46 protein-coding genes are annotated in these 51,511 nt (G+C 64.9%); 23 read left to right on the top strand and 23 right to left on the bottom strand.

What is annotated here, in order from left to right; translation table 11 throughout:
• Both O0J15_RS09690 and maiA read left to right on the top strand, forming a co-directional pair.
• A partial coding sequence (locus O0J15_RS09690) for a fumarylacetoacetate hydrolase family protein (RefSeq protein ID WP_308305559.1) occupies window positions 1-959 on the top strand: 959 nt, incomplete at its 5' end.
• A 14-nt stretch (window positions 960-973) separates the two neighbouring features.
• Complete coding sequence (gene maiA / locus O0J15_RS09685) at window positions 974-1,642, top strand: maleylacetoacetate isomerase (RefSeq protein WP_308305558.1); 669 nt, start codon at window positions 974-976, stop codon at window positions 1,640-1,642.
• Window positions 1,643-1,675: 33 nt separating this feature from the next.
• Here the strand turns inward: maiA and O0J15_RS09680 are convergent, their stop codons facing one another.
• The 3 genes from O0J15_RS09680 to O0J15_RS09670 are packed head-to-tail and all read right to left on the bottom strand — an operon-like array spanning window position 1,676 to window position 5,622.
• Window positions 1,676-3,172: a UdgX family uracil-DNA binding protein gene (locus O0J15_RS09680; protein ID WP_308305557.1), complete on the bottom strand. Its 1,497-nt coding sequence runs from the start codon at window positions 3,170-3,172 to the stop codon at window positions 1,676-1,678.
• On the bottom strand, window positions 3,153-4,436 hold the full coding sequence (locus tag O0J15_RS09675; RefSeq protein ID WP_308305556.1) for a putative DNA modification/repair radical SAM protein: 1,284 nt from the start codon (window positions 4,434-4,436) through the stop codon (window positions 3,153-3,155). The genes O0J15_RS09680 and O0J15_RS09675 overlap by 20 nt, the downstream gene beginning before the upstream one ends.
• Before the next feature lie 58 nt (window positions 4,437-4,494).
• Entirely contained in the window at window positions 4,495-5,622 is a 1,128-nt protein-coding gene (locus O0J15_RS09670) for a PilT/PilU family type 4a pilus ATPase (RefSeq protein WP_049416904.1), read from the bottom strand.
• A 121-nt stretch (window positions 5,623-5,743) separates the two neighbouring features.
• On the opposite strand from O0J15_RS09670, the gene O0J15_RS09665 reads away from it, so the two are divergent.
• From O0J15_RS09665 to O0J15_RS09610, 12 genes are all read left to right on the top strand, one after another.
• Window positions 5,744-6,109, top strand: a complete 366-nt coding sequence (locus O0J15_RS09665) for a DUF4398 domain-containing protein (protein ID WP_019660954.1) — start codon at window positions 5,744-5,746, stop codon at window positions 6,107-6,109.
• A complete protein-coding gene (locus O0J15_RS09660; protein WP_019660955.1) occupies window positions 6,106-6,990 on the top strand; it encodes an OmpA family protein in 885 nt (294 codons plus the stop codon). Before O0J15_RS09665 ends, O0J15_RS09660 begins: the two co-directional genes overlap by 4 nt.
• A gap of 324 nt (window positions 6,991-7,314) precedes the next feature.
• A complete protein-coding gene (locus tag O0J15_RS09655) occupies window positions 7,315-7,551 on the top strand; it encodes a YdcH family protein (protein WP_005407964.1) in 237 nt (78 codons plus the stop codon).
• Between the two features lie 300 nt (window positions 7,552-7,851).
• Window positions 7,852-9,222 (top strand): pyridoxal-phosphate dependent enzyme, encoded by a 1,371-nt coding sequence (locus O0J15_RS09650; RefSeq protein WP_021202680.1) that lies wholly within the window; start codon window positions 7,852-7,854, stop codon window positions 9,220-9,222.
• 123 nt (window positions 9,223-9,345) lie between these two features.
• Window positions 9,346-10,527, top strand: a complete 1,182-nt coding sequence (locus tag O0J15_RS09645) for a cystathionine gamma-synthase (RefSeq protein WP_308305555.1) — start codon at window positions 9,346-9,348, stop codon at window positions 10,525-10,527.
• A 3-nt stretch (window positions 10,528-10,530) separates the two neighbouring features.
• Complete coding sequence (locus tag O0J15_RS09640; protein WP_080393046.1) at window positions 10,531-11,313, top strand: ABC transporter permease; 783 nt, start codon at window positions 10,531-10,533, stop codon at window positions 11,311-11,313.
• Window positions 11,310-12,542, top strand: a complete 1,233-nt coding sequence (locus O0J15_RS09635; RefSeq protein ID WP_227852416.1) for an ABC transporter ATP-binding protein — start codon at window positions 11,310-11,312, stop codon at window positions 12,540-12,542. Before O0J15_RS09640 ends, O0J15_RS09635 begins: the two co-directional genes overlap by 4 nt.
• Window positions 12,508-13,800 carry a methyltransferase domain-containing protein gene (locus tag O0J15_RS09630; RefSeq protein ID WP_308305554.1) on the top strand — a complete coding sequence of 431 codons (1,293 nt, stop codon included), beginning with the start codon at window positions 12,508-12,510 and terminating at the stop codon, window positions 13,798-13,800. Before O0J15_RS09635 ends, O0J15_RS09630 begins: the two co-directional genes overlap by 35 nt.
• A 316-nt stretch (window positions 13,801-14,116) precedes the next feature.
• Window positions 14,117-15,685, top strand: coding sequence for a glycosyltransferase family 2 protein (locus tag O0J15_RS09625; RefSeq protein WP_308305565.1), 1,569 nt, complete (start codon window positions 14,117-14,119; stop codon window positions 15,683-15,685).
• A 140-nt stretch (window positions 15,686-15,825) separates the two neighbouring features.
• On the top strand, window positions 15,826-16,935 hold the full coding sequence (locus tag O0J15_RS09620) for a hypothetical protein (protein WP_308305564.1): 1,110 nt from the start codon (window positions 15,826-15,828) through the stop codon (window positions 16,933-16,935).
• Between the two features lie 2,361 nt (window positions 16,936-19,296).
• Window positions 19,297-20,298 carry a glycosyltransferase family 2 protein gene (locus O0J15_RS09615; RefSeq protein WP_308305563.1) on the top strand — a complete coding sequence of 334 codons (1,002 nt, stop codon included), beginning with the start codon at window positions 19,297-19,299 and terminating at the stop codon, window positions 20,296-20,298.
• Window positions 20,299-20,619: 321 nt separating this feature from the next.
• Window positions 20,620-20,853, top strand: a complete 234-nt coding sequence (locus O0J15_RS09610) for a hypothetical protein (protein WP_308305553.1) — start codon at window positions 20,620-20,622, stop codon at window positions 20,851-20,853.
• Between the two features lie 108 nt (window positions 20,854-20,961).
• On the opposite strand, the gene O0J15_RS09605 is transcribed toward O0J15_RS09610, so the two are convergent.
• The 10 genes from O0J15_RS09605 to O0J15_RS09560 form a co-directional block, all read right to left on the bottom strand.
• Window positions 20,962-22,896, bottom strand: coding sequence for a hypothetical protein (locus O0J15_RS09605; protein ID WP_308305552.1), 1,935 nt, complete (start codon window positions 22,894-22,896; stop codon window positions 20,962-20,964).
• Window positions 22,893-23,729 (bottom strand): glycosyltransferase family 2 protein, encoded by an 837-nt coding sequence (locus tag O0J15_RS09600; protein WP_155028917.1) that lies wholly within the window; start codon window positions 23,727-23,729, stop codon window positions 22,893-22,895. Before O0J15_RS09600 ends, O0J15_RS09605 begins: the two co-directional genes overlap by 4 nt.
• A 22-nt stretch (window positions 23,730-23,751) precedes the next feature.
• Window positions 23,752-24,114 carry a multidrug efflux SMR transporter gene (locus O0J15_RS09595; protein WP_155028918.1) on the bottom strand — a complete coding sequence of 121 codons (363 nt, stop codon included), beginning with the start codon at window positions 24,112-24,114 and terminating at the stop codon, window positions 23,752-23,754.
• Window positions 24,111-24,941 (bottom strand): TIM barrel protein, encoded by an 831-nt coding sequence (locus O0J15_RS09590; protein WP_308305551.1) that lies wholly within the window; start codon window positions 24,939-24,941, stop codon window positions 24,111-24,113. Before O0J15_RS09590 ends, O0J15_RS09595 begins: the two co-directional genes overlap by 4 nt.
• Window positions 24,938-25,717, bottom strand: coding sequence for an NAD(P)-dependent oxidoreductase (locus tag O0J15_RS09585; RefSeq protein ID WP_155028920.1), 780 nt, complete (start codon window positions 25,715-25,717; stop codon window positions 24,938-24,940). The genes O0J15_RS09590 and O0J15_RS09585 overlap by 4 nt, the downstream gene beginning before the upstream one ends.
• An 83-nt stretch (window positions 25,718-25,800) precedes the next feature.
• Entirely contained in the window at window positions 25,801-26,958 is a 1,158-nt protein-coding gene (locus tag O0J15_RS09580; RefSeq protein ID WP_155028921.1) for an FAD-dependent oxidoreductase, read from the bottom strand.
• Window positions 26,951-27,952: a glycosyltransferase gene (locus O0J15_RS09575; protein WP_308305562.1), complete on the bottom strand. Its 1,002-nt coding sequence runs from the start codon at window positions 27,950-27,952 to the stop codon at window positions 26,951-26,953. Before O0J15_RS09575 ends, O0J15_RS09580 begins: the two co-directional genes overlap by 8 nt.
• Before the next feature lie 116 nt (window positions 27,953-28,068).
• Entirely contained in the window at window positions 28,069-28,449 is a 381-nt protein-coding gene (locus O0J15_RS09570) for a GtrA family protein (RefSeq protein ID WP_308305550.1), read from the bottom strand.
• An 81-nt stretch (window positions 28,450-28,530) separates the two neighbouring features.
• On the bottom strand, window positions 28,531-29,469 hold the full coding sequence (locus O0J15_RS09565) for an electron transfer flavoprotein subunit alpha/FixB family protein (protein WP_134731772.1): 939 nt from the start codon (window positions 29,467-29,469) through the stop codon (window positions 28,531-28,533).
• Complete coding sequence (locus tag O0J15_RS09560) at window positions 29,469-30,215, bottom strand: electron transfer flavoprotein subunit beta/FixA family protein (RefSeq protein ID WP_019660968.1); 747 nt, start codon at window positions 30,213-30,215, stop codon at window positions 29,469-29,471. The genes O0J15_RS09565 and O0J15_RS09560 overlap by 1 nt, the downstream gene beginning before the upstream one ends.
• A 262-nt stretch (window positions 30,216-30,477) precedes the next feature.
• On the opposite strand from O0J15_RS09560, the gene rfbB reads away from it, so the two are divergent.
• The 4 genes from rfbB to rfbD are packed head-to-tail and all read left to right on the top strand — an operon-like array spanning window position 30,478 to window position 33,894.
• Complete coding sequence (gene rfbB, locus O0J15_RS09555) at window positions 30,478-31,533, top strand: dTDP-glucose 4,6-dehydratase (protein WP_111097806.1); 1,056 nt, start codon at window positions 30,478-30,480, stop codon at window positions 31,531-31,533.
• Window positions 31,534-31,547: 14 nt separating this feature from the next.
• Window positions 31,548-32,435, top strand: a complete 888-nt coding sequence (gene rfbA / locus O0J15_RS09550; RefSeq protein WP_021202693.1) for a glucose-1-phosphate thymidylyltransferase RfbA — start codon at window positions 31,548-31,550, stop codon at window positions 32,433-32,435.
• The gene (gene rfbC, locus O0J15_RS09545; protein WP_057496705.1) at window positions 32,432-33,004 is read left to right on the top strand and encodes a dTDP-4-dehydrorhamnose 3,5-epimerase; all 573 of its coding nucleotides are present in this window, start codon (window positions 32,432-32,434) and stop codon (window positions 33,002-33,004) included. Before rfbA ends, rfbC begins: the two co-directional genes overlap by 4 nt.
• Window positions 33,001-33,894, top strand: coding sequence for a dTDP-4-dehydrorhamnose reductase (gene rfbD, locus O0J15_RS09540; protein WP_308305549.1), 894 nt, complete (start codon window positions 33,001-33,003; stop codon window positions 33,892-33,894). The genes rfbC and rfbD overlap by 4 nt, the downstream gene beginning before the upstream one ends.
• Before the next feature lie 75 nt (window positions 33,895-33,969).
• Here rfbD and O0J15_RS09535 read toward each other — a convergent pair whose 3' ends face one another.
• The 3 genes from O0J15_RS09535 to O0J15_RS09525 all read right to left on the bottom strand — a co-directional run bounded on the left by O0J15_RS09535 (window position 33,970) and on the right by O0J15_RS09525 (window position 39,460).
• Window positions 33,970-35,373 (bottom strand): mannose-1-phosphate guanylyltransferase/mannose-6-phosphate isomerase, encoded by a 1,404-nt coding sequence (locus O0J15_RS09535; protein ID WP_111103793.1) that lies wholly within the window; start codon window positions 35,371-35,373, stop codon window positions 33,970-33,972.
• A 12-nt stretch (window positions 35,374-35,385) separates the two neighbouring features.
• Window positions 35,386-36,732 carry a phosphomannomutase/phosphoglucomutase gene (locus O0J15_RS09530; protein WP_019660974.1) on the bottom strand — a complete coding sequence of 449 codons (1,347 nt, stop codon included), beginning with the start codon at window positions 36,730-36,732 and terminating at the stop codon, window positions 35,386-35,388.
• Window positions 36,733-36,829: 97 nt separating this feature from the next.
• On the bottom strand, window positions 36,830-39,460 hold the full coding sequence (locus tag O0J15_RS09525; RefSeq protein WP_308305561.1) for a DEAD/DEAH box helicase: 2,631 nt from the start codon (window positions 39,458-39,460) through the stop codon (window positions 36,830-36,832).
• 158 nt (window positions 39,461-39,618) lie between these two features.
• Between O0J15_RS09525 and O0J15_RS09520 the strand changes: the two genes are divergently transcribed.
• Together O0J15_RS09520 and O0J15_RS09515 are read left to right on the top strand one after the other, a co-directional pair.
• Window positions 39,619-40,350, top strand: coding sequence for a CoA transferase subunit A (locus O0J15_RS09520; RefSeq protein ID WP_021202697.1), 732 nt, complete (start codon window positions 39,619-39,621; stop codon window positions 40,348-40,350).
• A 1-nt stretch (window position 40,351) separates the two neighbouring features.
• On the top strand, window positions 40,352-40,984 hold the full coding sequence (locus O0J15_RS09515) for a CoA transferase subunit B (protein ID WP_111103787.1): 633 nt from the start codon (window positions 40,352-40,354) through the stop codon (window positions 40,982-40,984).
• A 40-nt stretch (window positions 40,985-41,024) separates the two neighbouring features.
• On the opposite strand, the gene O0J15_RS09510 is transcribed toward O0J15_RS09515, so the two are convergent.
• Window positions 41,025-43,073, bottom strand: coding sequence for a glycoside hydrolase family 99-like domain-containing protein (locus tag O0J15_RS09510; RefSeq protein WP_134731779.1), 2,049 nt, complete (start codon window positions 43,071-43,073; stop codon window positions 41,025-41,027).
• Window positions 43,074-43,191: 118 nt separating this feature from the next.
• Here O0J15_RS09510 and O0J15_RS09505 point away from each other — a divergent pair, with 118 nt between their 5' ends.
• On the top strand, window positions 43,192-43,779 hold the full coding sequence (locus O0J15_RS09505) for an alpha-ketoglutarate-dependent dioxygenase AlkB (RefSeq protein WP_308305560.1): 588 nt from the start codon (window positions 43,192-43,194) through the stop codon (window positions 43,777-43,779).
• A gap of 4 nt (window positions 43,780-43,783) precedes the next feature.
• On the opposite strand, the gene O0J15_RS09500 is transcribed toward O0J15_RS09505, so the two are convergent.
• From O0J15_RS09500 to O0J15_RS09485, 4 genes are read right to left on the bottom strand one after another with little or no spacing between them, the layout of a single operon-like run.
• A complete protein-coding gene (locus tag O0J15_RS09500; RefSeq protein ID WP_021202701.1) occupies window positions 43,784-44,425 on the bottom strand; it encodes an ABC-type transport auxiliary lipoprotein family protein in 642 nt (213 codons plus the stop codon).
• Entirely contained in the window at window positions 44,422-45,348 is a 927-nt protein-coding gene (locus O0J15_RS09495; RefSeq protein WP_019660980.1) for an MlaD family protein, read from the bottom strand. Before O0J15_RS09495 ends, O0J15_RS09500 begins: the two co-directional genes overlap by 4 nt.
• A gap of 3 nt (window positions 45,349-45,351) precedes the next feature.
• A complete protein-coding gene (locus tag O0J15_RS09490; RefSeq protein WP_021202702.1) occupies window positions 45,352-46,179 on the bottom strand; it encodes an ABC transporter ATP-binding protein in 828 nt (275 codons plus the stop codon).
• Window position 46,180: 1 nt separating this feature from the next.
• On the bottom strand, window positions 46,181-47,302 hold the full coding sequence (locus O0J15_RS09485; RefSeq protein WP_019660982.1) for an ABC transporter permease: 1,122 nt from the start codon (window positions 47,300-47,302) through the stop codon (window positions 46,181-46,183).
• 92 nt (window positions 47,303-47,394) lie between these two features.
• Between O0J15_RS09485 and O0J15_RS09480 the strand changes: the two genes are divergently transcribed.
• Window positions 47,395-48,654 (top strand): threonine/serine exporter ThrE family protein, encoded by a 1,260-nt coding sequence (locus O0J15_RS09480; protein WP_019660983.1) that lies wholly within the window; start codon window positions 47,395-47,397, stop codon window positions 48,652-48,654.
• A gap of 109 nt (window positions 48,655-48,763) precedes the next feature.
• Here the strand turns inward: O0J15_RS09480 and O0J15_RS09475 are convergent, their stop codons facing one another.
• Together O0J15_RS09475 and O0J15_RS09470 are read right to left on the bottom strand one after the other, a co-directional pair.
• Complete coding sequence (locus tag O0J15_RS09475; protein ID WP_010480700.1) at window positions 48,764-49,147, bottom strand: H-NS family nucleoid-associated regulatory protein; 384 nt, start codon at window positions 49,145-49,147, stop codon at window positions 48,764-48,766.
• A 222-nt stretch (window positions 49,148-49,369) separates the two neighbouring features.
• Entirely contained in the window at window positions 49,370-51,073 is a 1,704-nt protein-coding gene (locus O0J15_RS09470) for a proline--tRNA ligase (RefSeq protein WP_134731784.1), read from the bottom strand.
• A gap of 325 nt (window positions 51,074-51,398) precedes the next feature.
• On the opposite strand from O0J15_RS09470, the gene O0J15_RS09465 reads away from it, so the two are divergent.
• Window positions 51,399-51,511, top strand: a 113-nt coding sequence (locus tag O0J15_RS09465) for a transposase (RefSeq protein ID WP_146268437.1), incomplete at its 3' end; no start/stop codon positions are given.

Here is a 51,511-nt window from a genome sequence, read left to right as displayed (position 1 = left end):
GCGACGGCACCCTTATCGTCGTCTCGCGTGACCTGCGCCACGGCGTGCGCGCCACCGGCATTGCCGCCACCCTGCAGCAGGCCCTGGAGGACTGGAGCCACATCGCGCCGCGCCTGAACGCCCTGTACGAATCGCTCAACGCTGGCGACGCCGATGGCGTGTTCGACCTCGATCCGCAGGCGCTGGCCGCACCGATGCCGCGTGCCTATGAGTTCGTCGATGGCAGCGCCTACCTGCCGCACGTCGAGCGCGTGCGCCGCGCCCGCGGTGCCGAGGTGCCCGAGAGCTTCTACACCGACCCGCTGATGTACCAGGCCACCAGTGCGGGCTTCTACGGCCCGCGCGATGCGGTCAAGGTGGTCAGCGAGGACTACGGCATCGACCTGGAAGCGGAGATCGTGGTGATCACCGACGACGTGCCGATGGCGGCCACCCCGGAACAGGCCGCCAGCCACATCCAGCTGGTCGGCCTGGTCAACGATGTCTCGCTGCGCAACCTGATCCCGGGCGAGCTGGCCAAGGGCTTCGGCTTCCTGCAGTCCAAGCCGCGTTCGGCGCTGTCGCCGGTGTTCGTCACCCCCGATGAGCTTGGTGCTGCGTGGCAGGACAGCAAGGTGCACCTGCCGCTGCTGACCCACATCAACGGCCAGTGGTTCGGTGCGCCGGAGGCGGGCGTGGACATGCAGTTCAACTTCGCCCAGCTGGTCGCGCATGCGGCCAAGACCCGCCCGCTGGGTGCCGGCACCATTGTCGGCTCGGGCACCATCGCCAACGAAGACACCAGCAAGGGCGCCTCGTGCTTTGCCGAGCAGCGCGTGGTGGAAACCCTGCGCGACGGCAAGCCGAGCACGCCGTTCATGTCCTTCGGTGACGTGGTCCGGATCGAGATGCTCGACGCTGCCGGCAACAGCATCTTCGGTGCGATCGAGCAGCGCATCGAACAGGCGGCCAGGCCCTGAGCATGGAGGCGGCGATGGAGATTCCGGTCGACGACGGCATCGTGCTGTACACCTACTGGCGATCCAGCGCCGCCTACCGCGTGCGCATCGGCCTGGAGCTGAAGGGCCTGGCCTGGGAGGCGCGGCCGGTGCATCTGGTGCGCGACGGTGGCGAGCAGCACCATGAGGCTTACCGCGCGCTCAATCCGCAGCAGCTGGTGCCGACCCTGCTGCATGATGGGCACACGTTGACCCAGTCACTGGCGATCATCGAGTACCTGGAAGAGCGCTTCCCACAGATGCCGCTGCTGCCGGCCGATGCTGCGGGCCGCGCACGGGTGCGGGCGCTGGCGCAGCTTGTGGCCTGCGATATCCATCCGATCAACAACCTGCGGGTGATGCAGTACCTGGAACGCGACCTGCAGCTGCCTGCCGACGCCCGCACGCAGTGGACCCTGCACTGGATCGCCGAAGGCTTTGACGCGATGGAAGCGATGCTGGCCAACAGCCGCGACACCGGCACCTTCTGCCACGGCGACCGTCCTGGCCTGGCCGACATCTGCCTGTTGCCGCAGCTGTACAACGCCCACCGCTTCGGCCTGGACCTGGCACCGTACCCGACCCTGCGCCGCATCGAAGCGGCGTGCCAAGCGCTGGACGCATTCGACCGCGCGCGTCCGGAACACCAGCCCGACGCTGCCTGACGGGCCGCTTCGCTCGCCGGGCGCGGCCCGGCGCTACCGGTCCCCGGTCCGTGGTAGCGCCGGGCCATGCCCGGCGGATGCCCCATCCCCTCGCAACATCTGCCGAAGGTCTTCCCGGAACAGCCGATAGCCGGCCTCGCGGCGTGCATCGTCGGTCTGCCGCAGCACCCACGCCGGGTGCACCGTGGCGTAGCCGCGGGTGCCGTCTTCGAGGGTGTGCCAGCGTCCGCGGTCGCGTGAGAGGTCGAAATCTCGACCGAATACCGAGGCTGCCGCAGTCGCGCCCAGGCACACAATCACCTGCGGCCGCACGCGCGCGATCTCACCCATCAGCCAGGGCCGGCAGGCCTGGATGTGACGGCTCTCCGGCCGCTTGTGCAGCCGCACCTTGCCGCGCCGCTCATGGTGGAAGTGCTTCACCGCGTTGGTGAGGTACAGCGTGGCGCGATCGATCCCCAGTTCCGCCAATGCGCGGTCCAGCACCTGGCCGGCAGGTCCTGCAAATGGCTGCCCACGCAGATCTTCGGTGTCACCGGGTTGCTCTCCGACCAGCATCACCCCGGCCCCTGCCGGCCCCTGTCCGAACACGGTCTGCGTGGCCTGCTCCCACAACGGGCATTGGCGGCAGGCGCTGGCCTGTCCGCGCAGATTGTCCAGGCTGCTGGCTTCGGCTGCCGATGCCGGAGGGTTCGCTCGCAGCGGAATCCTGCGTTGCGGTGCCTGCGCGGGACGGTCATGCATTTCCTGCACGCGGTCGGCGGCGTCGCGCACCAGGCGTGGCAGCAACTGTGCTTCAGGCAGGTGGCGCCAGTACTTGGCCGGCATCTCCTGCATCATCATCCGTGTGTTGAGTCGCGCCGGATTGAAGATGCTGGCGTAGTAGGTCTGCCACAGCGACTCGCGTGCATCCTCGGCCGGGGCGTCCTCGCGCCGTGCACCGGGGCCGAAGGCAAGCGCCTGCCCATCCCAGGCGACGCTGCGCGAAGGCGTGAGGATGGCCCAGCGCATGCCGGTGAAACGGCGCGCGAAGAACGGCGCGACCCGGTCGACGATGTGGTGCTGCGGCTCGAACCAGGCGATGAACGCATCAGGCTGGCCAGGCACTTCGCGGAAGCGCACGAATGCCTTCATCTTGTGCGTGTCGCGGCGGACCGCCTGTGCCATGGCCATCGCCCTCAGTACGTCGGCATCGGCAGGGTTTGACAGCACCGAGCGTTCGCCATGGGCGATGCGCCACAGCAACCGGTACAGGAGGGCCATGCGTTGTCCGTCGCGATGGCACAGGCAGGTGGCCGCCAGTTCCAGGAAGTCGCGCGGTACCGTCGGTGCGCCAGCATCGGCCTGTGCGGGCGCCGAGGTGACCGCGGGCGCGTCCAGCAGTGATGCGTCGCTGCCCTCGAGCCAGTCCAGCTGCTCCGGCGCGACGCCGCGCAGCAGGGCTTCGCGCCCACCGCTGCGCCAGGCCTCCAGCGACCATGGCGGATCCACCCGCAGCGACCAGCGCTGCGCGTCAGGCCGCGGACGGGGCATCGAACAGCGAACCCTGTCGCGGCGGCGGGGCCAGCTGCGCGCGCAGCGCCGCCGGGTCGTCCAGTGCTTTGCGAGGGTGATGGTCGGCCAGCAGCACGAACGGCAGCAGCTTGCTCATCGGTGCCTTCAGGCGCGCGATGTCGGCCACGCGCAGCCGCCCGTGACGGCGTGCCATCAGCACGCGCTTGACGTTGCGCACGCCAAGGCCGGGCACCCGCAGCAGCATCTCCTTCGGTGCCCGGTTCAGATCGACCGGAAAGCGCTCGGGATGGCGGATCGCCCAGGCCATCTTCGGGTCGATATCCAGGTCGAGCATGCCGTCCTGGGTGGTATCGGTAATCTCATCCACGCCGTACCCGTAGAAGCGCAGCAGCCAGTCAGCCTGGTAAAGGCGATGTTCGCGCTGCAGCGGTGGCGGCTGCAGTGGCAACTGCCGGCTGGCGTCCGGAATCGGGCTGAACGCGGAGTAGTAGACCCGGCGCATGCGGTAGTTGCCGTACAGGCTGTCGGCGCTGGCCAGGATCTGCCGGTCGTTTGCCCCGTCCGCGCCGACGATCATCTGGGTGCTCTGCCCGGCCGGTGCGAAACGGGGAGGGCGCGGGCGTGCGCTGCGGCTGGCCGTCGGCGCCACCGCTGCGGGGGCCTTGCGCGCCTCCTTGGCTTCCTCGATGCGCCAACGCAGTTCGCCCATCGCGCCACGGATGGAATGAACCGTCTTCTCCGGCGCCAAGGCGCTCAGGCCGGCTTCGGTCGGCAGTTCCACGTTGATGGACAGGCGGTCGGCATAGCGCCCGGCACTGGCCAGCAGTTCCGGCGAGGCCTCGGGAATGGTCTTGAGGTGGATGTAGCCGGCGTAGCGGTGTTCTTCGCGCAGTTGCCGGGCCACCTCCACCATCTGCTCCATGGTGTAGTCCGCATTGCGGATGATGCCGCTGGACAGGAACAGGCCCTCGATGTAGTTGCGCTTGTAGAAGTCCAGGGTGAGCGTGACCACCTCATCCACGCTGAAACGTGCACGGGGCACGTTGCTGGAGACCCGGTTCACGCAGTAGGCGCAGTCGTAGACGCAGAAATTGGTCAGCAGGATTTTCAGCAGCGAAACGCAGCGGCCATCCGGTGTATAGCTGTGGCAGATGCCCATGCCCTCGGTGCTGCCGATACCGCCGCTGGCGCGTGAGTCGCGCTTGCCCGAGCCGCTGGAGGCGCAGGAGGCATCGTATTTGGCGGCGTCAGCCAGGATGGCAAGCTTGCGGATGGTTTCCATTGCGGAAACCTACGGATCGGCGGTCTCATTGGATGAGACCGCCCCTGAACCCTTCAGGTCAGAACCCGTGGGTGATGCTCGGCGCGCCGGCCGAGAAATCCGCGTACGGGTCGTGTTCGCCGCTGCTGCCTTCGGACAGGCGGAACTTCAGCGCCAAGCCATCGCGCGAGTCGGCCGCGCGCAGGGCCTCCTCCTGCTCGATGGTGCCGGCCTTGGCCAGCCGGAACAGGCACTGGTCGAAGCTCTCCATGCCTTCTTCCAGCGAGGCTTCCATCGCCGCCTTGATCTCGTGCACCTGGCCGCGGCGCAGCAGGTCGCGGATCATCGGCGTGTTGATCAGCACCTCGGTGGCCGGCAGGCGACGGCCCTCCTTGTTCTTCACCAGGCGTTGGCTGATCACCGCACGCAGGTTCAGCGCCAGGTTCATCAGCACGTTCTTGTGCGCGCTTTCCGGGAAGAAGTTCAGGATGCGCTCGATGGTCTGGTCGGCGTTGTTGGAATGCAGGGTCGCCAGGCACAGGTGGCCGGTCTCGGCGAAGGCGATGGCCGCCTCCATCGTTTCCGCATCCAGGATCTCGCCGATCAGGATCACGTCCGGCGCTTCACGCATCGCGTTCTTCAGCGCGTTGTGGAAGGCATGGGTGTCCAGGCCGACCTCGCGCTGGTTGACGATCGACATCTTGTGCTTGTGCAGGTACTCGATCGGGTCCTCGATGGTGAGGATGTGACCGGTGGTGGTGCTGTTGCGGTGGTCGATCATCGACGCCAGCGAGGTGGACTTGCCGGAGCCGGTGGACCCCACCACCAGCACCAGCCCGCGCGGGGTCATGATGACGTCCTTCAGCACCTGCGGAAGGTTCAGCTCCTCGATGCTCGGGATGCGGCTGCGGATGGCGCGGATGACCATGCCGACCTCACCCCGCTGCTTGAACACGTTGACGCGGAAGCGCCCGGCGTCGGGCAGGGCGATGGCCATGTTGAGCTCGAGTTCGCGCTCGAACTGCGGCACCTGGCCCTCGTCCATCAGCGAGTAGGCAATCTTCTTCACCATGCCCGGCGGCAGGCCGGTGTTGCCCAGCGGATAGAGCTTCCCCTCGATCTTGATGTAGACCGGTGCCCCGGTGGTCAAAAACATGTCCGAAGCGTTCTTTTCGGTCATCAGCTTCAGGAAGTAGCCGATATCCATTGCGAATTTTCCCCAACGAAACGGCCGACGCCCGTTGCCAGCACGGTGTCGGCTTGACGACAATGGCCGTGAACCGACAACCGGTACGGCCTCCCCAATGAAACGACTTAGCTTCGCACGAATGCGCCATGGCCTGTATGTGATGGCGTTTGCATTCGCACTGTCTGCCCCCGCCTGGGCGCAGGACGCCGCCCTGGAACTGGCGCAGGCCCGGCAGGCGGTCGACAAGGCCACCCAGGCCGATGCCGACCAGTACGCCCCGGACCTGATCGGGCTGGCCCGGCAGGGGCTGGAGCAGGCCCAGCGCGCCGCAGGCGACCGCCGCGAGCGCAAGAATGCGCCGGCAATGGCCCTGCGCGCCGCCGCCGATGCCGACCTGGCCCGCGTCCGCAGCGAGGAAGCCACCGTCAGCGCGCAGCTGCAGCTGCGCCGCAACGAGGTCAACCAGCTGCAACGCCAGCTGTCGACCGGGGAGGACCGCCGGTGAAGCCGATGACCGCCGCAACCCTGGCCGCGCTGCTGGCGCTGCCGACCCTGGCCATGGCCGCCGACAACCCGATGGTGGCGCAGCTGAGCCAGCGCCTGATGGCCATCCAGGCCAACCCGGATACCGCTGAGCTGGGCGCGTTCGAGCGCATGCAGGCCCAGCAGGCCATCGCCACCCTGGACAAGGCCAAGCGCCGCGATCAGGAGCTGGCCACCTACCTGGCCGAGCGCCGGGTCGAGATCGCCGAGACCGCCGTGCGCACCGCACTGGCCGCGCGCGAGGTGGACCGCCTGGATCGGACCCGCAGCGACCTGCTGATCGAGGCCAGCCGCCGCGATGCGGCCCGTGCCCGCCAGGAAGCCGAGCAGCTGCGCATGCAGGCGCAGATGCAGGCCGAGGAGGCCGAACGGTTGCGCCAGGCCGCCGAAGCCGAGACCCTGGCCCGCCAGGACGCCGAGAATGCACTGACCAGCGTGGCCGGCAAGCAGCAGCAGCGTCTGAGCGCCGCACAGCAGAACGCCGCCAAGCTGGCCCGCGAGGAAGCCGAACTTGTGTCCGGTCAGAAACTGCCGGGCTCGAAGTTCGATGGCCGTGGCGAAGTTTTCACCTTCGCTGGTGACGCATTCGCCGTCGGCGCGTCAAGCCTGTCCAGTGGTGCCCGCAACCAGGCCAAGGCCCTGGCCGAGTACCTGAACATCGGCAAGAAGGGCCGCCTGCGCATCGAGGCCTACGACAGTGCCAACGGCGTGGGCCAGAAGCGTGCCGAAGCGCTGCGCGACGCCCTGGTCGCGGGTGGTGTCGCCAGCAACCGCATCCAGGTCAGCGGCAAGAAGGCTGCGTCCACCCGGGCGCGCTCGGCCGAGGTCATCATTGCCCCGTAATTCATTGATATTGTTTGTTTTTCGTTGTGATGAGCATTCAGCCTGAACCCCGCCCCGGCGGGGTTCGGTCTTTTTGACGCAGGGGTCTTGTACCCCGCCTTGAGCAGGCGTAGGGTCAATCGTCCGGGACGCAATGCCGCGGACCGGACGATGGGAGGGCCGGGCCGATGCAAGCAGGGCGCGAACCGCAGCAGATCGACGTGCGCAGGCCAGTGCCGCAGGTCGTTGCAGGCGTCCAGGTGGCCATCGACCGGCGCTCCTCCATGAACAACGCCCCGTGCCTTTCGGCCGGGGCGTTCGTGTATCTGTCGAAGGAGGTCCATCATGTTTGAAGATCAGCCCCAGAGCGAGATCGACGCACGTCGCGCGCGTGATCCGGAGTTCAGGGCACTCCATGACCAGCACCGCAAGTTGAACAAGAAGTGCATGGACGCGGAGTTGGGTGTACTCCCGATCGATGATGTCACCCTGGGTCGCATGAAGCGCGAGAAGCTGCTGGCCAAGCAACGTCTTCTGCGAATGTACGAAACACCGCTCCCAACGACGTCCCCCACGCTTTGACGCACATCGTCGCGCCCGGAACGGCGTGACCCGGCCATCGATGGCCCTGCCGGGGGCTCCTGCCCTGCATCGCGGCCGCGCCGATGAGGCGGCCGCGCCAAGGCACCACAGGCGGTGGTGCCTTGGCCTTCAGGCACAACTCACCGATGCGGGCGGCACCGGTCTCCTCGTCGATCCGGGGCCGTCCGCATCCCTTTTTTGCGGGCTTCCGGCCCCGCGGCGCAACGACCTGACATTCATCGCCATCCGACGGATAATCATCGGTCCGGCCCTGCGCGGCGCGAATCGAAAGTCCTCCGAATGCCCATTCATTCTTCCGTCCTCGAACTCATCGGCCAGACCCCGATCGTCAAGGCCCAGCGCCTGGACACCGGCGTCTGCGAGCTCTACCTGAAGCTGGAGAGCGCCAACCCGGGCGGATCGATCAAGGATCGCATCGGCCTGTCGATGATCGAGGCGGCGGAGCAGCGTGGCGACCTGAAGCCGGGCGCGACCCTGGTTGAAGGTACCGCCGGCAACACCGGCCTGGGCCTGGCGCTGGTGGCACAGCAGAAGGGCTACAAGCTGATCCTCGTCGTTCCCGACAAGATGAGCCGCGAGAAGATCTTCAACCTGAAGGCGATGGGCGCCGAAGTCCGCCTGACCCGCTCGGACGTGGCCAAGGGCCATCCGGAGTACTACCAGGACCTGGCCAAGACCATCGCCGAGCAGACCCCGGGCGCCTACTTCATCAACCAGTTCGGCAACCCGGACAATCCGGCAGCGCACGAATTCGGTACCGGCCCGGAGATCCTGGAGCAGATGGGGGGTGACCTCGACGCCATCGTGTTCGGCTGCGGCAGCTCCGGCACCATGACCGGCCTCTCGCGCGCGTTCGCCAAGCTGTCGCCCAAGACCGAGCTGGTGCTGGCCGATCCGGTCGGCTCGATCCTGGCCGAATACATCAACGACGGCGTGCTCAACGACAAGTCGGGCAGCTGGCTGGTGGAGGGCATCGGCGAGGACTTCCTGCCGTCGATCTCCGATTTCAGCCGTGTCAAGAAAGCCTATGCAATCAGCGACGCCGAGAGCTTCCACACCGCGCGCGAGCTGCTGGGCAAGGAAGGCATCCTCGGCGGTTCGTCCACCGGCACCCTGCTGGCCGCAGCGCTGAAGTACTGCAAGGAGCAGACCACGCCGAAGAAGGTGCTGGTACTGGTCTGCGATACCGGCAACAAGTACCTGTCGAAGATGTACAACGACTACTGGATGCTGGACAACGGCTTCCTGCAGCGCCCGCAGCACGGCGACCTGCGCGACCTGATCCTGCGTCCGTACGGCCAGCGCGACACTGTCGTTATTGGCCCGAACGACCTGCTGACCACCGCCTACCAGCGCATGAAGCTGTATGACGTGTCGCAGCTGCCGGTGATGGACGGTGACCAGCTGGTCGGCATCGTCGATGAAAGCGACGTCCTGCTGCATGTCTATGGCGACGAAGCGCGCTTCCGCGACACGGTTGCCACGGCGATGGTCAGCAAGCTGGACCGGCTGGACGTGAAGTCGCCGATCGAGGCCCTGCTGCCGGTGTTCGACCGCGGCCAGGTGGCGATCGTGATGGACGGCGATGCTTTCCTGGGCCTGATCACCCGTATCGACCTGCTGAACTATCTGCGCCGTCGCGTGCAGTAAGCCGCCGATCACGGCAGTTCACCGCTGAATTCCGGTTTATTCGCGTCAAAGCTCGTTAAGGCTGCGCTGATAGACTCCCGATCCTTTGACGGCGCCGCACGTCGGCGCCATTCAGGAAACGACATGTCCAACTCCTCTTCGCCCGACCGTGCGCTGGCCCTGGCCACGCTGGCCATCCACGGTGGCCAGTCGCCCGACCCCAGTACCGGTGCGGTGATGCCGCCGATCTACGCCACCTCGACCTACGCCCAGTCCAGCCCGGGCGAGCACCAGGGCTTCGAGTACTCGCGCACGCACAACCCGACCCGTTTCGCCTATGAGCGTTGCGTGGCGTCGCTGGAAGGCGGTATCCGTGGCTTTGCGTTCGCTTCGGGCATGGCGGCCAGCTCGACGGTGATCGAGCTGCTGGACGCCGGCAGCCACGTGGTGGCGATGGACGATATCTACGGCGGCAGCTTCCGCCTGTTCGAGCGCGTGCGTCGCCGCACCGCCGGGCTGGATTTCAGTTTCGTCGACCTGACCGATCTGGCGGCGTTCGAAGCCTCGATCACGCCGAAGACGAAGATGGTGTGGATCGAGACCCCGACCAACCCGATGCTGAAGATCGTGGACATCGCCGCGGTCGCTGCCATCGCCAAGCGCCATGGCCTGATCGTGGTGGTCGACAATACCTTCGCCTCGCCGATGCTGCAGCGCCCGCTGGAACTGGGCGCGGACCTGGTCCTGCATTCGGCCACCAAGTACCTCAACGGTCACTCGGACATGGTCGGCGGCATGGTGGTGGTTGGCGACAACGCCGAACTGGCCGAGCAGATGGCGTTCCTGCAGAACTCGGTGGGTGGCGTGCAGGGCCCGTTTGACAGCTTCCTGGCCCTGCGCGGCCTGAAGACCCTGCCGCTGCGCATGAAGGCACATTGCGCCAACGCGCTGGCCCTGGCCCAGTGGCTGGAAAAGCACCCGGCGGTGGAGAAGGTGATCTACCCCGGCCTGGCCTCGCACCCGCAGCATGAGCTGGCCGGCAAGCAGATGGCCGGCTACGGCGGCATCGTCTCGATCGTACTCAAGGGTGGGTTCGAGGCGGCCAAGCGCTTCTGCGAGAAGACCGAGCTGTTCACCCTGGCCGAGTCGCTGGGGGGGGTGGAAAGCCTGGTCAACCACCCGGCGGTGATGACGCATGCCTCGATCCCGGTCGCACGCCGGGAGCAGCTGGGAATCAGCGATGCGCTGGTGCGGCTGAGCGTGGGCGTGGAGGAGTTGGGGGATCTGCAGGTGGATCTGGAGCGGGCATTGGCAGGGAACCGCTGATTCATGCAGAAGCACGCCAATCTCCTGTTCCTGTTCCGCCAGCTGCTGGGGCGTGAGTTGGCAGCACGGTACCGCACCACCACGTTGGGTGTTCTGTGGCTGGTGCTGCAACCTTTGCTGATGCTATGCGTGTACACGCTGGTGTTCAGTGGCGTGTTCAAGGCGCGATGGGCGGGGGCCGAATCCACCGGCGACTTCGCCCTGATGCTGTTTGCAGGCCTGGTACCGTTTACGCTGCTGTCGGAAGTGCTGATCACCGCACCGGGTATCATCGCCGGGCAGCCCAACTTCGTGAAGAAGGTGGTATTCCCGTTGCCGGTCCTGTCGATGGTAAAGGTGGCCGCAGCGCTGACCACCGCCGGCATCGGCCTGACCATCCTGCTGGTCGCGCAGACCTGGCAGTCGGGGCTGCCGTCGGCATGGGCGCTGGCCTCGCCGCTGATCCTGCTGGAAATGACCCCCATGCTGCTTGCGATCGCCTGGTCGCTGTCGGCGCTGGGGGTCTATCTGCGCGACATCGGCCAGTTCGTCGGCATCCTCAGCAGCGTGCTGCTGTTCCTCAGCCCGATCTTCTTCCCGGCGCATGCAATGCCCGAGGCGGCGCGAGGCCTGGTGTTTTTCAACCCGCTGGTCACGCCCATCGAACAGCTGCGCGCGGTGACGGTGCAGAATTCGGCGCCTGATCTGGCCGCGCTGCTGCCCCACTTCCTGCTTTCGGTAGTGGCGGCGATGCTGGCCTACGCGCTCTTCCGTCGCCTCTCGCGCGGCTTCTCGGACGTCCTATGAACAACCCCCAGACCACCACGTTGCAGGCCTCAGCTGACGCGGCCATCGAAGTGCTGGGCGTGACCAAGGACTATCCGGTCTACGCCAACCCGCGCGACCGTCTGTTGTCGCTGCTGAAGCCTTCCGGCGACCGGGCCAGCCGCACCTTCCGCGCGTTGGACGGCATCAACCTGGTCGTGCCGAAGGGCGAGACCGTCGGCATCATAGGCCGTAACGGCGCCGGCAAGTCGACCCTGCTGCAGATCCTGTGCGGCACGGTGCGCCCGACCTCCGGCTCGGTCAGCATCCGCGGGCGCTTTGCCGCGCTGCTAGAACTGGGGGCCGGTTTCAATCCGGATTTCTCCGGCCGCGACAACGTGTACCTGAGCGCCTCGTTGCTGGGCCTGAGCCGCAAGGAAGTGGACGACAAGCTGCAGTCGATCATCGACTTCGCCGATATCGGCGATTTCTTCGACCGGCCGGTCAAGACCTATTCCAGCGGCATGTACGTGCGCCTGGCGTTCTCGGTGGCCATCCACACCGAACCGGATGTGCTGATCATCGACGAAGCACTGTCGGTGGGTGACATCCGCTTCCAGATGAAATGCCTTGCGCGCATCGAACAGATCCGTGCACGCGGCGCCACCATCCTGTTCGTGTCGCATTCGCTCGAGCAGGTCAAGCGCTTCTGCCAGACCGCGCTGTGGCTGGAAGGTGGCAAGGTCAAGCTGCACGGTGAAGCCAGCTTCGTGGCCGACCGTTTCCGCGACTACGAACTGGGCAAGGACCTGGCCGTGGCGCAGGATGCCGAAGTGCGCCAGGCACCCGCCCCGGGCAGCATCCCCGCGCATCTTGAAACGGTTGCACTGAGCACCGACATGCTGGCCCCGTTCGAGCCGCTGACGGTGGACATCAGTTATACCGTCGGCGATGAGGTGGTCGATGGCCTGCTGCTCGGCGTAGCGATCAAGGGCATGGACGGCCTGCATATCTTTGGCCCCAACACCTATCTTGAGCGGGTGGTGATTCCCACCTCCCGCGGCTCGCACCGCGTCAGCTACTGCATCCCGTCGATGACCCTGCTGACCGGCAGCTACCGCGTTGATGTGGGACTGTTCACCGACAAGGGCTTGGTCTGCCTGGATTATCTGTCCGAAGCCAGTGTCTTCACCGTGGCTGCGCCCTACTTCAGTGAGGGCGTGGTCTATATCCCGCATGAGTGGAAGGTCCATGACCCCGACGCTGCTTGAAATTCCCTTTGACCATTACCAGCGCTACGCTGCGGCGACGCATCTGCTGCAGGCGCTCGATCTGCCCGCGCCGCGGGTGCTGGAAGTAGGGGCCAACCGTCAGCGTCTGCTCGGGCAGTTCCTGCCACAGGCAACGTTCCTGTACACCGACCTGCATGCCGAAGGGGACGAGAAGGACTTCGTGGTGGCTGACGCCACCGCGCTGCCGTTCCCCGAGCAGGGCTTCGACGCGGTGGTCTCGCTGGATGTGCTCGAGCATATTCCCGCGCCCCTGCGTGCCAAGGCCGCGGCCGAAATGGCGCGTGTCGCCAGCCGTGCGGTCATCGTCGGCTTCCCGCCGGATCAGCCGTGGGTGCGTGACGCTGAAGTCGATGCGAATGGGCGCTGGCATGAGCTGTTCGGCGAGGACTATGTCTGGCTGCAGGAGCACAAGGAATTCGGCCTGGTGGACACCGCCGAGATCGTGGCCGCGTTTGAAAGCGCCGGCATGACGGTGCTGCGTTTCGGGCAGGGCAATGCCGCATTGTGGTCCAGCCTGATGGGTGCGCATTTCATCAAGGTGAAGTTCCCCGAGCTGGAGCCGCTGGTCAGCGCCGCCGACCGTCTCTACAACAGCCGGGTGTTCGCCGGCGATCACAGCGACCAGCCCTATCGCGAGTACTGCGTGGCGGTGCGCCTGCCCAGCGACGCGGCGCGCCTGCAGGCCAACCCGCCGTTCCGTGCCGATCTCGATGCGGAGGCGACTGCGCTGCTGAGCGGTCTCGCCGGCGGCCTGCGTGAGCTGGCGGTGCGTACCGCCAACTCCGAGAAGGAATGGAAATCCACGGCGCGGCTGCTGGACGCCTACATCGCCGATCTTGCCGTGGCCAAGCGCGAGTGGGGCGCCACCGCCGCCTATGCGCAGCAGCTGCAGCAGGCCAAGGACGAGGCCGATGCCGGGTGGCTGCGAAGGCGCGACCAGTGGCAGCAGGCCGAGCTGGATTGGCAGCAGCGCGAGCAGGAGCTGAAGGCGCGTGTGGCCGATGAGCTGCAGCAGTTGCAGAGCGCCCAGGCACGCATGGCTGAACTGGTGGAGGCCGCGGAGGCCGCGGAGGCCGCCCGCTTGCAGGCACTGGATGTGGAGCGCGAGCTCGAGCAGCGCCTGCAGCAGCGCGCGGCGGACTACCAGCGCTCGCGCCGCAAGTGGCAAGCCGCAATGGTGGGGTTGACGCTGGGCGGCCTGGTCATTGGCGCGCTGGTGGGTTGGGGCGTGTCTTGAAGCGATGGGGCAAGCGGGAAGTGACCGTACTGAATCAACGAGGTAATGCCTGATGTCCAAGATGGGTAATCTGCTTCGCGGAATCTACTGGAGCATTCGTCGCGCACAGGGGCAGGGTGTCTCTGTCGGCACCATCCTCTCTGCGCTGGCCCGCGCCGCACGCAGGGGGCCGAAGCATCTGGCCCGGGCGATTCTGGCCTATGCCAATGGATCGCACACGGCAGCAGCGACCACGCCGCCGGACGTCTACGCCGAATGGCTGCGCCAGCAGGCGCCGGCCGCAATTCCGGCGGACGCTGGCCTGATCAGCATCGTGATGCCTGTCTGCAACACGCCGGAAGTGTTCCTGCGCGAGGCCGTGGCCAGCGTCGAAGCACAGACGTACCTGAACTGGGAACTGTGCATCCACGACGATGCGTCCGATCAACCGCATGTGGCACGCGTGCTGGAAGAACTGGCGCGGCGGTTGCCGAACCTGCGTGTTTCGCGCTCAAGTGAGCGGCAGGGCATTGCGGCCACCACCAACGCTGCGGTCGCACTGGCCAAGGGGCGCTGGATCACCTTCCTCGACCACGACGACCTGCTCGAGCCGGATGCACTGGCTGCGGTGGTTGCCTGCCATGTGACTACCTCGGCAGGGGTCGTGTACACCGACCACGATGTGCTGGGCGAAGACGGCCGCCTCCGCCATCCTTACTTCAAGCCCGACTGGAACCTGGACCTGTTCCTGTCGCAGATGTACCTGGGTCACCTGGTCAGCTTCGATGCTGCGCTGGTGGCGCAGCTGGGTGGGCTGCGCAGCGACTGCGATGGCTCGCAGGACTACGATCTGGTGCTTCGCTGCGCCGCCGCCGGCGCCACCATCGCGCATGTGCCCAAGGTGCTTTACCACTGGCGCGCGCACGCCGGTTCCACCGCGGCCAATGCCGGCTCCAAGCCCTACGCGCACCACGCCGGTCGTCGCGCGCTGCAGCAGCATGTGCAGGCAACCCACCCCGGGGCGCAGGTGGACGACGGCGAGCAGCTGTTCTGCTACGACGTACGCTACCCATACGCGGACAAGGGCCCATTGGCCAGCATCATCATTCCGACCCGCGATGGCCTGGACCTGCTGCGGACCTGTGTTGAATCGCTGTACGCCAAGACCGACTACCGTGCATTCGAGATCATCGTCGTCGACAACGGTTCAACCCAGGCCGAGACGCTGCAGTGGCTGGAGGCGATGTCCCGCCGCGAAAACTTCCGGGTGATCCGTGCCGATGTGCCGTTCAACTGGTCGGCACTGAACAACCTGGCTGCGCGGCAAGCGCGTGGCGAGGTGCTGGTGTTCCTCAACAACGACACCGAGATCATCGATGGGCAGTGGCTGCAACGGCTTGCCGAGAACGCGCTGCGGCCGGACGTGGGCGTGTGCGGCCCGTTGCTGCTGTACGGCGATCGCACCATCCAGCACGCCGGCGTGGTGATCGGCATGGGCGGCTGGGCCGACCATGTATTCAAGGGTGAAGCGCCGGTGCACAACCAGAACCTGTTCGTTTCCCCGGTGCTGCAGCGCCAGGTGCTGGCCGTGACGGGCGCCTGCATGGTGGTGGCACGTGACACGTTCGAGTCGCTGGGCGGGTTCGATGAATCCTTCATTGTCTGCGGCAGCGATGTGGAGCTGTGCCTGCGTGCGCATGCACGCGGCCTTGCCACCGTTTACGTCGCACGTGCAGTGATGATCCATCACGAGTCCAAGACGCGTGATCCGCGTGCAATCCCCGAGAGCGACTTCGTGCGCTCGGCCGAAGCGTACTCGCCGTATCGCGAAGAGGGCGATCCGTTCTTCAGCCCGAACCTGGACTACATGGCTTCATCGCCCCGTCTGCGCGGGGCCGTGCAATGAGCCGCCTGGGTAACCTGTTGCGGCGCGTCGCCGCGCGCCTGGATGCAAGCGCTCCCGGTGCGCCCACGCCCAGTGCCAACGTCGCTGAGATCACCCCGTGTATGCCCAGGCATGATGCCTGGGAAGGCAAACGGCTGAATCTGGTCCTGCCGTCGATCAATAAGCAACATTACTTCGGCGGCATCCACACAGCCGTGCTGATCTATCGTGAGCTGTGCCGGCATTTCCCCGCATCGCGGATCGTGCTGGTCGACAGTTCACCGGATGAAGAAGCGCTTTCGCGTTTCTCCGACCATACGCTGGTCCCGGCAGACCAGACCTCCAGTGCGATGCGCCAGATCGTACCGTTCAGCGATCGCTACCAGAAGACCCTGCCGGTTGCCGGCGAGGACATCTGGGTGGCAACCGCATGGTGGACCGCATACGCGGCCCAGCGGATGTTGCAATGGCAGGGCAACAATGGCGGCGTTGACCGCCCGATGGTCTACCTGATCCAGGATTTCGAGCCAGGGTTCTATCCATGGTCCAGCCAGTACGCATTGGCTTTGAGTACCTACCGCTGCGATCGTGACATCGGAATTTTCAATACGGGCCTGCTTGCCGACTTCTTTGAACAGCACGATCTGCGCTACGCGCAGCGCTCGGTGTTCGAGCCGGTGCTGCATGACGGCCTTCGGCCGGCCCTGCAACAGGTCCGCAATGCGCCGGCTGCGCGTAATCGCCGCATCGTGGTCTATGCGCGCCCTGGTACGCCGCGAAATGCGTTCGAGTTGATCTGTGAAGGATTGCGCCTGTGGGGATGGAAGGACGCACGGGCAGCCCAGTGGGAAGTCGCCGCGCCCGGTGAGCTGCAGTCCGACCTGGACCTGGGACCGTTCAGTCTGAAGGCACTGGGCAAGTTGAACATCGATGCCTACGCTGAGCTCTTGTCCACTTCGGCCTTGGGACTGTCCTTGATGGTGTCGCCACACCCCAGCTATCCACCGCTGGAGATGGCCGCGTTCGGAATGGGCGTGGTCACCAATCGCTATGACAACAAACGCCTGGACGAGACGACAGAGAACATCGTCTCGCTGGAATCGATGACTCCGGAGGCGATCTGTACGGCATTGATGGCCCAGGTCGATGCATGCGAACGGAGGCAGATGATGCCGGGTTCGATTGCGTGCCTGGAACATCCGCTGCTGCGCGCGGGGAGCTTCGACAGAATCGCCGAAGATGTAATAGACGCCTTGCGTCGTGCGCCTTGAGGCGTGAGGTTGAGGATGGAATCTTGATTGTGAATGATGCCCCTCTGTGGCCGGTGCGCGGCCAGACTCTGCGCGCCTACCTGTTGCCGGTCGTGATCCTGGCCCTGCTCGCCGTGCCGTTTGTGCACAGTGGTGCGCAGGCGCAGTTCCTGCTGCTGCTTGCCGTTGGTTTTGCCGGCATGGTGGGCCTCGGCGAGCTGGTCGCCCGGATGTTCCGGCTGGATGCAGTGCTGCAGTCGCCGGCGATCTTCGTGCGCGTGTTGCTGGGCCAGACAGGCTTGGTGGTGCTCTGGCTGCTGCTGGCACCGTTGACCTGGGTTTGGGGGCGGGTATTGGGCCTGCCTCTTGGTCTTTCCCTGATGTGCCTGGCCGTGGTCGCAGCTTCCGTCACCGTCATATGGCGGAAGCCGTGCGCGCCGGAGGCAAGCCAGGCGCGCCGCCTCGGCGGCCCGGCATGGCTGCTTCTCGCTCTGTTGGCTGCGCTGGTGCTGCTCAAGTCGGCGACGCACTATTCCCTGCGCGCCGGTGCCTTGGGCCTGGATACGCATCAGCACATTGCATTCGCCCTCGATCTGTTCAATGCGGGCTATCCGAAGCTGACTGCAGGCCATACAGATTGGCTGGAAAAGTACCCGAAAATGCTGCACCTGTTCGCAGCACTGTGGGCCTGGCCAGGGCTGGGTGCGCACATTGGCCCGTTCCTGAAGATCCAGCCGGTGCTGCAGGCGACACTGGCCGTGTTCGCGTTCGTGGAAGTGATCTTCCTGTGGATGCGGGCGCGGGCGCTGTCCCACCCTGCGCAGGGCATGTGGTCGGCCCTGCTCGCGGTGGTTCTGGGCTACGCCATCATGCGCGGCACGATGTTCCTGTACCCGGTGGACGATCTCAACAGCACCGGGCGGCTGGCGGCCTTCTCGACTCTGTTGTTGCCGGTCCTGTGCGCGATGTTCGCCTGGCTCGAGCCTGCCCGTTCGCTTCGTTCGTGGTTGCTGGCCTGGCTGAGCCTGCCGCTGGCCGGCGCCATGGCGGCCAAGCTCAATCCATCGCTGGCGATTGCCTTTCTCAGTTTCAGTCTGCCGGCCTGGCTGCTGCTGATGGCCCCGTTATGGTGGCGTGCCCGGGCGATGCGCGGCAAGATTGCCGTTCCGCTGCTGGGCATGGTCGGCGGCGGCTTGCTCGGCGGCCTGTTGCTGGTCACCGATCCCTACTACCTGCAACTGATAGCGGAAGCGCTGCCACCGGTACGCCAGTTCGTGGAGCAGACACTGGGGCTGCACATGCTGGCCATCCCGACCGAACTCAGCCGCACCTCTGATGCGTTCCTCGAGCACATCATGCAGGTGCTGCGCTGGGAGCTGTGGTATGGGCCCCAACCCGGCTTCGGCATGCAGTATCTGCCCGAGTCACAGCAGCTGATGGGGCAGCGGCTGTTGCCGGTGACGCGCCTGCTGATTGCGATCACCTCCGTGCTTGGGGTGGCCATGCTGACGATCGCGCCTGAGGCGATCCGGCGCCGCCGCGCATTCTCGCTGCTGCTGGCTGCCCAGATCGCGTTGATCATTGCCGTGGCCGTGGCACTTCGCGTGTCGAACATCACCACGCTTGCATTGGGGCACGAAACGCTTGAAGCCAGCCTGCTGAGCACGTACACGCAGCGCTACATCGGCCTGCTGAGCATGTACGCGGTGCTCCTGCACTGGTCCCTGCTGCTGGCGACGCTGGTGATGACTGCAGATGCGCTGCTGCAGTGGCGCTGCCCGGGGTTCCCAGCGCGGCGCTGGGTTCGCGTGCCGATAAACGTGCTTGCGGGTGGCGTGGCGGTGGTGCTGGTTGCAGCCTTCGTCCTGGTGGATATCAAGGGAGTAACCCCGGCCGATCAGGGCTGGACGTTCCCGATCACCGAGGCGGACGTGCGTGCGTTCCGGCGCGCGGAGAGCCAACTGCCAGACGACGCGGTCGTGTTGGCGCCTGCCTATGCGATCGTGCTTAACGGACGCGAGGACTGGGTGCTGCCGTCGATGTATGTCACTCCCTATCTGCCGTTCGCCCAGCGTGATTACCTGTTCAACGTCAGGCTGGGTTCGGGCTACGGCTACTTCGCTAGGGACCTGCGTTCAATGTTCTGCCGTTCGCAGGCGGAGCAGACCCGTGCGATGCTCCGTCGAGCGGGCGTCACCCATCTGCTGGCACACCGCTGGCCGGGACAGAGTGATGCGCGGGTCATGGATGGGCAGTACTGTCTGACCGGTTACCGCCAACTGGGCGCCAGCGAAGAGCCGGTCGCCGTGGGCCCGGACGGGCTGGTGTTCTACAGGTTGGATCCGTGAAGCGGTGATGGACAACAACGAATTGGAGAGGGCAATGCTCGGACAGACGGACATCACACAGCACGCTCGGTCACAGGCGATCGCAGTCGTGGTTCCCAGCTACAAGGTCATCCGGCATATCCTGGAAGTGATCGCCACCATCGGCCCGGAAGTCACTGCCATCTATTGCGTGGATGATGCGTGCCCGGAACAGTCCGGGCGTTACATCGAGGCGAACAATACCGATTCGCGGGTGCGCGTGCTCTACCACGAAGTCAACCAGGGGGTGGGGGGCGCCACCATGACCGGCTACCGGCAGGCCGTCGCCGATGGCATGGACGTGATTGTGAAGATCGATGGCGATGGCCAGATGGACCCGGCACTGCTGCCCCTGTTCGTGGCACCGATCCTCAGCGGCGAGGCCGACTACACCAAGGGAAACCGCTTCTGGGATCTTTCACACATCAGCCGGATGCCGATGCTGAGGCGCGTCGGCAACCTGGGGCTTTCCTTCCTGGCCAAAGCGTCCAGTGGATACTGGCGGTTGTTCGATCCAACCAACGGCTACACCGCCATTCACGCCGCTGTTGCACAACGGTTGCCGATGGAGGCGATCAGCACGCGTTACTTCTTTGAAACGGATCTCCTGTTCAGGCTCAATGCCATGCAGGCTGTGGTGCAGGATGTCCCGATGGATGCGCGCTATGGCGATGAAGTGAGCAACCTGAAGATCAGTCAGGTACTCGGCGAGTTCGCGCTCAAGCATGCCCGCAACTTCTGCAAGCGCATCGCCTATCGCTATTACCTTCGCGATCTCACCATCGCCTCGCTGGAACTGGTTGCCGCACTGGCACTGCTCGCCGGAGGCGTACTTTACGGCGGCTGGCATTGGATTGTGGCCGCAGGCGAAGGTATTTCTGCGCCTGTGGGAACGGTGGTGCTCCCTTCGATCGCCGTGGTCAGCGGACTGCAGTTCCTGCTCGCCTTCCTCAGCTACGACATCGCCAATCAGCCGGTGACGCCGATTCATCGATCTCTGCTTGGACTTCGGCGCTGACCTGCCGCGTCAGCAGCCTGCACGTCTGCTCGTTGGAGGCTGCCAGAGAAGTATGCACCGAGGGTGGAGTCGTGTGCTGCGGCGCGCTCGATCGGGGGAATTCCGCCCCATGTCTAATCGCATGGCGCTGCTTAGCATTTGTGGATAAGTAAGGTGGTCGACGGCCGCGAGCGTGTCGATACCCACTGCCCGCTGCACATGTGCATTTGTCGAGCAAGGAAGCGCGGCAAGCCATCAGCTAGCAATGGGTGATGGTTACGCTTCATGCGGTCTTCCATGCCTGCCCGGACAACTTGTCCGCAGGAATCTGGTTCTCGCTGGATGATCTCCACTCAACGCTGGTCGCTGCAGTACCGGGTGATGGACACGAGGCGGAGCTTCCTCAAAGGGAGCGCCGATGCGGGCATGGGTATGGCGTGCGAAAGCCTGGTGTTCCGTTGCGCACTGGAGAACCAAACCGTGCATGGCATCGTGGGGTACTTCGGCGCGGTTGAGTTTGCTTCGATTCGCAGCGCGCAGATGACCACCGGTCGTTCGATGCTGGATCTGGGATGACTGATGTTCGCACCCAGCAGTTAATGCCCTTCTTACGGCATGGAAGACCTCGAGGCGGCGGCAGAACCGGCCAGAGAGAAATCTGGCCGGCTTGGGTGGATTAATGAGTTAATGGTGCGTCGGTCCGAGCAGCAACCCAACATCCACCGGACAACCTGGTGTGAAGCTAGGGGGGCCATGCTCGAACTGGATGGCAATGCAGGGCTGTGTGGCGCCATCGCTGCTGCGGGCCTCCCATACGCTGACCCCGCCGCCTTCCTGGATGTCGATGGCCAGATCACCACTGATACCGGCAGGAACAGTGAAGTAGGCGAATGCGTTGTCCTTTACATCCGCCAGCGGCAGATTTCCCAGTGTCGACTTCGAGCCGGCCGCATCCGTGGTGGTCAGGGTGGCAATCCCCTCATTACGGCGGGCGTGTGTCCCGAGCATGAATCCGACCCGTAGCGTCGCGCCCTTGTTGGAAGGAGCGGGATCGGGCAGGTCGAATCGATCACCCGGCTGCACCGGAGCGCTTGGGATCAGCTCGACAGGAACCGATGGGGCCAGTCCGATACTCTCGGCGAGATCCCGACGCGCATAGTAGGGGGTACCTGGCAGGCGCACATATTCGCGGGCGACAATGTCGATGACGCAACCACCGTAAGTCGACCAGGCGTAGCGATCCCAAACGTTCCATTCGTCCAGCATGATCAGCTTGGGTTTGCCGGTCTGGATGTCCTTGCAGGGATCAATGCGGATATCCAGAATCGGCTTGTCGAGGTAGTCGCGCTGCCAAGGCAAATAGAAGTAGTAGCCGGAAGCAGGAAGCCGGTTCGAGGCGATGTACTGGAAGTTCTGGAACGAATAGGCCAGTACCTTGTCTCCAGGCTCGGTCAGGGCTCGGGCAACCTCGGCGAACTCGGTGGTCTCCGGTATGCGGCGCTCCTTCATCAGCTGCTTTTCACCGGGGCCGCCAACGACAAGGCGCGCCAGCAGGACACAGCACAGCACCAGCAGAAGACTACGCTTGCGCGGCGCCTGGGCAGGTGCGCTGGCGACCAGCAGCAGGGGGACCGCCAACGCAGCATATGCGTAGCTGAGGCCATGGAAACCGCCACCCCGTACCAGCAGCGAGCCCAGGGCCAATGCCACAAGTACATGCCGCCACGGAAAGCCCGCCACCCTGGTGGCTGCAGCTGTCAGTGACACGACGATGAGTGTGAGCAGGGTAAGGTTGCCAAGGTCGGAAGTGGCAGTGGAGAACGCCGACGCGATGTACTGCCAGCTGGTTTGTCCACCTCCATACTGCGACAGCAGCGTTGAATTCATGTACAGGTGGAAGGCGATGAAGCCCTTCACCGAGCCCACCATTACAAGGAAGACTAGGTTGAATGCGACGCCCGCCGCTGCCCCAATCATCACGCTGCGCCAGTTGTCCCGTCGCAACGACGCCAGCAGCAGCAGCGCTGCAGCGGGAACATACGTCACAGCAAGGAATGGCAGCGAGGCGACGAGTGCGCTGCCGAGTACTGTTCCCACCTTGCCGCAAGTGCGGACGTCAACCAGAAGCGGCAGAAGCCAGCTGGACAATGCAAGGCTGAGCATCAGCCCACACATCACCTGATAGATGTAGGAATGGCCGAAACTCGATGGCAGGAAGCCGACGTAGACGGTGGCTACCAGCAGTACGTAGGTGACACGGGCGCTGACATGCTTGTCGCGGATCAGTGGAGAGAAGAACAGGCTCGCCAGAGCGCCAAGTTGCAGCAGTGCAATGAATACGCGATGTGCGGGGATGGAATGACCGCCCACCAGTTCAACGACCATCCCAGGTAGGAAGGTAAGCGGCCCGTGGTGGTTGAAGATGTCGCGATAGAGTGAGCTGCCAGCCACCATCATCTTGGCCGCGACGATGGTTTCCGATTCATCACCCCATTCGATGAAATGCAGCAGCCGATATTGATAAGCCAGAACCGCAAGCAATCCCAACATGCCCAGCGCGATGGCAGCTACCGCCGTCCAGTCGCGTTCACGGTCATCAGATATCCGCAACGGATTCATGCCTTGCTCCGGTGCGCAGGGTTGTAGCGGCCGGCGATGGTTGCCAGCAGCACCTGCATGACCTTCAGATTGCCGCGGAAGCTGCTGATCTTGGTGGGTACTTCACCCTTGGGGTAGCAACGTGCAGTCGGCAGCTCAACGCAGCGGAAGCCGAGCTTCGGGGCACGGTAGGACAGATAGGCCAACAGTTCGTAACCGTCGAATACATCGCGGAATACGTCGATGCCAGGGTCCACCAGGAGGCTGCGGCTGTACGCACGAAATCCCTGTGTTGTATCGGTCCAGCCGAATCCGGAGAAAAGACTCAGCAGTGGTGCATGAATCAGGCGGATCGCGATGTAACGGGACAAAGGCGTATTCTCGGCAAAGCCGCCTGATATGAAACGCGACGCCTGCACGAAGTCGACTCCCCGTTCGAGCGCTTCGATGAACGCAGGGATGGGTGCGGGATCGTCCTTGTTGTTTCCATCAATGGTGACTATTCCGGTGTAGCCGGCGTCCAGGCAGAAATCGTAGGCGCAACGCAACTGTGCACTGAGTTTCCCTGGCCCGGTCTTGACCAATAGCGCGCTGACGTCGTGTTGCTTCAGGAAAGATTCGGCCAAGGAGCCGTCCGTGCTTCCGCCATCGACGATGATGATATCGGCAATATCGGCGATGCCGACTTCCTTCATGCGCATCAACAGCGAGCGGATGCGTTCGCCTTCGTTGATCACCGGAATGACCACGGCATGATTCCGATGCTTCGGAGCCAACACGGTACACCGGTAGATGGGAACCTGGCGCAGGCGGGGCGGTGATGAATGTTGTGCTTCGGGTAGGGATGTGCTCATTTCGGATTCGTAGGTAATGAAGTCAGCGGGGAGCGTGGAAGGTAATCAGGATCACGCCGGACAGAATCAGCACGATGCCAGCCAATGTCGTCCAAGGCATGGCTTCGCGGAACACAACCACTGAAATGCAGGCAACGACAGCGATGGCCCCTGCCGTCGAGATCGGATGGGCGACATTGAGCGGAAGCCTCCCCAATGACATTGAATAAAGCACGAAGGCGCCACCATAGAGCGACAGGCCGGCCCAGAAGGGCCAGTTGCGGAGTGCCCCGACGGGATCTTCCAGCGACGGGAACTGGCGTGGAGCACTTACCGCGACCTTGACCAATGCACTGGCAGCGGCGTTGCACAAGATGGCCAGGAGGAGGATCAGCCACTTGTTCATGCATGCTCTCCGCTCTGGGCGGCACCGTACTGCCCGAGCGCGAAGACCAGCGCGCGCTCGATTCCGGCGATACCATCGTTGGGCGGCAGCATCTCGATGGTAAGAGGCCTCGTGCCGAGGTGCTTCCCTATCAGTGCGGCCAGCGGATCATGATCGCTGGTCATCGAGCCCAATTCGGCCAGGTTTGGTTCACTGAGGTGGACGTGGCCGATGATCGGGGCATAGCGTGGTAGTAGGTGTGCGGGTTCTTCTCCATTCATGAAGACTGCCCCGGTATCGAGTTGCATCTGGACGTGCCTGTGGCCGGTCAGTGCAACCACCTCGGCTGTCGAGGCCGTGGTCGTCATGAAGTTGGCTCCGTAATGCTCGGGATTCGGCTCAAGGCAAAGTACGACACCTTCTGCTTGGGCCAGATCGCCCGCCTGGTGGAAGAAGGTGGCCCCGATCTGGTTGGCGGCCTCTACCGACAGATCGCCACGATCTCTGTTGCGTGGCGAGCCAAACACAAGGCGGCCAGCCCCAAGCCGGGCAGCGATCCTGAACACATGGCGCAGATGCTCCAGCAGTTGCTGCTGCACGCATTGGTCGGCAAACACATTCAGCCCCTGGGTTCCAAACAGAAGGGCTTGCATTCCCGCAATGCTTACGCCACGGTCAGCCCACCATCTGCGCACGTAGTCAATGCTGGCATCGGCTGTCTCTGAAGGCGCCGGAAAATACTTGCTGTGTGCGACGTCGATGTGGTGCACGCCATGCCTTCCAAGCAAGTCCGCGACGGCACTGTCCTGATCGCGGTCCCAGGCGATGTTGGAAATCGAAATGCTCATTCCAGCGCTGCCTTGCGAGGCTCGGACTGGTGATATGCCCGGATCGCGGTAAGGGTGGCCCGCCTGTCGTACTGGTATCCTGGCGCTCCTGCGCCATCCAGTGCATGCTGGCTGCGCATGTCGTAAAGCGCCGGCAACGTTTCGGGTGCATGGTCGAATGCCACGCCGAAGGCTTCACGCGCTACTTCTGCGACGCTGACCGGCACGCTGGTTAGATGGAGTAGATCTATCTGCGCCTTTTCCGCAGCGATCAGGTCTCCGTACAGATTCACCATCGGGTAGAACTGGAAGCGAGAACGGCTGTCGATCGCGCTGACATTGTTGTCATTGTGGAAATCGAACAGGATGTTCTTGCGCAGGCCGGGTCCGACCAGGCCGGGTAGGCGAACGATCAGCCGCGAAGCAAAGCGTGACTCGACGAACTCTTCGAGCCGGCGGCGATGCAACCCATAAGGATGGAGGCCTTCGGTCTGCACGACCGTCGATTCATCCACGGCGATTGGTGATGCGAATACATCCACCGTGCTGATCAGGATGAAGTGCCTGCACTTGACCTTTTCCAGCGATCCGATCAGCTTCTGGATATTGGCCCAGTCTGCTTCCGGTTCGCGGTTGGCGATCCATTTCTGTGCCGGGGCAGCCGAGCAGATCACCGTGTCATACGTATTGGAATCGATATCCTGGATGTTGCTGGAATTGAACAGGTGGTCGAAGGCCGTCTGGCGCTTCAGTGTTGAACCCACGAACCCGGTGTGGCCGATCAGCGCGAGTGACATGAATGGAATCTCCTGGAATCCTGGATGAGCCTCGCTGGATGAGGCGACCATGGGAAGGCGACTGTACTGCGGGCGGCTAGGCCCTAGACAGTGGTCGAAATCTTGAACGAAACGGTGTCCAGATGAGCGATGACGTCATAGATGTTGTCGAGCTTGCCGCCGAGGATTGATGCGAAACCGGGCAGGGCAGGATAGGTTTCGAACAAGATCGGACGGCCATCGTCTCCCTCGTTCTTCATCAGAATCGTCTTCACTTCAAAGAGAGATTCGAGATGGACTGCCGACGACATCGCCGGAACGTAGCGCGCTACATCCCTCAGCATGCGGTCATAGCGACTGGCCTTGGGGTAGTCGGACAGTTCGATGTAAGGATCACGGGAGGCGTCATCCATCCACGATTTGTGCGGCGTATAGCGCACATGTGAAAGGGTGCTTGCCTTGCGCGCGGGGAACGGCATGATTGAGAAGAATGGACCATCCATTACCGTGATCGCCATCCCCTCCAGTGCGCCGGGCAGCTGGATAAGGGCCATCTCGGTGATCTCATGCTTCAACCTGGCTTCGGTTCCGCCATGGGGACCGTTGATCAGGTTCAATCCTGCATAGGTGCAATTGAATACGTATGGTGCGCGGAGGAGGCTTTCATCGCCGCCACCGGTCTTCTGTAGATTCACCTGGATCGCGCCGTCGCCGAGTGGAGCAACCGAGACGACTTCGCACCCGAGCTCGGTGCGGACGTCGCTGGCTTGCAGCCGTTGTTCGATCATTTGGCGGATCACGTCCGTGTTGAATCCGTACTCCTCTGTGATGAATGCCCGTTCGATCAGCTGGCTGTCGAACAGTGCTTGGTACGCCGGCGGAGCAGGTTCAAGAGGGGCTGAGATGGACTGGCAGAAACGCACGAACTGCGCGGAAGTCACCTTTGAGTTGCGGCGCGCGATCGCGTACAGTTTGACGAAGTTGGTCTGGACCGCCGAGTCCCATTCCCGCATGAAGCGCGGCAGGTTTACCCGGCTGCGGTAGGCGGTAGTGAAGCTGCGCGGGTAGTGATAGCCGTTGTGTACGCGTGCCTGGTTCGAAAACGATGCGCGCTGCATGAGGCTGCGTTCACGCTCGATCAGGATCACACGCCGCATGTCGCGCTCACTGGCCAGATAGCTGGCAATCACCGCGCCATAGAATCCGCCACCAATGACGACGGCGTCGGCATCCATTTGGGCTGGCAAAGAGGTGTCAGACATTCTCACGACGGAGCGGCGAATGGTCTACGTTGATCCTTTCCAGGCGATCCAGACGGGCACTGGTGAACTCTTGGGCGACGTGGTAAGAGGGGCCCTCGCTGGTGAGGGATGCCATGTGAAGGATGTATTCACCAAGCACAAGCAGGACCAGCGAAACCAACAGGAACATGCCCGACTGCTGCAGTGAAAGGCTGACCCAGCCCGGTGCCACATCAGGTTTGAATGCGGCCACGGCGATCACGTAAATCGAATACAGTAAATTGGCCGCAGCGCCGAAAGTGGAGAGTATGGTAACCAGTCGCATGGGCAGGCGCGTGTTCGACACGAGCAGCCGCATTCCGCGATCGATGCTTTGCCCTAGCTTTTTCGGCGGGTTGGCTGTCGGTGCGTGACGGTAATTCAGGTTGGCGCGGGTAAAGCCAGCGGTTACCGGGAGCAGCCGGTAGATGGCAGCAGGTCGAGGGTGCTGGAGGATGTAATTGATGACCTTCTTGCTCAGCACCCGATACTGGGGCGCTTCGGTTCCTGGGTTGACACCGTTGAGCCACCGGAAAACGAGATTGAACGCCGCGTTTGCGACGCGGTAGCTGGCCGAAAGCCGTGGTTTCATCTTATTGCTGGCAAAGACCACGTCAATGCCGGCCGTCGCAGGTTCCAGCATGCTGCGCAGGAAACCGACATCATCAGTCAGCGGGTCAAGCACGGCCACGAAATCGCCCAACGCCCCTTCCGCACCTGCCCAAGCCGCCGTCTCCCAGGCAACTGTTTTCGTAAGTACGTACACTTGAACGTTTGGTAGTCCGTCTTCCGAGGTGAGGCGGCGAAGCAATGCCACGCTCTCATCTGAAGACCCGTTGTCGACTACGATGATTTCATAATCCGTGGCGAGGTTGGCCAGTTCAGTGCATGCGTGCGACAGCAGAACTTCCAAGCGGGACGCTTGATTATGAAGTACGTAGACAACCGAAATGAACGCTGGAATTGGTGCTGACATACGGCCCCCGCCGGTGCAATGCGTCGAGATCTGACGCATTCAGTCAAACCGGCAGTGTATCGCCAACTACAACGATAGGATAGCGCTACTCAGGGCACACCAGGAGCACGGACGAACTACGCCGATTCCCTGAATACGAAGCGGGAGAAGACTAGGTAGTTCCAACCCGCGATCATGCCCATCACCGCGAATTTGGCGAGCAGGGGATGCACTCCTGCAGGGCCTGTCAGCAGGTAGATGGCGAGGTTGCCCAGGCCCAGGTTGATTGCTGCAACGAGACCATAGGTGGCCAGCTCGCTGCCGAGGTGCCCCGAGCTTTGAAAAACCCAGCGTCGGTTCAGCGCGAAGCTGACGATGAACCCGCAGCCGAAGCTTATCGACTGGCTTGCCAGCAGCCAGCTACTGCCAAGCGTGAGCTGCAGAGCGATGAAAGTGGCGTATTCGACTCCGGCGGCGGAACCGCCGGAGATCACGAAGCGAAGCAGTCGCTGGTTCATGGAGGTCTGCAGATACCCGGATGTCCTTGAACATCCGGATACGGGGCGGTATGGCTTGGGCGGTGTCGCCGCCCAAGGATATCAAAGCGCCTTTTCCAGCTCCGGCAGGATCGCAAATAGATCCCCAACCAAGCCGATATCGGCAATCTCAAAGATCGGCGAATCCGGATCCTTGTTGATCGCCACGATCGTACCGGCGTCCTTGATGCCGGTCAGATGCTGGATCGCACCGCTGATGCCCACCGCCACATACAGCTCCGGGGCGATGATCTTGCCGGTCTGGCCCACCTGCAGGTCGCTGGGCACGTAGCCGGCATCGACCGCGGCGCGCGAGGCACCGACGGCGGCGCCGAGCTTGTCGGCCAGCTGGAAGATGACCTTGAAGTTCTCTTCCGAACCGACGCCGCGGCCACCGGAGACCACGCGCTTGGCGCTCTGCAGGTCCGGGCGGTCGCTGGCACCGGCGGCCAGGCCGATGAAGCGGGTGTGGCTCGGCAGGGCAGCATCGACGCTGGCCGCTTCAACGGCGGCACTGCCACCCTGGGCGGCTTCCGGCCACGAGGCGGCACGCACGGTGGCGACCACGATCTGGTCGGCCGGGACTTCCACGGTGATGATCGCGTTGCCGGCGTAGATCGGGCGCTTGAAGGTGTGGCTGCCTTCGACGGTCATCAGGTCGGAGACCTGGTTGACGCCCAGCAGGGCGGCCACGCACGGCATCAGGTCCTTGCCGAAGGTGGTCGACGGGCCGAACACGTGGGTGTAGCCCTTGGCCAGCTGCGCGATCTGCGGCGCCAGCACCTGGGCGATGGCCTGCGCGTTGGCAGCGTTGGCCACGGTCAGAACCTTGGCGACGCCAGCGATCTTCGCGGCCTCAGCGGCAACGGCGGCCGGGTCGGCGGCCAGCACCAGCACGTCGATGCTGGCACCGCTGATGGCGGCAGCAGCGCTTACGGTCTTGGCGGTGGCGGCGTTGAGCTTGCCGTCGTGGTGTTCGGCGATGACGAGAATCCTGCTCATTACAGCAACCCCTTCTGCTTGAGTGCGGCCACCAGTTCAGCCGCGTCCTTGACCATCACACCCTTGCTGCGCTTGGACGGCGCGGCATACTGGGTGGTCTTGAAGGTATCGGCGGCTTCAACGCCCAGATCGGCCAGCTGCAGGGTCTCCAGCGGCTTGGCCTTGGCCTTCATGATGTCCGGCAGCTTGATGAAGCGCGGCTCGTTCAGGCGCAGATCGGTGGTGACCACTGCCGGCAGGTCCACTTCCAGCGTTTCCAGGCCGGCGTCGACTTCGCGGGTCACCGTGGCCTTGCCATCAGCAATCTCCAGCTTGCTGGCGAAGGTCGCCTGCGGGCGGCCCCACAGCGTGGCCAGCATCTGGCCAGTCTGGTTGGCGTCGTCGTCGATGGCCTGCTTGCCCAGGATCACCAGGTCCGGCTGTTCCTTCTCGATCAGCTTGAGCAGGGTGCGTGCGGCGGTCAGCGGCTGGATGGCCTGGTCGGTAACGACGTGAATGGCGCGATTGGCGCCCATGGCCAGGCCGTTGCGCAGGTGCGCCTGGGCATCGGCCGGGGCGATGGTGGCGACCACCACTTCGCTGGCAATGCCCTTGTCGCGCAGGCGCAGGGCTTCTTCCAGGGCGATTTCATCGAAGGGATTGGGTGACAGCTTGACGCCGTCGGTGACCACGCCGGAACCGTCCGGCTTGACCTGAATGCGGACGTTGTAGTCCACCACGCGCTTGTACGCGACGAGGATTTTCATCTGGTACGGGGTCCTTCAGTAACGGGGAGAACGTCCGGTCCTGCAGCAGCAACCGGTTCGGGGGTGGGATCCCGATTCTAGCTGGCTTGGGACGACCATGCGAACGCGTATGGTCATGTTGCGATGCGGCATGGCTCGCGTGAGTATCGTGCGTCGTTCACGTCACGCAGGCAGTCGTGAAGACGAACCACATGTATCCTGTGCCGCTGTGTCGGGCGCTTCATAGCGCCCCTTGGATGAATTTCGATCAGGAGAACAGGTAGTGCCCACATGGCTTGTCACCGGCGGCGCCGGATTCATTGGCGGTAACTTCGTTCTCGAGGCCGTCGCGCGCGGCGTCAAGGTCATCAACCTCGATGCGCTGACCTACGCCGGCAATCTGAAGACCCTGTCCAGCCTGGACGGCAACCCGAATCACGTGTTCGTGCAGGGCGACATCGGCGATCAGGCGCTGGTCACCCGCTTGCTGGCCGAGCACCGGCCGGACGCCGTGCTCAACTTTGCTGCCGAGAGCCACGTGGATCGCTCCATCGACGGTCCTGGCGCCTTCATCCAGACCAACGTGGTGGGCACCCTGGGCCTGCTGGAGGCGGTCCGTGACTACTGGAAGGCGCTGCCGGCCGAGCAGGGCGCGGCCTTCCGCTTCCTGCATGTGTCCACCGATGAGGTGTATGGCACCTTGGGTGAGACCGGCAAGTTCAGCGAAACCACCCCGTATGCGCCCAATTCGCCGTACTCGGCGTCCAAGGCGGCTTCGGACCACCTGGTCCGTGCGTTCCACCACACCTACGGGTTGCCGGTGCTGACCACCAACTGCTCCAACAACTATGGCCCGTACCACTTCCCGGAGAAGCTGATCCCGCTGGTGATCGCCAAGGCGCTGGCCGGCGAGCCGCTGCCGGTGTACGGCGATGGCAAGCAGGTGCGCGACTGGCTGTTCGTCTCCGACCACTGCGAGGCGATCCGCACCGTGCTGGCTAAGGGCCAGGTCGGCGAGACCTACAACGTGGGCGGCAACTCGGAAAAGCAGAACATCGAAGTGGTGCAGGCCATCTGCGCACTGCTGGACCAGCGCCGCCCGCGTGCGGACGGCCAGCCGCGCAGCAGCCAGATCACCTACGTCGCCGACCGCCCCGGCCATGACCGCCGCTATGCGATCGATGCCTCCAAGCTGAAGAACGACCTGGGCTGGGAACCGGCCTACACCTTCGAGCAGGGCATCACCTTCACCGTCGACTGGTACCTGGACAACCAGGAATGGGTCAACGGCGTGCTGGACGGCAGCTACCGCCTGCAGCGCATCGGCACCGCGGCCTGAACCCAGGAGACACCATGACCCAGCGCAAGGGCATCATCCTCGCCGGTGGCTCCGGCACCCGGCTGTATCCGATCACCAAGGGCGTCAGCAAACAGCTGTTGCCGGTGTATGACAAGCCAATGATCTACTACCCGCTCAGCGTGCTGATGCTGGCGGGCATCCGTGAAGTGCTCATCATCAATACCCCGCACGAACAGGCGTTGTTCCAGCAGTTGCTGGGCGATGGCTCGCAGTGGGGCATGGACATCCAGTACGCCGTGCAGCCCAGCCCCGATGGGCTGGCCCAGGCGTATCTGATCGGCCGCGACTTCGTGGCCGGCAAGCCAAGCTGCCTGGTGCTGGGTGACAACATCTTCCACGGCCACGGCCTGCGCGAGGTGCTCAAGCGCGCCGATGAGCGCACCGACGGTGCCACCGTGTTCGGCTACTGGGTGAATGATCCGGAACGCTACGGCGTGGCTGAATTCGACAAGAGCGGCAAGGTCATCGACCTGGTCGAGAAGCCGGAGAATCCGCGTTCGAACTATGCGGTGACCGGCCTGTACTTCTATGACGGCAATGCCAGCGCGCATGCCGCCGACCTGAAGCCGTCGCCCCGTGGCGAACTGGAGATCACCGATCTCAACAAGCGCTACCTGGCCGAAGGCAACCTGCATCTGGAAGCACTGGGCCGCGGCTATGCCTGGCTCGATACCGGGACCCACCAGTCGCTGCTGGAAGCGTCCAACTTCATCGAGACCATCCAGACCCGGCAGGGCCTGCAGGTCTGCTGCCCGGAGGAAATCGCCTTCGGCCAGGGCTGGATCAACGCCGAACAGCTCGAAGCGCTGGCGGCGCCGCTGATCAAGAATGGCTACGGCCAGTACCTGCACAAGCTCGCATTGCGTGGAGTTGTTCCGTGAAAGTGATTGAAACCAAGTTGCCCGGTTGCGTGGTGATCGAGCCGGCGGTGTTTGGCGATGCCCGCGGCTATTTCTTCGAGACCTGGAATGCCGAGCGCTTTGCCGCGCTGGGCCTGCCGGATCGCTTCGTGCAGAGCAACGTGTCGACGTCAGCGCAGGGTGTGCTGCGTGGCCTGCATTACCAGTGGCCGCGCCCGCAGGGCAAGCTGGTCAGCGTGCTGGAAGGCGAGGTCTATGACGTGGCCGTCGACATCCGTCGCGGCTCGCCGACCTTCGGCCAGTGGGAAGCGGTGGTGCTGAGTGCGGAGAACAAGAAGCAGTTCTGGATTCCGGAAGGCTTCGCCCACGGCTTTGCAGTGCTGTCCGAGCGCGCGGTGTTCAGCTACCTGTGCACCGAGGTCTACCTGAAGGACTTCGACGCCGGCGTGCGCTGGAACGATGCCGACATCGCCGTGGACTGGCCGGTCAGTGCACCGACCCTGTCGGCCAAGGACGAGAATGCGCCGTTCCTGAAGGACATCGCTGAAGACCGCCTGCCGGTCTACACCGCCGCCCAGGGCGCGCCATGACCGTGCTGGTGTTCGGTGGCAACGGCCAGGTCGGCCAGGAGCTGCTGCGCGCGCTGGCGCCGCTGGGCAAGGTGGTCGCGACCACCCGCAGCGGCACTCTGCCGGATGGCAGCGCCTGCGAAACCGCCGATTTCGGCCAACCTGAAAGCCTGCCGGCCCTGCTGGACCGTCTTCAGCCGTCGGTGGTGGTGAATGCTGCGGCCTATACCGCCGTTGATCGTGCCGAGCAGGATGTGGAAGCTGCGTTTGCGGCCAACGCGCAGGCGCCTGGCATGATCGCGCGTTGGTGTGCGGCCCATGGCGTGCCGTTCGTGCATTACTCCACCGACTACGTGTTCGATGGCCAGGGCACCGCGCCGTACCGCGAGGACGAGCCGACCGCGCCGCTGGGTGTGTATGGCACCAGCAAGCGCGATGGTGAGGATGCGGTACGCGCAGCCGGCGGTCGCCACCTGATCTTCCGCACGGCCTGGGTGTATGCCTCGCATGGGGCAAATTTCCTGCGCACCATGTTGCGCGTCGGCGCCGAGCGCGACCAGCTGCGTGTGGTGGCCGACCAGGTCGGTACGCCGACGCCGGCCGCGCTGATCGCTGATGTTACTGCGCAGGCGCTGCGGCATCCGGGCCAACTGTCCGGTACCTGGCACCTGACCGCCAGCGGCCAGACCAGCTGGCATGGGTTCGCCGAAGCGATCTTCGCCGAAGCGCTGGTTACCGGCGTGTTGGTGAAGGTGCCGGCGGTCGAGGCGATTCCCAGTTCCGAGTATCCGACCCCGGCCAAGCGCCCGGCCTGGTCGGTGCTGGACAACCGCAAGCTGCAGCAGGATTTCAGCATCGTACTGCCGAGTTGGCAGGATGGCCTGAAGCGGGTGATGGCGGAGATTGCCTGACCCGGCAGGCGGCGTGCCGACCAACGGTCGGCACCCACCCCGACCAACGGTCGGTCGCCTCCAGCGGGCGCCGGGTCAGCTGCGCCCGTAGGTATCCTCGAAGCGCACGATGTCGTCCTCGCCAAGGTAGCTGCCGGACTGCACTTCGATCAGTTCCAGCGGCAGCTTGCCCGGGTTGCGCAGGCGATGGGTCACGCCCAGCGGGATGTACGTGCTCTGGTTTTCGCTGAGCAGGATCACTTCGTCGCCGCGGGTCACTTCTGCGGTGCCGCTGACCACGATCCAGTGCTCGGCGCGGTGATGATGCATCTGCAGGCTGAGTGTGCCGCCGGGCTTGACCGTGATGCGCTTGACCTGGAAGCGTGCACCATTGTCGATTGAATCGTACGCGCCCCACGGGCGGTAGACCTTGCGATGCCACGTGGCCTCGCTGCGGCCTTCGGACTTCAGCTGACCAACAACGGTCTTGACCTCCTGCATGCGGTCGGCCCTGCCGACCAGCACCGCGTCGTCGGTCTCGACGACAATCACGTCATCCAGGCCGACCAGTGCCACCAGGCGCTGTGCATAGGCATAGGTGTTGCGGCAGTCGATGGCGATCACATCGCCCTGGTGGGCGTTGCCATCGCCGTCCTGCTGCGAGACATCGCGCAGGGCTGTCCACGAGCCGACATCGTTCCAGCCGGCGTCCAACGGAATCACCACGGCGTCGGCGGTTTTTTCCATCACGGCATAGTCGATGGAATCAGAGGGAACGGCGGCGAAGGCGTCCTTGTCCAGGCGGGTGAAATCCGAATCGCGGCGGGCCTGCTGCCAGGCCTGGCGGCTGCCGGCCAGCATGCCGGGCTGGAAGCGCTCCAGTTCCTGCAGGTAGCGCGAGGCCTTGAACAGGAACATGCCGCTGTTCCAGTAATACTGGCCGCTGCTGACGTAACCGCTGGCGGTCTCGAGGTCGGGCTTTTCGACAAAGCGCTCGACCGCACGCAGACCCTGCCCATCGGCGGCCTTGATATAGCCGTAGCCGGTTTCCGGACCGGTCGGCACGATGCCGAAGGTCACCAGCTTGCCGGTTTCGGCGGCACTGGCGGCGGCCTGCACGGCGCTGCGGAAGGCGGCTTCGTCGGTGATCACATGGTCCGAGGGCAGCACCAGCAGCAGCGCATCGGCCCCGTCGCGGGTGGCTTCCAGGGCTGCGACCGCGATTGCCGGCGCCGTGTTGCGGCCAACCGGTTCCAGAATGATGGCCGCCGGCTCGGCGCCGACCTGCTGCAGCTGCTCGGCAGCGACAAAGCGGTGCTCCTCGTTGGCGATCACCAGCGGGCCATGCGCGGCGATCGGCGCCACCCGTTTCCAAGTGGCCTGCAGCATCGTCAGTTCGCCCGCCAACGGCAGGAACTGCTTCGGGTACGCCTCGCGCGACAGCGGCCACAGGCGGGTCCCGGAGCCACCGGACAGAATGACGGGCTGGATGATGCTCATGGTCGTCCTTGATTACTGCTGGATTAGGCGGGAAATTTCGTCGGTACGCGCCTGCATCAGCGCGGCGTCACCACGGGCTTCGACATTCAGGCGCAGCAGCGGTTCGGTGTTGGAGCTGCGCAGGTTGAAGCGCCAGCCGCCGAAGTCGGCACTGATGCCGTCGGTGTGATCCAGTACCGGTGATTGCGCCGCGAAGTGCTCCATCACGCGGGCCACGGCAGCCTTGGCATCGGCCACCTTGAAGTTGATCTCGCCACTGCACGGATAGGCCGCCATGCGGTCTTCGACCCACTCGGCCAGTGAGCGGCCGCTCTCGGAGATCAGCTGCGCGATCAGCAGCCACGGGATCATGCCGGAGTCGGCATAGGCGAACTCGCGGAAATAGTGGTGGGCGCTCATCTCGCCACCGTACACGGCGTCTTCGGCGCGCATCTTTTCCTTGATGAAGGCATGGCCGCTCTTGCACTGCACCGGCACACCGCCCGCCTGTTCGACCATATCCACGGTGTTCCAGACCAGGCGCGGGTCATGCACGACCTTGCCGCCGGGATTGCGTGCCAGGATCGCCTTGGCCAGCAGACCGACCAGGTAGTAGCCCTCGATGAAGCGGCCGGTGTGGTCGAAGAAGAAGCAGCGGTCGAAGTCACCGTCCCAGGCAATGCCGAAATCGGCACCGTGTTCACGCACCGCATCGGCGGTGGCGGCGCGGTTTTCCGGCAGCAGCGGGTTGGGAATGCCGTTGGGGAAGCTGCCGTCCGGTTCGTGGCAGATGCGGATGAACTCGAACGGCAGGTGCGGGGCCAGCAGGTCGACGATCGCGCCCGCGCCGCCGTTACCGGCATTCACCACCAGCTTCAGCGGCTTGAGCCTGCTGGCATCGACATAGCTGAGCAGGTGCTGGATGTAGGCGCTCTTGTCGTGCTGGGCAACCTGCCCGGCACGCGGCGGCTGGGCCTCGGACGTATCGGCGGAAACCGCGTCAGAGATTGCGAACAGGCCGGTATCGGAGCTGATCGGCCGGGCATTCTCCTTGACCAGCTTCATGCCGTTGTAATCCATCGGGTTGTGGCTGGCGGTGACCATCACGCCGCCGGCCGCGCCCAGATGGTCGGTCTGGAAATAGACTTCTTCGGTGCCGCACAGGCCGATGTCGATCACCTCGCGCCCGGTACCACGCAGGCCGGTGGCCAGTGCATCCTGCAGCGCCGGGCTGGTCAGGCGCACATCGTGGCCGAGGACCACTGGACCGGGAGCGAGCTGCGCGGCCAAGGCGACGCCGATGCGGCGGGCCAGGTCTTCGTTCAGTTCTTCCGGCACGCGGCCGCGGATATCGTAGGCCTTGAAGGCGGGCAGGGGCATCGATCAGTTCCTTTGTGAGCTCAGTCCCCAATTGTAGTCCCAGTCATGTATGGGAATCGTTTCCATCGGGGAACGCCACCTGACTGGCGTCCGGAGGTCAGCTTCGCGTCGACCGCTTGCCCGCTTTGCGCAAACGCTTGCCGGGCAGGCCCGGCAACGGCGCCAGCAGCGCCTGCACGTCTTCTTCGCTGAAGCGTGGCCCCGTAGCGCCGCCGCCTTCGAGAATGGCGTCGGCCAGCGTGGCCTTGCGCTCCTGCAGCTCGGCAATCCGTTCTTCGATGCTGCCTGCGGCGATCAGCCGGTAAACGAACACCGGCTGCTGCTGGCCGATGCGATGGGCGCGATCGCTGGCCTGGTTTTCGGCCGCCGGATTCCACCACGGGTCGAAGTGGATGACGGTATCGGCAGCGGTCAGGTTCAACCCGACGCCACCTGCCTTCAGGCTGATCAGGAATACCGGCACCTCGCCCTGCATGAAGCGCTGCACCGGCGTGGCCCGGTCCTGGGTGTCGCCGGTCAGGGTCACATAGGCCAGCCCGAGCTCCTCCAGCGCCTGCGCGATCAGTGCGAGCATGCCGGTGAACTGCGAGAACAGCAGGATGCGCCGGCCTTCCTCGACCATCGACGGCAGCATCTCGCGCAGCAGGTCCAGCTTGGCTGAGCCCGCATTGCGCGCCGGGGCATCACCAGGCAGCAGGCGCGGATCGCAGCAGACCTGGCGCAGCTTCAGCAACGCATCCAGTACCACGATGTGGCTGCGCGCCAGCCCGCTGCCGCTGATGGCTTCGCGCACCTGCCTTTCCATCGCTGCGCGCACGGTTTCATAGAGATCACGCTGGCCGCTCTCCATTTCCACCGCGCGGGTAATGACGGTCTTGGGCGGAAGCTCTGACGCCACCTGGTCCTTGCGCCGGCGCAGTATGAACGGACGCAGCCGTTGCGCCAGCAAGGTGGCGCGGCGGTGGTCGCTGCCACGTTCGATCGGATGGCGCCAATGCTGGTTGAACTGTTTCTCGCTGCCTAGCAGGCCGGGCAGCAGGAAGTCGAACTGCGTCCACAGTTCGCCCAGGTGGTTTTCCAGCGGCGTGCCGGTCAGGCACAGCCGGTGGCGCGCCTGCAGCGTGCGCAGGGTGATGGCCGCGCGTGACTTCGGATTCTTCACCTGCTGGGCTTCATCCAGAATCAGCAGATGGTAGGTATGTGCCTGCAGCGCCTGCTCGTCGCGCCACAGCAGAGGGTAGGTGGTCAGTACAAGGTCGTGCCCGGGAATCGCCTCGAACAGCGTTTCACGTGCCGGCCCGTGCAGGGTCAGCACGCGCAGGCCCGGGGTGAAGCGTGCCGCTTCGCTCTGCCAGTTGTGCAGCAGCGAAGTGGGCACCACCAGCAGCGTCGGACGGTCCAGGCGACCTGCTTCCTTCTCGACCAGCACATGCGCCAGCGTCTGCACGGTTTTGCCCAGGCCCATGTCATCGGCCAGCACGCCCCCCAGGCCCTGCTGGCGCAGGTACTGCAGCCACGACAGGCCTTCGCGCTGATAGGGACGCAGCGTTGCCACCAGCCCTGCCGGCGGCGGCACTTCGCCCAATGCGGGTGCCTGCATCAGCCGCTGCACCAGTGCCTGGGTGTCCTTGCGCCCGCGGAACTGCAGGCGCGCCGTGTCCTGCAGCGCCTGCAGGCGGCCACGGTCAAGCACAGACAGGCGCAGCGGCGCGCCACGCTGGGCGAACAGATCCGTCAACAGGGCCATGATCGGTTTCAGTCGTGCGGCCCGCAATGCCAGGCGCGTGTTGTCGCCCGCCATCAACAGAATGTTCTCATCATCGCCGATGGCGTCCAGCTGGCCACGCATCCAGCGGGGATCGGACTGCAGCACCTGCTGCAGCAGCGGAACCATCGACACGTTGCGGCCTTCCACCTGGATGTCCAGGCCCAGGTTGAACCAGCCCGCATCCGCCGGGTCCGCCTGGATGTCCAGGTCGATCTCATCCACCCGGGTGATGCGATGGCGGAAATCGTCGTCGGTCTCTACCTTCCAGCCCAAGGCTTCCAGGCGCGGTACGTCGTCCAGCAGGAACCGTGTCCAGTCATGGGTGCGCAGCTGGAACTGAGGTCCTGCGCCCTCCAATGGCGCCCGCGGCGCCGTGTCGCGATGCAGTCCCACCGTGCGCAGCTCGGCCTCGCGCCGTGATTCCTCGGCCAGGTCGCGGGGCAGCAGCGCAAGCTGCCCCTCCGGATCGTGGGCGAACAGGCTCGGATCATCCAGGAACCGCACGTGCTCGTCGTATTCGAAGGCCACGGTGGCGATATCGGCCCATTGCGAAGGGTCGCGTGGGCCGAGCCACGGCGGACGGAACTCGACCGTGTGCAGGCGCAGGACGGGGGTCATCGAACGGATCAGCAGCGTTGGCAGCGTGCTGCTGTCGTCGGGCATGGGGGGCGTATGGTCGATCTGCTGCAGCATCTGCGCCAGTACAGCCGCCACGTGCATGCAGTCGTGGCCGAGCGGGCAGGAACACCGGTTGCGCAGCAGGCTGCGCGGATGGCGAAGACTGGCGGCCAGGTCGATCTCCACCCGGTAGGAGTACTTGGCCGGGATCTTTACCTCAGCGACCAGAATGTCACCGAACAGACGCATGCTATGGACTTCCGACAGGCCATGGTCGCTCATTTCCAGCGTCCGGCCTTCCATCCAGCGGAGCAGGTCTTCTTCGGTGTAGGTATGGGCCATCAACGAGGGTGGGGCGGGCACGGGGCCGGCCATTGGCAGGGGAACCCGGCATTCTACGGAACCCTGTGCGATGCCCGTGCAATGCTGCGGCGCATCCAGGCCCTTCGCCGCCCTCCAGCTAGAATGCGGTCATCCTCAACGTGCAGGGTAGTACAGCAATGCAGCAATCGACTTCCACCGGCAAGCGCAGCAAGCGCTTCGCCAGTGCGGCGGAGGCCCTGCAAGGGGTGGTCGCCGATGGCCAGACGCTGGCCGTGGGCGGCTTCGGCCTGTGTGGCATTCCCGAGGCATTGATCGCCGCGCTGCGCGACAGTGGCGTCAAGGGCCTGACCGTGATCTCCAACAATGCCGGCGTTGATGGTTTCGGTCTGGGCCAGCTGCTGGAAACCCGGCAGATAAAGAAGATGATTTCGTCCTATGTGGGCGAGAACAAGGAGTTCGAGCGGCAGTTCCTGGCCGGCGAGCTCGAGCTGGAATTCAACCCGCAGGGCACCCTGGCCGAACGCCTGCGTGCCGGCGGCGCAGGCATTCCGGCGTTCTTCACCGCCACCGGCTATGGCACTGTGGTGGCCGAAGGCAAGGAAACCCGCGAGTTCGACGGCAAGCACTACGTGATGGAAACCGCGCTGCGCGCCGATGTGGCACTGGTCAAGGCCTGGAAGGCCGACGAGGCCGGCAACCTGGTGTTCCGCAAGACCGCGCGCAACTTCAACCCCGCCTGTGCGATGGCCGGCAAGGTCTGCATCGTGGAAGTGGAAGAGGTGGTGCCGGTGGGTGCCATCGATCCGGACCAGGTGCACCTGCCGGGCATCTACGTGCACCGCATCGTGCACAACCCGCATCCTGAGAAGCGTATCGAACAGCGCACCATCCGCGCGGAGGGCAACTGACATGGCGTGGACCCGCGATGAGATGGCGGCGCGTGCCGCCCGCGAACTGACCGATGGTGCCTACGTGAACCTGGGCATCGGCCTGCCGACCCTGGTCGCCAACCACATCCCCGAAGGCGTGGACGTGTGGCTGCAGTCGGAGAACGGCCTGCTGGGCATCGGGCCGTTCCCGACCGAAGCCGAGGTCGATGCCGACCTGATCAATGCCGGCAAGCAGACCGTCACCGCGCGTGCCGGTGCCAGCTACTTCGGCAGCCACGACAGCTTTGCGATGATCCGTGGCGGTCACGTCAATCTGGCCATCCTCGGCGCCATGCAGGTCACCGACAAGGGCGACCTGGCCAACTGGATGGTGCCCGGCAAGATGGTCAAGGGCATGGGCGGCGCGATGGACCTGGTGGCCGGCGTGCAGCGCGTGGTGGTGTTGATGGAGCACACCGCCAAGAACGGTGAGCACAAGATCCTGGCCGAATGCACGCTCCCGCTGACGGGTGTTGGCGTGGTCGACCGGATCATCACCGACCTGGCGGTGTTCGACGTGACTGACAAGGGCCTGCTGCTGGTGGAGGCCGCGCCGGGTGTCAGTGATGACGAGCTGAAGGAAAAGACCGGCGTCGCATTCCAGCGCGGCTGATCGATACGGGCAAGGGGGGCGCGTTGTGCCCCCTTCAACGTCAGCCGCGTCGGGCGTAGGCGTACTCGTCGCTGCTGGCATCGGCCTCGCCGAGGCAGGCTGCGGCCGTCGCGACGCGCAGTCCAGCGTGTTCGCAGCAGGCACCCAGTACACGTTCAATGGCGTGGGCCAGCGTTCCATCGATCTGGCCCTGCTCGATGTCGAATGCGCTGCGATACAGGTGCGCGTCCAACAATGGGCGCAGGGCCTGCAGCCGCCACCAGCCCATACTGCCGGCGCCGAATAGACTGGTGTCCACGGGCTTTTCCAGTCCAAGGCGCGCCTGCAGCCGTGCCAGTAGGGGGGCATTGCCACCGACGAATTCGGCAACGGGAAGCAGATGCCCTTCGGCGACCACCATGCCCAGGGCGGGGTCGGCCTGGAATGCGGCATGGATGCGTGCGGCACGTCCTCCCCGGACCAGCCGTTGCAGTAGTTCCTGCCGCCACTGATCGCCATCTGTGCGATGGGTCGAGCGCTTCGTGTGCAGTTTCAGCACGACGTCGTGGCCCGTCTGCAGCAACCGCTCGGCAACTTCCAGGAACGGAAGTATGTCGCGACCGTGGTTGTCGACGGCCACGACCTCACCCTCAAGCCCATGCGCCGCCAAGGCCTGCCGGACCTGATCCATCTGCTGCACCGGGGTGGTCACCACGATTGCCCACTCCAGTGCGGCCTCGCGCAGTGCGGTCAACACTTCCGGCAGCGTTTCCAGATACCAGGCGTGCAGATGCACTGCCGGTACCAGGCAGGAGGGCGGTGCTGGCACCAGAGCATCGCGCGTGGCCTGCAGCCAGGCATGCCCCAGCCGCGCATCCGGTTCCAGCACCGCACCTTCGGCCCATTCGTTCCATGCGTTTATGAACACCAGTCGCTGCGCCGGCGGTGCTGCGGAGAGGCGTTCATGGATCGTGGTGCGCAGCCAATCGCGGTAGCCACGCGGAGAGGCGTGCAGGTAGACGCGGCCACGACCGGAACGACGAGCCTCGTTGTCCCAGCCGGGGTTCACGCCGGGGTACAGCGGATAGTCCGGCAGCGGCCGCGCCGCGATGTCGGTGGCCAGTTCGCGCCAGTCGCGGACATCGCCATTGAAATCTGGATTGAGCAGCCACTGTTGCGCCGACAACGAGCGTGGGTTGCTCATGTTCGGCGGGAATTCGACAGCGGCATCGAAGCCGATGTCGCGCGGGTCGGGGCGTTCGAAGCCCTGCACATAGGCCAGGTGGATCTCGCCTACACCGTTGTCGCGGCACCAGCGGCGCCAGCGCTCGGCGGTGGCGCGTGCATCGGGCAGCAGGTTCGGGCGGTAGACCAGCAGCATGGGCCGGCCATCGACCTTCAGCGCACGGCGATCGCGCAGGTACGGCGCCACGTGGGTGATGAAGGCCAGGTCGTCGGCGGCGCTGTGCTGCTGGCCGATCAGGATGTCGTCGTCGCGGCCATCCCAGCGGCGTGCCCAGTTTTCATTGGCCCAGCACAGGCAGAACGGCAGTTCGATGCTGTCGTCGGCCAGCCATTGGCGCAGCGGGTCTTCCATCAGCGTGCGGCCGCTGAACCAGTAGTAATAGAAGCAGAACGCGCCGATGCCATGCTCGGCGGCAAGCCGCGCCTGGTCACGCATCACCTGCGGGTTGCGCAGGTCATAGAAACCCAGATCGGCCGGAAGCCGCGGTTGGATGTGGCCTTCGAACTGTGGCAGCGCGCGGGTGACGTTGCGCCATTCGGTGAACCCCTTGCCCCACCATGTGTCATTCTCGGGGAAGGTGTGGAACTGTGGCAGGTAGAACGCGACCAGTGTGGCGGGCATCGGATCCGGCAGCGCAGCCTTCTGGTGCGGGCGGTAGCCGATCGCGGCCTCGTCGGCGCGCCAGCGGAGTTGCGCACTGGCCCGTGTAGCACCCGCGTCCTGCTGTCCCTTTGGCGGCGAGGGTACCCAGTCGCCGTGCCGTGCCAACAGCCGTGTGCGCAACCGGTCGCGCTGCGCCTGCGGCAGCGGCAAGGCCCGGAACACGGCGCGCAGCAACGGGAACAGCAATTGGCGCAGGCTCATCGGATGGGGCCCCGACAAGTCAGGCAATCGGATGGTATCGGCATCTGGGAAACAGTCATGGGGCCATTTTCGACGCTGCTGGCCACGACGGCAAACGCCGGCGTGCTAGCGTGTGGCCATGCTGTTCCCCCACGACCTGCCCGACGCCGACGTCCAGCTCCTGCCGGGCTGGCTGGCTGCGGCCGATGCCGACCGGCTCGTGTCCACACTGCAGGCCGAAGTTCCGTGGGAGGTCCATCGCATCCGCATGTTCGGCAACTGGGTGGATTCGCCAAGGCTGAGCTGCTGGATTGGCGATCCGCAGGCGCGCTACCGCTATTCCGGGGCTGAATTCGTGCCGCACCCATGGCCACCGGCGTTGCAGGCCGTGCGTGAGCGCTTGCAGGCAGAAGGCTTCGGCCACTTCAACAGCGTACTGCTGAACCGCTATCGCGGCGGCGGCGACTACATGGGATGGCACAGCGATGACGAGCCGGAGTTGGGTCCGGCCCCGGTGATTGCGTCGCTGAGTCTGGGCGCATCGCGTCGATTCCTGCTGCGCCGGCGCGATGATCCGGCGCGCAAGGCCGAGTACCTGCTCGGCCATGGCGATCTGCTGGTAATGGCGGGGCAGACGCAGAGGTTCTACCAGCACGCGCTTCCGAAGATGGCGCGGGTGCAGGGTGAGCGGATCAACCTGACGTTCCGCTGGATTGCGCCGCGCTGATCGATCAGCGCGCGACGTTAGGCTGGTCGGCCTGCCCGCTCACCAGTGTCCACCCCACCACATCCTGCGCCAGCTGCTGCAGGCCACGTTCGAACGCCGCGGTCACCGCCGGTACGTCGGTGCTGCCGACCGGCTGCGCCTGGCGGAACGTACGGTCGGCCACCACGCGCTGGTCGGCGACGTGGATCAGTTTGGCGTTGACCTCGATCACCACGGTCGGCGTGGCCTGGCCCTGGTAATCCGATTCGAAGCGGCGCACGTCGGTGGACAGCTTGTAGTCGGCACGGATGCCGGCGGTGCTGCGCGCCACGCCGCGGATGCGCCCGGAATCCTCGAAGCCGCGCAGCAGGGTGTCCTCGATCATGTCGGTGGCCGGCTGTGCCCAGCTGGCGCCCTTGTAGATTTCCATCTGCGAAGGCGTCGGCCGCACATTGATGCGCGGGCTGTCGACCAGGCGTGCGGCGCTCGGCTTGGCCAGTACCAGCTGCCAGCTGGCCTGTGGCCACGCCGGGTCGGCCTTCACCTGCACCGAGGGCGAGTACAGCGTCACTGCGGTTTTCTCGCTGCTGCCAAGGATGGAGCAGCCGCCCAGCAGGGCGACCATCGAAGCGGCCAGCAGCAGGCGCGGAAGGGGGGGCGGGCTCATTTGGGTTCGAACTCCTTCGGTGCGTCGCGGCCCAGCAGGTAGCGCGCGGGGTTGTTCTCGAGGCGGTCGCTGACCCGGCGCAGGTCGCGGATCAGGCCGCGCAGCTCGGTCAGCGTCGGGCCGAGCTGGCCGAGGCCATCATTGGCGAAGCTGTTGATCGCGGCGCGGTTCTCGCCAAGGATCGAATCGGCGTTGCCGGCGGCCGAGTCGAGCTTGGCCAGGGTGGCATCGAGCTTGTCGATGATGCCCGGCAGCTGCTGCACCAGGTTCCTGTCCAGGCGCTCGATGGTGCCGTTGGTGGTCTTCAGCGTGGTGTCCAGGCTGCGGGCGGCATCGCGCGCGCTGAGCAGCAGCGCCTGGGTACCCTGGTCGCGGTCGGCCAGGCCACCGCTGATGGTCTCCAGGTTGGCCAGCGTGGCATTGATCGAGGCTACATTGCGGTCGCTGAGGATCTGGTCCATGCGCTCGACGATGCGGTTGGCAACATCGGTGATGTTCTGCAGCGCCGACGGCGTGGTCGGTATGATCGGTGCCGGGTCCTTGTTGACCGTGGTCAGCGCCGGCGACTGCGGCGTACCGCCGCTGAGCTGGATGATCGACGGGCCGGTGAGGCTGGTGATCGCCAGCTTGGCGCGGGTATCGGTCTTGACCGGCGTGGTCGAGTTCAGGCGGATGCGTGCGACCACCTGGCGCGGGTCGTCCGGCACCAGGTTCAGTTCGACGATCGACCCGACCGCGATGCCGTTGTACTGCACCGGGCTGCCCACCGACAGGCCGGTCACCGCCTCGCGGAACACCACGCGGTATTCCTGCCAGGTGCGGTCGGAAGAGTACTTGGCCGCCCACAGGCCGAACGCCAGCAGGGCCAGGCCGGTGATCAGGGTGAACGCGCCGATCAGCACGTAGTTGGCTTTGGTTTCCATGGCTCAGGCACTCTCGATCTGTTCGCCACGCGCGGCGCGCGCGCGGGGTCCGTGGAAGTATTCCTGGATCCACGGATGATCCAGTTTCTCGATTTCCGGGAGGGGGGCGTTGGCAACGACCCTGCGGTCGGCCAGCACGGCCACGCGGTCGCAGATGGCGTACAGGGTGTCCAGGTCGTGGGTGATCAGGAACACGGTCAGCCCCAGCGCTTCCTGCAGGGTCTTGATCAGTCGGTCGAACGCGGCCGCGCCGATCGGGTCGAGGCCGGCGGTGGGTTCGTCCAGGAACAGCAGCGGCGGGTCCAGCGCCAGCGCCCGGGCCAGGCCGGCGCGCTTGCGCATGCCGCCGGACAGCTGCGAGGGCAGCTTGTTGATCGCGTCGGCGGGCAGGCCGGCCAGCTTCACCTTCAGCAGTGCCAGCTCGTAATGCCAGCGCTCGGGCAGTTCGCGGTGGTGTTCCTTCAGCGGTACCTGCACGTTCTCGCCCACGGTCAGTGACGAAAACAGTGCGCCGTCCTGGAACAGCACGCCGGTGTTGCGTTCGATGTGCAGGCGGCTCTCGGCGTCGTCGGCACGCGCGTCGCGGCCCAGCACTTCGATCTGGCCTTCGTCGGGCGTGCGCAGGCCCAGGATGGAGCGCATCAGCACCGACTTGCCGGTGCCGGAGCCACCGACCACGCCCAGGATCTCGCCGCGACGCACGTCCAGGTCCAGGTCTTCGTGCACGGTCTGGCTGCCGAAACGGTTGACCAGGCCGCGCACGCGGATGGCCAGCTCGTGGCCGTCGTCGTCCTGCATGGGAATGTCTTCGGGCGTCGGATGCGTGCTCATGTCACCAGCCCATGTGCATGAACCACAACGCCGCGAAAGCGTCGATGATGATCACCAGCGAGATCGTCTGCACCACGCTGGAAGTAGTGCGTTCGCCTACCGACTGTGCCGTGCCTTCGACCTTCAGGCCTTCCAGGCAGCCGATCAGGCCGATCACCAGCGCGAATACCGGCGCCTTCGACAGGCCGACCAGCATGTGCCGCACCTCCATGGTCTCGTGCATGCGCGCGATGTACATCTGCGGCGGGATGTCGAGGTCGAACGCACCGACGGTGACGCCGCCGGCCAGGCCGGCGATCATCGCGATGAAGGTCAGCAGGGGCAGGGTGACCAGCAACGCCAGCAAGCGAGGCAGCACCAGCAGGTCGACCGGGTCCAGGCCCAGCGTGCGCATCGCATCGATTTCCTCGCGCGCCTTCATCGCGCCGATCTGTGCGGTGAAGGCGCTGGCGGTACGGCCGGCCAACACGATCGCGGTCAGCAGCACCGCGAACTCGCGCAGGAAGGCGATGTTGACCAGTTCGACCACGTAGATCTCGGCGCCGAAGTCGCGCAGGATGGTCGAGCCGAGGAAGGCGATCACCGCACCGACCAGGTAGGACAGCAGTGCCACCAGCGGCACCGCATCCAGCCCGACCTGCTCCATCTGGTGCACAGTGGCGGTAAGGCGGAAGCGGCGCGGTTCCTTGACCAGGCGGGCCGCCTTGACCAGGTTCTCGCCGAGGAAACTGCACAGCGCCTTGATGTTGTGGCCGGTGGCATGGACGCTGACACCCAGCCGCTCCAGTGCCGCCAGCACGCCGAAGTCGCGCTTGGGCTTGGGCCGGTCGTCGGCGACTTCCTCGATGGTGCACACCAGCGCCTGGTGATCCGCGCGGAACTTCAGTGCGTCTTCGCCGAGGTCGGCGCGATGGGCCACGCGCAGCACCTGCAGCACGCCGGCCGAATCCATCTTCTCGATGGCGGTGGCATCGATGCCGGTCAGCGTGTCAGGAACGCCACGCAGGACCTCGGCCGCGGCCAGCGCGGTCTTCAAGGTCCAGGTGCCGGACAGGCGGATCACGCCCGGATCATGGGCGTCCTGTTCGAGCTGGGGGGCGTGGTTCGGGGTCACTTGGGCCATTCCGGTCGCAGCATAACCGTTCTGTATTGGCCATCGCGTCGAACTCGGATGAATTTCTCCGGTCAGGCCCCGCCTAGGTAATACTACGGCGCATGTCCGCAGATGCTCACACGATCCCCACGCCCCAGGCCACCTACGCGCAGCGGGTGGCCTTCGTTTCCGAGATCGCCGGACGCCTGCACAGCTATGGCACCACGGCCCAGCGCCTGGAAACGGCGGTGGTGGCACTGGCTCGCCAGCTCGACCTGGATTGTGAACCGTGGTCGAACCCCACCGGCATCATCCTCAGCTTCAGCGATCCGGCGCAGGCGATCGGCTCCAGTGATATCACCCGGGTGATCCGCCTGGCGCCCGGCGAGAACGACCTGCACAAGCTCAGCGTCGCCGACCATATTGCCGAAGAAGTGGCCAACGGCCGGATGAGCATCGCGCAGGGCCACACCGCGCTGCGCCAGCTGGACAAGGATCCGGGCCGGCGCGGCAAGCTGCGCACGATCCTCTCGTTCACCCTTGGCGCGGCCGGCGTGGCCGGCATGTGGAAGCTGCCGTGGCTGGACATTGCGACCGCCGGTGTCATCGGCCTGATGATCGGCCTGCTCGGCATGGTCACCGACCGTCGCCCGGCCACCCGCGAAGCCGCCGAGGCACTGGCCGCGCTGTTGGCTGGCCTGGTCGCCACGCTGGTTGCGTCCTTTATTGGTGCGCTCAACCTCAACACGGTGATCATCGCCTCGCTGGTGGTGCTGCTGCCCGGCATGTCGCTGACCAATGCGGTCAACGAACTGGCCAGCCAGCACTGGGTATCGGGCACCGCGCGCTTTGCCGGCGCGCTGACCACCATCATGAAGCTCAGCGTCGGCGCGATGATCGCGGTGACCCTGGCCGACGTGCTCGGCCTCGACCCGGTGATCCGCGCGGCTCGGCCGCAGGGGCCGTGGGTGGAGTGGGGCTCGCTGCTGACCGCGGCATTCGCGTTCGCGATGCTGTTCAAGGCCAATCGTCGCGACTATCCGTGGGTGATTGCCGCCTCGGTGGCCGGTTATGCGATCTCCAAGTTTGGCGGCCACGCCTGGGGCGCGCCGGCCGGCATCTTCCTGTCGGCGATGCTGCTGACGGCCGGTGGCAATCTGTTCGGTCGTCTGGTCGGGCGTCCGGGCGCGATCATCCGCCTGCCCGGCATCATCATGATGGTGCCCGGCAGCACCAGCCTGCGCGGCGTGCTGACCCTGGTCCAGCAGCAGGACGTGGGCGCCGGCCAGAGCGTGTTCCTTACCGTGCTCAACGTGGTGATGGCACTGGTGGCCGGCCTGCTGTTCGGCAATCTGCTGATGCCCGCCCGCAAGACTCTGTAGAGCCGAGCCCATGCTCGGCTTCGGATATGGATAGCCGAGCGTGGGCTCGGCTCTACAAACAAAAAACGCCGGCTTTCGCCGGCGTTTTTCATTGCATCCCGATCCGGCCTCAGGCCTTCTTGATCAGGAAATCTTCCGGCTTCTTGTTGCCCTTGGCAGTCAGCTCAGCCATCCAGCGCGGCTGCTTGCCACGGCCGGTCCAGGTTTCCTTGGGGTTGGCCGGGTTGCGGTACTTCGGGGCAACCTTGCCCAGCTTGCGGCCGGCGGTCTTCGACGGGGCCTTGGCGGCCGGAGCGGCCTTGCGGGCACGCGTGGCCGGGGCGCTGCCGAACAGTTCTTCGATGGTGTAACCCTCGGTCTTGGCCAGCTTGGTCAGCTGGGCCCGGACCTTGGTGATCGGCCGGCGCTTGGCGACGATGGTCTGCTGCTTCTTGGCGGTACGGATCAGGGCGCCCAGCTCGCGTGCTGACAGGCCGGTCAGGTCAATGCTCATTTACGGTTACTCCGGAAACTAATGTGTGGACGGGACAAGCCAGTCCATGGCGTCGGCGGACAGAATAGAGATGAATTAATCACAGCACAAATGCAGGCGGGTCATGGCGTGGCGGCATGCAGGCGCCGTCGCGGTGATTTTGACCGGATTATGTCCGCTGCAATATCGGGGAAGACCGCGGCAGAAAAAAAAGACCGGGGCAGGGCCCGGTCTTTTTCCTGATCAGCCCTGCAGACGCTGCAGCAGGGAGGCCTTGTCCAGGCTTTCCGCTTCGCTGGCGCGGCGCGAGCGGTATTCGTAGGTACCGGCGGCCAGGCCGCGTTCGCTGACCACCACGCGGTGCGGGATGCCGATCAGTTCCATGTCGGCGAACATCGCGCCCGGGCGCAGGCCGCGATCGTCAAGCGCCGCGTCCAGGCCGGCATCGCGCAGTTCCTGCAACAGGTTGGCCGCAGCGTCGGCCACGGCAGCATCGCCCTTCGGGTTGATCACGCACACCACCACCTGCCACGGCGCCATCGCGTCCGGCCAGATGATGCCGGCATCGTCATGGTTCTGTTCGATCGCGGCAGCTACCACGCGCGAGATACCGATGCCATAGCAGCCCATCGCCATCACCGCCGCCTTGCCGTTTTCATCCAGCACGGTGGCATCCAGCGCTTCGGCGTACTTGCGACCGAGCTGGAACACGTGGCCGACTTCGATGCCACGGGCAATCTTCAGTTCGCCACCGTCCAGTGCGCGGTCACCGGCACGCACGTTGCGGATGTCCGCCACTTCCGGTTCCGGCAGGTCGCGGCCCCAGTTGACGCCGGCCAGGTGGAAGCCGGTTTCGTTGGCGCCGACGACGAAGTCCGACATCGCCGCCACTTCGCGATCGGCGACCACGCGAATGGGCTTGCCCGGGGCGACCGGGCCAAGGAAGCCCGGCACGCTGCCCAGATGCTCGGCGATCTCCGCCTCGCTGGCGAAGCGCTGTTCGTCCAGGCCGGCAACCTTGGCCAGCTTGATCTCGTTGACTTCATGGTCACCGCGCACCAGTACCAGCACGAACTGCTGTGCCTTTCCTTCACCCGCGATCAGCGCCACCGACTTCACCGTGCGCTGCAGGTCGATGCCGAGCAGGGCCGCGACCTCCTCGCAGGTCTTCTGGGTGGGGGTGTCGACCTTGCGCATGGCTTCGCTGGCGGCCGCACGCGGCGCCGGATCGGCGGCAATCGCCGCTTCCATGTTGGCCGCGTAGTCCGAGCCGGTGGAGAACACCAGCGCGTCTTCACCGGAATCGGCGATCACGTGGAATTCCTGCGACGCATCGCCGCCGATTGCGCCGGAGTCGGCCTGCACCATGCGGAAGTCCAGGCCGAGGCGGGTGAAGATGCGGCTGTAGGCCGACTTCATGTTCTCGTATTCGCGCACCAGGCACTCGTCGTGCAGGTGGAACGAATAGGCGTCCTTCATCAGGAACTCGCGCGAACGCATCACGCCGAAACGCGGGCGGATCTCGTCGCGGAACTTGGTCTGTACCTGGTAGAAGTTCACCGGCAGTTGCTTGTAGCTGGACAGCTCGCTGCGCGCGAAGTCGCAGGCGGCTTCCTCGGCGGTCGGGCTGTAGCAGAACACCTGGTCCTTGCGGTCCTTGATCTTCAGCAGCTGCGGGCCGAACTTCTGCCAGCGCCCGGTCTGCTCCCACAGTTCCTTCGGCTGGATGGTCGGGATCTGGAATTCCACGGCACCGGCGCGGTCCATTTCCTCGCGCACGATGCGCTCGACCTTGCGCAGCACGCGCAGGCCCAGCGGCGACCAGGTGTACAGGCCCGATGCCAGCTTGCGGATCATGCCCGCGCGCAGCATCAGCCGGTGGCTGGTGAGCTCGGCGTCGCTGGGGGTTTCCTTGGTGGTGTGCAGGTGGAACTGGGAGAGGCGCATCGTCGGCTTCGGATAACGGCAGAGACGCCTATTCTGCCAGCCCGGCCGGGGGGAGGGGTATCGGCAGGGCTGCGCCTTGCACCCGCAGTAGTGCCGGCCGCTGGCCGGCAACCTCAGAAGCAACAGCCGAAGCAACAGCGGGCTTCCCGTGGGATGGCGGGGTGGGTCAGGTTGCGGGAGACGCCGTAAACCCCGCTCCGCGGTCCGGCCCTGCCGCTGGCGGCTGTGCGTTCGGGCGCTTGCGAAGCAGTGCTTCGCGAGCAAAGCGCCCTCACCCCGAAGTGACCCCCGGGAGTTGGACGCCAGATCCAACCCCGAGGGATACATGAACAGATATGACGCTCGTTTCAAACTGCAGGTTGCCAAAGAGGCCTGCAAGACCTCCACATCAGTCAAAGCCGTTGCTCGTCGCCACAGCCTGGAGGCCTCCACGGTCAG

Source organism: Stenotrophomonas sp. Sm10, assembly GCF_030985515.1.
Classification (GTDB): Bacteria; Pseudomonadota; Gammaproteobacteria; order Xanthomonadales; family Xanthomonadaceae; genus Stenotrophomonas; species Stenotrophomonas hibiscicola.
This window is presented reverse-complemented; position numbering and strand designations above follow the sequence as displayed.

What these genes read in the sequence shown, in the direction of transcription:
- maiA (WP_308305558.1), top strand. Translation starts at nt 974, where the DNA reads ATGGAGATTCCGGTCGACGACGGCATCGTGCTGTACACCTACTGGCGA.
- O0J15_RS09680 (WP_308305557.1), bottom strand. Translation starts at nt 3,172, where the DNA reads ATGCCCCGTCCGCGGCCTGACGCGCAGCGCTGGTCGCTGCGGGTGGAT.
- O0J15_RS09675 (WP_308305556.1), bottom strand. Translation starts at nt 4,436, where the DNA reads ATGGAAACCATCCGCAAGCTTGCCATCCTGGCTGACGCCGCCAAATAC.
- O0J15_RS09670 (WP_049416904.1), bottom strand. Translation starts at nt 5,622, where the DNA reads ATGGATATCGGCTACTTCCTGAAGCTGATGACCGAAAAGAACGCTTCG.
- O0J15_RS09665 (WP_019660954.1), top strand. Translation starts at nt 5,744, where the DNA reads ATGCGCCATGGCCTGTATGTGATGGCGTTTGCATTCGCACTGTCTGCC.
- O0J15_RS09655 (WP_005407964.1), top strand. Translation starts at nt 7,315, where the DNA reads ATGTTTGAAGATCAGCCCCAGAGCGAGATCGACGCACGTCGCGCGCGT.
- O0J15_RS09650 (WP_021202680.1), top strand. Translation starts at nt 7,852, where the DNA reads ATGCCCATTCATTCTTCCGTCCTCGAACTCATCGGCCAGACCCCGATC.
- O0J15_RS09645 (WP_308305555.1), top strand. Translation starts at nt 9,346, where the DNA reads ATGTCCAACTCCTCTTCGCCCGACCGTGCGCTGGCCCTGGCCACGCTG.
- O0J15_RS09640 (WP_080393046.1), top strand. Translation starts at nt 10,531, where the DNA reads ATGCAGAAGCACGCCAATCTCCTGTTCCTGTTCCGCCAGCTGCTGGGG.
- O0J15_RS09635 (WP_227852416.1), top strand. Translation starts at nt 11,310, where the DNA reads ATGAACAACCCCCAGACCACCACGTTGCAGGCCTCAGCTGACGCGGCC.
- O0J15_RS09630 (WP_308305554.1), top strand. Translation starts at nt 12,508, where the DNA reads ATGAGTGGAAGGTCCATGACCCCGACGCTGCTTGAAATTCCCTTTGAC.
- O0J15_RS09625 (WP_308305565.1), top strand. Translation starts at nt 14,117, where the DNA reads ATGCCTGTCTGCAACACGCCGGAAGTGTTCCTGCGCGAGGCCGTGGCC.
- O0J15_RS09615 (WP_308305563.1), top strand. Translation starts at nt 19,297, where the DNA reads ATGCTCGGACAGACGGACATCACACAGCACGCTCGGTCACAGGCGATC.
- O0J15_RS09610 (WP_308305553.1), top strand. Translation starts at nt 20,620, where the DNA reads ATGATCTCCACTCAACGCTGGTCGCTGCAGTACCGGGTGATGGACACG.
- O0J15_RS09605 (WP_308305552.1), bottom strand. Translation starts at nt 22,896, where the DNA reads ATGAATCCGTTGCGGATATCTGATGACCGTGAACGCGACTGGACGGCG.
- O0J15_RS09600 (WP_155028917.1), bottom strand. Translation starts at nt 23,729, where the DNA reads ATGAGCACATCCCTACCCGAAGCACAACATTCATCACCGCCCCGCCTG.
- O0J15_RS09595 (WP_155028918.1), bottom strand. Translation starts at nt 24,114, where the DNA reads ATGAACAAGTGGCTGATCCTCCTCCTGGCCATCTTGTGCAACGCCGCT.
- O0J15_RS09590 (WP_308305551.1), bottom strand. Translation starts at nt 24,941, where the DNA reads ATGAGCATTTCGATTTCCAACATCGCCTGGGACCGCGATCAGGACAGT.
- O0J15_RS09585 (WP_155028920.1), bottom strand. Translation starts at nt 25,717, where the DNA reads ATGTCACTCGCGCTGATCGGCCACACCGGGTTCGTGGGTTCAACACTG.
- O0J15_RS09580 (WP_155028921.1), bottom strand. Translation starts at nt 26,958, where the DNA reads ATGTCTGACACCTCTTTGCCAGCCCAAATGGATGCCGACGCCGTCGTC.
- O0J15_RS09575 (WP_308305562.1), bottom strand. Translation starts at nt 27,952, where the DNA reads ATGTCAGCACCAATTCCAGCGTTCATTTCGGTTGTCTACGTACTTCAT.
- O0J15_RS09570 (WP_308305550.1), bottom strand. Translation starts at nt 28,449, where the DNA reads ATGAACCAGCGACTGCTTCGCTTCGTGATCTCCGGCGGTTCCGCCGCC.
- O0J15_RS09565 (WP_134731772.1), bottom strand. Translation starts at nt 29,469, where the DNA reads ATGAGCAGGATTCTCGTCATCGCCGAACACCACGACGGCAAGCTCAAC.
- O0J15_RS09560 (WP_019660968.1), bottom strand. Translation starts at nt 30,215, where the DNA reads ATGAAAATCCTCGTCGCGTACAAGCGCGTGGTGGACTACAACGTCCGC.
- rfbA (WP_021202693.1), top strand. Translation starts at nt 31,548, where the DNA reads ATGACCCAGCGCAAGGGCATCATCCTCGCCGGTGGCTCCGGCACCCGG.
- rfbD (WP_308305549.1), top strand. Translation starts at nt 33,001, where the DNA reads ATGACCGTGCTGGTGTTCGGTGGCAACGGCCAGGTCGGCCAGGAGCTG.
- O0J15_RS09535 (WP_111103793.1), bottom strand. Translation starts at nt 35,373, where the DNA reads ATGAGCATCATCCAGCCCGTCATTCTGTCCGGTGGCTCCGGGACCCGC.
- O0J15_RS09530 (WP_019660974.1), bottom strand. Translation starts at nt 36,732, where the DNA reads ATGCCCCTGCCCGCCTTCAAGGCCTACGATATCCGCGGCCGCGTGCCG.
- O0J15_RS09525 (WP_308305561.1), bottom strand. Translation starts at nt 39,460, where the DNA reads ATGGCCCATACCTACACCGAAGAAGACCTGCTCCGCTGGATGGAAGGC.
- O0J15_RS09520 (WP_021202697.1), top strand. Translation starts at nt 39,619, where the DNA reads ATGCAGCAATCGACTTCCACCGGCAAGCGCAGCAAGCGCTTCGCCAGT.
- O0J15_RS09515 (WP_111103787.1), top strand. Translation starts at nt 40,352, where the DNA reads ATGGCGTGGACCCGCGATGAGATGGCGGCGCGTGCCGCCCGCGAACTG.
- O0J15_RS09510 (WP_134731779.1), bottom strand. Translation starts at nt 43,073, where the DNA reads ATGAGCCTGCGCCAATTGCTGTTCCCGTTGCTGCGCGCCGTGTTCCGG.
- O0J15_RS09505 (WP_308305560.1), top strand. Translation starts at nt 43,192, where the DNA reads ATGCTGTTCCCCCACGACCTGCCCGACGCCGACGTCCAGCTCCTGCCG.
- O0J15_RS09500 (WP_021202701.1), bottom strand. Translation starts at nt 44,425, where the DNA reads ATGAGCCCGCCCCCCCTTCCGCGCCTGCTGCTGGCCGCTTCGATGGTC.
- O0J15_RS09495 (WP_019660980.1), bottom strand. Translation starts at nt 45,348, where the DNA reads ATGGAAACCAAAGCCAACTACGTGCTGATCGGCGCGTTCACCCTGATC.
- O0J15_RS09490 (WP_021202702.1), bottom strand. Translation starts at nt 46,179, where the DNA reads ATGAGCACGCATCCGACGCCCGAAGACATTCCCATGCAGGACGACGAC.
- O0J15_RS09485 (WP_019660982.1), bottom strand. Translation starts at nt 47,302, where the DNA reads ATGGCCCAAGTGACCCCGAACCACGCCCCCCAGCTCGAACAGGACGCC.
- O0J15_RS09480 (WP_019660983.1), top strand. Translation starts at nt 47,395, where the DNA reads ATGTCCGCAGATGCTCACACGATCCCCACGCCCCAGGCCACCTACGCG.
- O0J15_RS09475 (WP_010480700.1), bottom strand. Translation starts at nt 49,147, where the DNA reads ATGAGCATTGACCTGACCGGCCTGTCAGCACGCGAGCTGGGCGCCCTG.
- O0J15_RS09470 (WP_134731784.1), bottom strand. Translation starts at nt 51,073, where the DNA reads ATGCGCCTCTCCCAGTTCCACCTGCACACCACCAAGGAAACCCCCAGC.